At 70.3% G+C, this 52,063-nt stretch carries 60 protein-coding genes and 1 tRNA gene (2 of these 61 only partly in view); 29 read left to right on the plus strand and 32 right to left on the minus strand.

Annotated features, from left to right (window positions below; all coding sequences use genetic code 11):
• Positions 1-1,149: the 5' portion of a tRNA uridine-5-carboxymethylaminomethyl(34) synthesis GTPase MnmE gene (gene mnmE, locus HYN04_RS12855; protein WP_110451130.1), read on the minus strand. The gene continues 192 nt to the left of window position 1, outside the view; the window shows 1,149 of its 1,341 coding nt (coding positions 1-1,149); the start codon lies at positions 1,147-1,149; its stop codon lies off the left edge, out of view.
• Complete coding sequence (locus tag HYN04_RS12860) at positions 1,146-1,397, minus strand: DUF6489 family protein (RefSeq protein ID WP_110451131.1); 252 nt, start codon at positions 1,395-1,397, stop codon at positions 1,146-1,148. The genes mnmE and HYN04_RS12860 overlap by 4 nt, the downstream gene beginning before the upstream one ends.
• Positions 1,398-1,528: 131 nt before the next feature.
• Between HYN04_RS12860 and HYN04_RS12865 the strand changes: the two genes are divergently transcribed.
• Positions 1,529-2,230: a dienelactone hydrolase family protein gene (locus HYN04_RS12865; protein WP_110451132.1), complete on the plus strand. Its 702-nt coding sequence runs from the start codon at positions 1,529-1,531 to the stop codon at positions 2,228-2,230.
• A gap of 3 nt (positions 2,231-2,233) precedes the next feature.
• Entirely contained in the window at positions 2,234-3,205 is a 972-nt protein-coding gene (locus tag HYN04_RS12870) for a quinone oxidoreductase family protein (RefSeq protein WP_110451133.1), read from the plus strand.
• Between the two features lie 47 nt (positions 3,206-3,252).
• Here HYN04_RS12870 and rho read toward each other — a convergent pair whose 3' ends face one another.
• The 4 genes from rho to hemE form a co-directional block, all read right to left on the minus strand.
• The gene (rho, locus tag HYN04_RS12875; RefSeq protein ID WP_110451134.1) at positions 3,253-4,662 is read right to left on the minus strand and encodes a transcription termination factor Rho; all 1,410 of its coding nucleotides are present in this window, start codon (positions 4,660-4,662) and stop codon (positions 3,253-3,255) included.
• 229 nt (positions 4,663-4,891) lie between these two features.
• Positions 4,892-5,347 (minus strand): CopD family protein, encoded by a 456-nt coding sequence (locus HYN04_RS12880; RefSeq protein ID WP_110451135.1) that lies wholly within the window; start codon positions 5,345-5,347, stop codon positions 4,892-4,894.
• On the minus strand, positions 5,344-6,390 hold the full coding sequence (gene hemH, locus HYN04_RS12885) for a ferrochelatase (RefSeq protein ID WP_110451136.1): 1,047 nt from the start codon (positions 6,388-6,390) through the stop codon (positions 5,344-5,346). The genes HYN04_RS12880 and hemH overlap by 4 nt, the downstream gene beginning before the upstream one ends.
• Positions 6,387-7,418 (minus strand): uroporphyrinogen decarboxylase, encoded by a 1,032-nt coding sequence (hemE, locus tag HYN04_RS12890; RefSeq protein ID WP_110451137.1) that lies wholly within the window; start codon positions 7,416-7,418, stop codon positions 6,387-6,389. The genes hemH and hemE overlap by 4 nt, the downstream gene beginning before the upstream one ends.
• Positions 7,419-7,925: 507 nt before the next feature.
• Here hemE and HYN04_RS12895 point away from each other — a divergent pair.
• Genes HYN04_RS12895 through dnaQ form a run of 5 tightly spaced genes read left to right on the plus strand, consistent with a single transcriptional unit; the run spans position 7,926 to position 11,568 of the window.
• Positions 7,926-8,774 (plus strand): pyruvate, water dikinase regulatory protein, encoded by an 849-nt coding sequence (locus HYN04_RS12895; protein WP_110451138.1) that lies wholly within the window; start codon positions 7,926-7,928, stop codon positions 8,772-8,774.
• The gene (locus HYN04_RS12900; protein WP_110451139.1) at positions 8,771-9,370 is read left to right on the plus strand and encodes a Maf family protein; all 600 of its coding nucleotides are present in this window, start codon (positions 8,771-8,773) and stop codon (positions 9,368-9,370) included. Before HYN04_RS12895 ends, HYN04_RS12900 begins: the two co-directional genes overlap by 4 nt.
• Complete coding sequence (gene aroE, locus HYN04_RS12905) at positions 9,367-10,218, plus strand: shikimate dehydrogenase (protein ID WP_110451140.1); 852 nt, start codon at positions 9,367-9,369, stop codon at positions 10,216-10,218. Before HYN04_RS12900 ends, aroE begins: the two co-directional genes overlap by 4 nt.
• On the plus strand, positions 10,215-10,838 hold the full coding sequence (coaE, locus tag HYN04_RS12910; protein WP_110451141.1) for a dephospho-CoA kinase: 624 nt from the start codon (positions 10,215-10,217) through the stop codon (positions 10,836-10,838). Before aroE ends, coaE begins: the two co-directional genes overlap by 4 nt.
• Before the next feature lie 31 nt (positions 10,839-10,869).
• Positions 10,870-11,568 carry a DNA polymerase III subunit epsilon gene (gene dnaQ, locus HYN04_RS12915; protein ID WP_110451142.1) on the plus strand — a complete coding sequence of 233 codons (699 nt, stop codon included), beginning with the start codon at positions 10,870-10,872 and terminating at the stop codon, positions 11,566-11,568.
• Between the two features lie 10 nt (positions 11,569-11,578).
• Here dnaQ and secB read toward each other — a convergent pair whose 3' ends face one another.
• Positions 11,579-12,067: a protein-export chaperone SecB gene (gene secB, locus HYN04_RS12920; protein WP_110451143.1), complete on the minus strand. Its 489-nt coding sequence runs from the start codon at positions 12,065-12,067 to the stop codon at positions 11,579-11,581.
• A gap of 169 nt (positions 12,068-12,236) precedes the next feature.
• Here secB and timA point away from each other — a divergent pair, with 169 nt between their 5' ends.
• From timA to HYN04_RS12935, 3 genes are read left to right on the plus strand one after another with little or no spacing between them, the layout of a single operon-like run.
• Positions 12,237-12,857 (plus strand): TIM44-related membrane protein TimA, encoded by a 621-nt coding sequence (gene timA, locus HYN04_RS12925; RefSeq protein ID WP_110451144.1) that lies wholly within the window; start codon positions 12,237-12,239, stop codon positions 12,855-12,857.
• Between the two features lie 3 nt (positions 12,858-12,860).
• Positions 12,861-13,958, plus strand: coding sequence for an MltA domain-containing protein (locus tag HYN04_RS12930; RefSeq protein WP_110451145.1), 1,098 nt, complete (start codon positions 12,861-12,863; stop codon positions 13,956-13,958).
• Positions 13,955-14,503, plus strand: coding sequence for a Smr/MutS family protein (locus HYN04_RS12935; RefSeq protein WP_110451146.1), 549 nt, complete (start codon positions 13,955-13,957; stop codon positions 14,501-14,503). The genes HYN04_RS12930 and HYN04_RS12935 overlap by 4 nt, the downstream gene beginning before the upstream one ends.
• Here the strand turns inward: HYN04_RS12935 and HYN04_RS12940 are convergent.
• Genes HYN04_RS12940 through HYN04_RS12970 form a run of 7 tightly spaced genes read right to left on the minus strand, consistent with a single transcriptional unit; the run spans position 14,460 to position 19,751 of the window.
• On the minus strand, positions 14,460-15,707 hold the full coding sequence (locus tag HYN04_RS12940) for a dicarboxylate/amino acid:cation symporter (protein ID WP_199285970.1): 1,248 nt from the start codon (positions 15,705-15,707) through the stop codon (positions 14,460-14,462). The genes HYN04_RS12935 and HYN04_RS12940 overlap by 44 nt on opposite strands.
• The gene (locus tag HYN04_RS12945) at positions 15,704-16,039 is read right to left on the minus strand and encodes a phosphoribosyl-ATP diphosphatase (protein ID WP_110451148.1); all 336 of its coding nucleotides are present in this window, start codon (positions 16,037-16,039) and stop codon (positions 15,704-15,706) included. Before HYN04_RS12945 ends, HYN04_RS12940 begins: the two co-directional genes overlap by 4 nt.
• Positions 16,036-16,809 carry an imidazole glycerol phosphate synthase subunit HisF gene (hisF, locus tag HYN04_RS12950; protein WP_110451149.1) on the minus strand — a complete coding sequence of 258 codons (774 nt, stop codon included), beginning with the start codon at positions 16,807-16,809 and terminating at the stop codon, positions 16,036-16,038. The genes HYN04_RS12945 and hisF overlap by 4 nt, the downstream gene beginning before the upstream one ends.
• A 2-nt stretch (positions 16,810-16,811) precedes the next feature.
• The gene (gene hisA, locus HYN04_RS12955) at positions 16,812-17,534 is read right to left on the minus strand and encodes a 1-(5-phosphoribosyl)-5-[(5-phosphoribosylamino)methylideneamino]imidazole-4-carboxamide isomerase (protein WP_241962633.1); all 723 of its coding nucleotides are present in this window, start codon (positions 17,532-17,534) and stop codon (positions 16,812-16,814) included.
• Positions 17,531-18,163, minus strand: coding sequence for an imidazole glycerol phosphate synthase subunit HisH (gene hisH / locus HYN04_RS12960; RefSeq protein ID WP_110451151.1), 633 nt, complete (start codon positions 18,161-18,163; stop codon positions 17,531-17,533). The genes hisA and hisH overlap by 4 nt, the downstream gene beginning before the upstream one ends.
• A gap of 4 nt (positions 18,164-18,167) precedes the next feature.
• A complete protein-coding gene (gene hisB, locus HYN04_RS12965) occupies positions 18,168-18,758 on the minus strand; it encodes an imidazoleglycerol-phosphate dehydratase HisB (RefSeq protein ID WP_110451152.1) in 591 nt (196 codons plus the stop codon).
• Positions 18,759-18,761: 3 nt separating this feature from the next.
• The gene (locus tag HYN04_RS12970; RefSeq protein WP_110451153.1) at positions 18,762-19,751 is read right to left on the minus strand and encodes an adenosine kinase; all 990 of its coding nucleotides are present in this window, start codon (positions 19,749-19,751) and stop codon (positions 18,762-18,764) included.
• Positions 19,752-19,837: 86 nt separating this feature from the next.
• Here HYN04_RS12970 and HYN04_RS12975 point away from each other — a divergent pair, with 86 nt between their 5' ends.
• Positions 19,838-20,641 carry a peptidylprolyl isomerase gene (locus HYN04_RS12975; RefSeq protein WP_162599658.1) on the plus strand — a complete coding sequence of 268 codons (804 nt, stop codon included), beginning with the start codon at positions 19,838-19,840 and terminating at the stop codon, positions 20,639-20,641.
• Here the strand turns inward: HYN04_RS12975 and nth are convergent.
• Entirely contained in the window at positions 20,638-21,318 is a 681-nt protein-coding gene (gene nth, locus HYN04_RS12980) for an endonuclease III (RefSeq protein ID WP_110451155.1), read from the minus strand. The genes HYN04_RS12975 and nth overlap by 4 nt on opposite strands.
• Positions 21,319-21,413: 95 nt before the next feature.
• Here nth and HYN04_RS12985 point away from each other — a divergent pair, with 95 nt between their 5' ends.
• From HYN04_RS12985 to HYN04_RS13005, 5 genes are all read left to right on the plus strand, one after another.
• Positions 21,414-22,556 carry an Acg family FMN-binding oxidoreductase gene (locus tag HYN04_RS12985; RefSeq protein WP_110451156.1) on the plus strand — a complete coding sequence of 381 codons (1,143 nt, stop codon included), beginning with the start codon at positions 21,414-21,416 and terminating at the stop codon, positions 22,554-22,556.
• Positions 22,557-22,569: 13 nt separating this feature from the next.
• Complete coding sequence (locus HYN04_RS12990; protein ID WP_110451157.1) at positions 22,570-23,019, plus strand: MarR family winged helix-turn-helix transcriptional regulator; 450 nt, start codon at positions 22,570-22,572, stop codon at positions 23,017-23,019.
• Between the two features lie 83 nt (positions 23,020-23,102).
• Positions 23,103-23,558: a MarR family winged helix-turn-helix transcriptional regulator gene (locus HYN04_RS12995; RefSeq protein WP_110451158.1), complete on the plus strand. Its 456-nt coding sequence runs from the start codon at positions 23,103-23,105 to the stop codon at positions 23,556-23,558.
• A gap of 42 nt (positions 23,559-23,600) precedes the next feature.
• Complete coding sequence (locus HYN04_RS13000; RefSeq protein WP_110451159.1) at positions 23,601-24,083, plus strand: DUF2244 domain-containing protein; 483 nt, start codon at positions 23,601-23,603, stop codon at positions 24,081-24,083.
• Positions 24,080-24,847 (plus strand): HesA/MoeB/ThiF family protein, encoded by a 768-nt coding sequence (locus HYN04_RS13005; protein ID WP_110451160.1) that lies wholly within the window; start codon positions 24,080-24,082, stop codon positions 24,845-24,847. The genes HYN04_RS13000 and HYN04_RS13005 overlap by 4 nt, the downstream gene beginning before the upstream one ends.
• Here HYN04_RS13005 and HYN04_RS13010 read toward each other — a convergent pair.
• Together HYN04_RS13010 and HYN04_RS13015 are read right to left on the minus strand one after the other, a co-directional pair.
• A complete protein-coding gene (locus tag HYN04_RS13010; RefSeq protein WP_162599659.1) occupies positions 24,829-26,427 on the minus strand; it encodes an AbgT family transporter in 1,599 nt (532 codons plus the stop codon). The genes HYN04_RS13005 and HYN04_RS13010 overlap by 19 nt on opposite strands.
• A gap of 83 nt (positions 26,428-26,510) precedes the next feature.
• Positions 26,511-27,497, minus strand: coding sequence for a 2-hydroxyacid dehydrogenase (locus HYN04_RS13015; RefSeq protein ID WP_110451162.1), 987 nt, complete (start codon positions 27,495-27,497; stop codon positions 26,511-26,513).
• An 80-nt stretch (positions 27,498-27,577) separates the two neighbouring features.
• Here HYN04_RS13015 and HYN04_RS13020 point away from each other — a divergent pair, with 80 nt between their 5' ends.
• The 4 genes from HYN04_RS13020 (at position 27,578) to HYN04_RS13035 (ending at position 30,860) form a co-directional block, all read left to right on the plus strand.
• Entirely contained in the window at positions 27,578-28,150 is a 573-nt protein-coding gene (locus tag HYN04_RS13020; RefSeq protein WP_110451163.1) for an SH3 domain-containing protein, read from the plus strand.
• Between the two features lie 91 nt (positions 28,151-28,241).
• Positions 28,242-28,769, plus strand: a complete 528-nt coding sequence (gene fabA / locus HYN04_RS13025; RefSeq protein WP_110451164.1) for a 3-hydroxyacyl-[acyl-carrier-protein] dehydratase FabA — start codon at positions 28,242-28,244, stop codon at positions 28,767-28,769.
• A 26-nt stretch (positions 28,770-28,795) separates the two neighbouring features.
• Entirely contained in the window at positions 28,796-30,007 is a 1,212-nt protein-coding gene (gene fabB / locus HYN04_RS13030; protein ID WP_110451165.1) for a beta-ketoacyl-ACP synthase I, read from the plus strand.
• Positions 30,008-30,044: 37 nt separating this feature from the next.
• Positions 30,045-30,860, plus strand: coding sequence for an enoyl-ACP reductase FabI (locus HYN04_RS13035; protein ID WP_162599660.1), 816 nt, complete (start codon positions 30,045-30,047; stop codon positions 30,858-30,860).
• A gap of 5 nt (positions 30,861-30,865) precedes the next feature.
• Here HYN04_RS13035 and HYN04_RS13040 read toward each other — a convergent pair whose 3' ends face one another.
• Complete coding sequence (locus HYN04_RS13040) at positions 30,866-31,474, minus strand: TetR/AcrR family transcriptional regulator (protein WP_110451166.1); 609 nt, start codon at positions 31,472-31,474, stop codon at positions 30,866-30,868.
• A 251-nt stretch (positions 31,475-31,725) separates the two neighbouring features.
• Here HYN04_RS13040 and HYN04_RS13045 point away from each other — a divergent pair, with 251 nt between their 5' ends.
• Complete coding sequence (locus HYN04_RS13045; RefSeq protein ID WP_110451167.1) at positions 31,726-32,967, plus strand: UbiH/UbiF/VisC/COQ6 family ubiquinone biosynthesis hydroxylase; 1,242 nt, start codon at positions 31,726-31,728, stop codon at positions 32,965-32,967.
• Here the strand turns inward: HYN04_RS13045 and HYN04_RS13050 are convergent.
• From HYN04_RS13050 to HYN04_RS13070, 5 genes are read right to left on the minus strand one after another with little or no spacing between them, the layout of a single operon-like run.
• Positions 32,964-33,725, minus strand: coding sequence for a class I SAM-dependent methyltransferase (locus HYN04_RS13050; RefSeq protein WP_110451168.1), 762 nt, complete (start codon positions 33,723-33,725; stop codon positions 32,964-32,966). The genes HYN04_RS13045 and HYN04_RS13050 overlap by 4 nt on opposite strands.
• 11 nt (positions 33,726-33,736) lie before the next feature.
• Positions 33,737-33,949, minus strand: a complete 213-nt coding sequence (locus HYN04_RS13055; RefSeq protein WP_110451169.1) for a Trm112 family protein — start codon at positions 33,947-33,949, stop codon at positions 33,737-33,739.
• Positions 33,950-33,957: 8 nt separating this feature from the next.
• On the minus strand, positions 33,958-34,608 hold the full coding sequence (locus HYN04_RS13060) for an LON peptidase substrate-binding domain-containing protein (RefSeq protein WP_110451170.1): 651 nt from the start codon (positions 34,606-34,608) through the stop codon (positions 33,958-33,960).
• A 4-nt stretch (positions 34,609-34,612) separates the two neighbouring features.
• Complete coding sequence (locus tag HYN04_RS13065; protein WP_110451171.1) at positions 34,613-35,521, minus strand: thioredoxin family protein; 909 nt, start codon at positions 35,519-35,521, stop codon at positions 34,613-34,615.
• Between the two features lie 55 nt (positions 35,522-35,576).
• The gene (locus HYN04_RS13070; protein WP_110451172.1) at positions 35,577-36,095 is read right to left on the minus strand and encodes a prolyl-tRNA synthetase associated domain-containing protein; all 519 of its coding nucleotides are present in this window, start codon (positions 36,093-36,095) and stop codon (positions 35,577-35,579) included.
• Between the two features lie 102 nt (positions 36,096-36,197).
• Between HYN04_RS13070 and HYN04_RS13075 the strand changes: the two genes are divergently transcribed.
• The 3 genes from HYN04_RS13075 (at position 36,198) to HYN04_RS13085 (ending at position 37,538) form a co-directional block, all read left to right on the plus strand.
• Positions 36,198-36,941, plus strand: a complete 744-nt coding sequence (locus HYN04_RS13075) for a DUF6065 family protein (RefSeq protein ID WP_110451436.1) — start codon at positions 36,198-36,200, stop codon at positions 36,939-36,941.
• 79 nt (positions 36,942-37,020) lie between these two features.
• Positions 37,021-37,095 (plus strand) — tRNA-Gly (locus tag HYN04_RS13080).
• 110 nt (positions 37,096-37,205) lie between these two features.
• Positions 37,206-37,538 carry a DUF6481 family protein gene (locus tag HYN04_RS13085; protein WP_110451173.1) on the plus strand — a complete coding sequence of 111 codons (333 nt, stop codon included), beginning with the start codon at positions 37,206-37,208 and terminating at the stop codon, positions 37,536-37,538.
• Between the two features lie 43 nt (positions 37,539-37,581).
• Here HYN04_RS13085 and HYN04_RS13795 read toward each other — a convergent pair whose 3' ends face one another.
• Positions 37,582-39,333, minus strand: a complete 1,752-nt coding sequence (locus HYN04_RS13795; RefSeq protein WP_110451174.1) for a methyltransferase — start codon at positions 39,331-39,333, stop codon at positions 37,582-37,584.
• 155 nt (positions 39,334-39,488) lie between these two features.
• Between HYN04_RS13795 and HYN04_RS13095 the strand changes: the two genes are divergently transcribed.
• Positions 39,489-41,189, plus strand: coding sequence for an alkyl sulfatase dimerization domain-containing protein (locus HYN04_RS13095; RefSeq protein WP_110451175.1), 1,701 nt, complete (start codon positions 39,489-39,491; stop codon positions 41,187-41,189).
• Between the two features lie 9 nt (positions 41,190-41,198).
• Here HYN04_RS13095 and HYN04_RS13100 read toward each other — a convergent pair whose 3' ends face one another.
• Positions 41,199-41,690 carry a hypothetical protein gene (locus HYN04_RS13100; RefSeq protein ID WP_110451176.1) on the minus strand — a complete coding sequence of 164 codons (492 nt, stop codon included), beginning with the start codon at positions 41,688-41,690 and terminating at the stop codon, positions 41,199-41,201.
• A 136-nt stretch (positions 41,691-41,826) separates the two neighbouring features.
• On the minus strand, positions 41,827-42,681 hold the full coding sequence (locus tag HYN04_RS13105; RefSeq protein ID WP_110451177.1) for a hypothetical protein: 855 nt from the start codon (positions 42,679-42,681) through the stop codon (positions 41,827-41,829).
• A gap of 84 nt (positions 42,682-42,765) precedes the next feature.
• On the opposite strand from HYN04_RS13105, the gene HYN04_RS13110 reads away from it, so the two are divergent.
• Positions 42,766-43,230 carry a thermonuclease family protein gene (locus HYN04_RS13110; protein WP_110451178.1) on the plus strand — a complete coding sequence of 155 codons (465 nt, stop codon included), beginning with the start codon at positions 42,766-42,768 and terminating at the stop codon, positions 43,228-43,230.
• A 30-nt stretch (positions 43,231-43,260) separates the two neighbouring features.
• On the opposite strand, the gene HYN04_RS13115 is transcribed toward HYN04_RS13110, so the two are convergent.
• Genes HYN04_RS13115 through HYN04_RS13125 form a run of 3 tightly spaced genes read right to left on the minus strand, consistent with a single transcriptional unit; the run spans position 43,261 to position 47,192 of the window.
• A complete protein-coding gene (locus HYN04_RS13115) occupies positions 43,261-43,599 on the minus strand; it encodes an MmcQ/YjbR family DNA-binding protein (protein ID WP_110451179.1) in 339 nt (112 codons plus the stop codon).
• Positions 43,600-43,642: 43 nt separating this feature from the next.
• Positions 43,643-45,067 carry a mechanosensitive ion channel domain-containing protein gene (locus tag HYN04_RS13120; RefSeq protein ID WP_110451180.1) on the minus strand — a complete coding sequence of 475 codons (1,425 nt, stop codon included), beginning with the start codon at positions 45,065-45,067 and terminating at the stop codon, positions 43,643-43,645.
• 1 nt (position 45,068) lies between these two features.
• The gene (locus HYN04_RS13125; protein WP_110451181.1) at positions 45,069-47,192 is read right to left on the minus strand and encodes an adenylate/guanylate cyclase domain-containing protein; all 2,124 of its coding nucleotides are present in this window, start codon (positions 47,190-47,192) and stop codon (positions 45,069-45,071) included.
• A gap of 145 nt (positions 47,193-47,337) precedes the next feature.
• On the opposite strand from HYN04_RS13125, the gene HYN04_RS13130 reads away from it, so the two are divergent.
• The 3 genes from HYN04_RS13130 to HYN04_RS13140 are packed head-to-tail and all read left to right on the plus strand — an operon-like array spanning position 47,338 to position 50,425.
• A complete protein-coding gene (locus tag HYN04_RS13130) occupies positions 47,338-47,997 on the plus strand; it encodes a class I SAM-dependent DNA methyltransferase (protein ID WP_110451182.1) in 660 nt (219 codons plus the stop codon).
• Positions 47,998-48,043: 46 nt separating this feature from the next.
• Positions 48,044-49,207, plus strand: a complete 1,164-nt coding sequence (locus tag HYN04_RS13135) for a saccharopine dehydrogenase family protein (protein ID WP_110451183.1) — start codon at positions 48,044-48,046, stop codon at positions 49,205-49,207.
• A 57-nt stretch (positions 49,208-49,264) separates the two neighbouring features.
• Complete coding sequence (locus HYN04_RS13140) at positions 49,265-50,425, plus strand: saccharopine dehydrogenase family protein (protein WP_110451184.1); 1,161 nt, start codon at positions 49,265-49,267, stop codon at positions 50,423-50,425.
• Here HYN04_RS13140 and HYN04_RS13145 read toward each other — a convergent pair.
• The 3 genes from HYN04_RS13145 to HYN04_RS13155 form a co-directional block, all read right to left on the minus strand.
• On the minus strand, positions 50,397-51,002 hold the full coding sequence (locus HYN04_RS13145) for a CC0125/CC1285 family lipoprotein (RefSeq protein WP_338418730.1): 606 nt from the start codon (positions 51,000-51,002) through the stop codon (positions 50,397-50,399). The two genes, HYN04_RS13140 and HYN04_RS13145, sit on opposite strands and share 29 nt — an antisense overlap.
• A gap of 64 nt (positions 51,003-51,066) precedes the next feature.
• Positions 51,067-51,462, minus strand: coding sequence for an MAPEG family protein (locus HYN04_RS13150; protein ID WP_110451186.1), 396 nt, complete (start codon positions 51,460-51,462; stop codon positions 51,067-51,069).
• Between the two features lie 52 nt (positions 51,463-51,514).
• Positions 51,515-52,063 carry the 3' end of an argininosuccinate synthase gene (locus tag HYN04_RS13155; RefSeq protein WP_110451187.1) on the minus strand. 684 nt of this gene lie beyond the right edge of the window, so only the last 549 of its 1,233 coding nucleotides appear in the window; its start codon lies beyond the right edge, outside the window; its stop codon occupies positions 51,515-51,517.

Consider the following 52,063-nt stretch of genomic DNA (forward strand, 5'->3'; position numbering starts at 1 on the left):
TGTCGCCGAGGGCGGTTCTCCCGAACCCAGGGCGGCGACCACCCGCTCCGCAAGGACCGCCTCCAGGGCGGCGACGTCTTCGGCCCGATGCGCGCTGAGGCGATGCGGCTCCAGCCGCAGGGCGACCGCCTCAACCTGAGCCTGGGCGGCGGCGTCCCCGGCGGGAAGATCGGCCTTGGCGACAAGACAAATGTCGCCGGCCCGAAGGACTTCCGGTGCAGGCGAAGCGTCGCCCCCGCCGGAACCGTCCACCACCCAGAGACGCAGGTCCGCCGCTTCTGCGCGGCGGCGCGCCCGCCGAACCCCTTCGGCCTCCACCTCGTCCAGGGTGTCGCGGAGGCCGGCGGTATCCGCCAGGATCACCTTGTATCCAGACAGCTGGAGCGCGACCTCGATGACGTCCCGGGTCGTCCCCGGCGTGGCGGTGACGATGGCCGCCTCCCGCCGGGACAGGGCGTTGAGAAGGGTGCTCTTTCCGGCATTGGGCGCGCCAATGAGGGCGATGGCGAACCCGTCCCGCACCCGCTCGGCCCGCTCGACCCCGTCGAGGGCGGACCGAAGGGCGCCGACCAGGCGCTCAAGGGCCGGATGCGCCCGCGCCGCGACATCCTCAGGCAGGTCCTCGTCGGGAAAGTCGACCGCCGCCTCGAAGAGAGCGAGGGCCTCCACCAGGTCCGACCGCCAGGCCTCCCGGGCCCGGCCGAGGGCGCCGTCCAGCTGGGCGAGGGCCTGCCGGCGCTGGGCCTCGGTCTCGGCCTCGATCAGGTCCGCCACGCCCTCGGCCTGCGCCAGGTCGAGCCGGCCATTCTCGAAGGCCCGCCGCGTGAACTCCCCAGGTTCGGCAAGCCGCAGGCCCAGCCCGGCCAAGGCCTCCATGACCCCGGCGACCACGGCGGGACCACCGTGCAGGTGAAGCTCGGCGCTGTTCTCTCCCGTGTAGCTGGCGGGCCCCGGCATCCACAGGACGAGGGCCTCGTCGAGGACACGCCCTTCCACATCCTTCAGCTTCCGGACGACGGCCCGGCGGGGTGAAGGGCGGCGCCCGGCCAGGGACACCAGGGCTTCACCGGAAAGGGGCCCCGAAAGGCGCACCACCGCCACCGCCGCGCGGCCGGGCGCGGTGGCGGGGGCAAAGATCGTGTCCCTCATTTCGGCCGGGGGGCGCCCATGCCCATGCCGGCCGCCTGGGTCATCAGCTTGGTGAACTGCTCCTGCGCCCCGGCGCCAAAGGCCATCCAGTTCTTCATGAGCTCGTCGGGCGAGACCATGGCCATGTTGGCGCTCATTCTCGCCTGCATTTCCTCTACGAGGCGGGCGTTGAGATCGCTCACGTCGGGAAGGCCCAGGAAGGTCCGGGCCTCGATGGGGGAGCAGTCAATCTCGACCGTGATCTTCATGGAGCGATCCTCTCGGGGTCCGGCCAGGGCGGCCGCTGAGGATAGCGCGCGGGGCCCGGCTTCGCAAAACCGGCTTCCGCCCGGCCGGGGGCGAGCCTAAGTGTGATGCTGGAAAAGACAGGAGAGCCCCGATGGGAGAGACGATCCGCATCCAGGTCGAAGGCGGCGAGATGTCGGCCTACGTCGCCCGGCCGGCCGCCGCCAAGGCGCCCGCCGTTGTCGTCCTGCAGGAAATCTTCGGTGTGAACGCCGTCATGCGGGACATCACCGACGGGCTGGCGGAGCAGGGCTTCCTGGCCATCTGCCCGGACCTGTTCTGGCGTATCGAGCCCGGCGTAGACATCACCGACGGGACCGAGGCCGAATGGAAGAAGGCCTTCGCCCTGATGAACGCTTTTGACGCCGGCGCGGGGGTGAAGGACATCGCCGCGACCATCGCCCGGATCCGCTCCGACCCCGGGTGCAATGGCCGGGTAGGCGCGGTGGGCTTCTGCCTGGGCGGGCAACTTGCCTGGCTGACGGCGACCCGGACCGACGCGGATGCGGCCGTGTCCTACTATGGCGTCGGGATCGAGGGCCTTCTGGACGAAGGCGCCAACCTCCGCAAACCCGTCATGCTTCATGTCGCCGAGGCTGACGGGTTCGTGCCGCCGCCTGCACAAGCGGCCATCCGGGAGGGCCTGGCGGGCCAGCCCCTGGCCACGATCCACACCTATCCGGGACGCGACCACGCCTTTGCTCGGGTGGGGGGTGAGCACTATCACGCCGCGGACGCCGCCTTGGCCGGTGAGCGCTCCCTGGCCTTCCTCCGCGCCCACCTGGGGAGCGCCTGAGCCATGAAGGGTATCCGACTGAACGCCACTGGCGGGCCTGAGGTCCTGGAGCTCGTCGACCTCGAGGTCCCGGCGCCGGGCCCGGGCCAGATCCGCGTCCGGCAGACGGCCATCGGAGTCAACTACATCGACACCTACCACCGCTCAGGCCTCTATCCCCTCAGGTTGCCCTCCGGCCTTGGCATGGAGGGCGCCGGCGAGGTCGACGCCGTCGGGGAGGACGTGACGCGCTTTGCCCCGGGCGACCGGGTGGCCTTCGCTTCCGGGCCGATCGGGGCCTATGCAGAGCTGCACTGCGTGGACGCCGCACGCGCCGTCCGGGTTCCCGAGGGCGTGGACGACCGCGCGGCGGCCGCCGCCCTTCTCAAGGGCATGACCGCGGAGTTCCTTCTCCTTAGATGCCGGCCTGTCGCGCCGGGTGAGACCGTTCTCATTCACGCAGCGGCCGGGGGCGTCGGGCAGATCCTGGTGCAGTGGGCCAAGGCCCTTGGCGCACAGGTCATCGCGACGGCCGGCAGCGCCGCCAAGGGCGACCGGGTCCGGGACCTGGGAGCCGACCATGTCATCCTCTACGGAGAACAGGACGTGGCGGCCGAGGTCCGGCGGATCACCGGGGGGGCCGGGGTTCCCGTGGCCTACGATTCCGTGGGGGCGGCGACATTTGAGGGCACCCTGGCCAGCCTCTCGCGGCGGGGCGTCTTTGTCAGCTTCGGGAACGCCTCGGGCCCACCGCCTGCTGTGGAGCCAGGCCGCCTCATGCGCATGGGCTCGCTCTTCCTGACCCGTCCGACCCTCGGCGACTATGTGGCGACGACCGCCGAGCTGGACGCCAGCGCCGGGGCGGTCTTTGCCCGCATTGCATCGGGTGAGATCGAGATCGAGATCGGCCAGACCTTCCCGCTCAGCCAGGCCCGGGCCGCCCATGAAGCCCTGGAGTCCCGCCAGACCGTCGGATCGACCCTTCTGGTTCCCTGAGCCGGGTTGGGTATCGCCGGTGTTTCACGTGAAACACCGGCCGACGGTCAGGTGTTCATCGACTGGAAGAAGTCGTCGTTGTTCTTCGACTGCCGCAGCTTGTCGAGCAGGAACTCGATGGCGTCCTGGGCGCCCATGGGCGACAGGATGCGACGCAGGACGTGGGTCTTGGCCAGCTGCCCCGGCGGCGTGATGAGCTCGTCCTTGCGGGTGCCGGACTTGAGGATGTCGATAGCGGGATAGATCCGCTTGTCCGCGACCTTGCGGTCCAGGACGATTTCCGAGTTCCCGGTGCCCTTGAACTCTTCGAAGATCACCTCGTCCATCCGGCTGCCCGTATCGATCAGGGCGGTGGAGATGATGGTCAGGGACCCGCCCTCCTCCACGTTCCGCGCCGCGCCGAAGAACCGCTTGGGCCGCTGCAGGGCGTTCGCGTCGACGCCGCCCGTCAGCACCTTGCCCGACGAGGGGACAGTGGTGTTGTAGGCGCGGCCCAGGCGCGTGATATTGTCCAGAAGGATGACCACGTCGCGCTTGTGCTCGACCAGGCGCTTGGCCTTCTCGATCACCATCTCGGCGACCTGGACGTGCCGCTGGGCAGGCTCGTCGAAGGTCGAGGCGATCACCTCACCCTTCACGGTCCGCTGCATGTCGGTGACTTCCTCGGGTCGCTCGTCAACCAGGAGGACGATCAGGTAGCACTCCGGGTGGTTCGCCGCGATCGCCTTGGCGATGTTCTGCATCATGATCGTCTTGCCCACCCGCGGCGGGGCGACGATGAGGCAACGCTGGCCCTTGCCAAGGGGAGAGACGATGTCGATCACCCGGCCCGAACGGTCCTTGAGCGTCGGGTCGTCGATTTCCATCCGCAGGCGCTCCTGCGGGTAGAGCGGGGTCAGGTTGTCGAACAGGACCTTGTGACGCACGTTCTCGGGCGGCTCGAAATTGATCTGGTCAACCTTCACGAGTGCGAAGTAGCGCTCGCCCTCGCGGGGCGCGCGGACGCCGCCATCCACCGTATCCCCGGTGCGCAGGCCGAACTTCCGGATCTGGGAAGGGCTGACATAGATGTCGTCCGGACCCGGGAGATAGTTCGCTTCCGGCGAGCGCAGGAAGCCAAAGCCGTCAGGCAGGACCTCCATGGTCCCGGAGCCGGAAATTTCCACCCCCTCTTCGGCCAGGACCTTGAGGATGGCGAACATCATGTCCTGCTTGCGCATGGAGTTCGCGTTCTCGATCTCCAGGGTCTCGGCGAAGCTCAGCAGGTCGGCGGGCGATTTGTCCTTGAGTTCCTGGAGGGACATCCGGGTCAGGCCCATGGCGGCGATCGCCTGGGAGGCCTGCGTGGGTTCATCGTCCTCTGCGGCGGCGTCCTCGCCGGCGGCCAGGTCCAGGCTTGCGTCTTCGATGGCCTCGACGAGGTCAGCGGCGTCCTGGGGGATATTGTCGTCAGACATGGGAATCTTTCGGATTTCGGAACGCGGCGCAGTTCACGCCCGTTCCGGACCGGCCGCCTTCCGGCGTCCGTTTCAAGTCAAACATTATTCAGGACCGGGTTCCGGCGAGGCGCCTGGCGCCATCGCGGCCCCGGTGAGAGGCGGGATCGGGCCCCGGCGTCGCCGGAATCCGATGGGGCAGCGGAACCATACTCTCCGGCCCGGGTCAAGCATCCGCCTCCGCGGAGGTTCAGCCCCCGAACTCCAGGGTGACGGCCAGGACCATCACGATGGCGGCGATGAAGGGCAGCTCGTTGGTGGCGCGCCAGAACCGGTTGGAGCGGGTGTTCATGCCCGCCGCAAACCGCTTGCGCGCCGCACCCAGGAAATGGTGCCAGCCAATCAGGAAGACCACGCCCGCCAGCTTTGCAAGCATCCAGGGCTTCAGGAGGAAGTCCCAGCCCCCAAGCCGGGCCGTAGCGTTCACCCAGATGAGGGCCAGTCCAAGGACCAGGGACAGGATCATCGCCGGCCCCATGATGATCCGGTAAAGCTTGAGCTCCATGACCTGAAAGGTCCGGTCCATCTCCGAGCCGGGCGCGACATCGGCGTGATAGGCGAAGATGCGGGGCAGGTACATGATCCCCGCCATCCAGGCGATCACCGCCAGGATGTGGAGCCCGCGAAGCAGGTCATAGACGTTCATCGGCGGCCTCCGCTTCTCGCATCAAGGCAGGGGCAGCGGCCGTGTGCGGCCGGACAGGTCCAGCCCCCGTCCGCGGCGGTTCCCCCTTCCCGGCCGAGGGCGTTGGTCACCGCCCCGCCAAGGGCCGATATGAAGGCTGGATCGATCCCTGGAGCCGGAGCCCGGAGCCAGACCGGGCAGCCGGCTTCCTTCGCCAGTTCCGCGTACTCATGATCCAGTTCCACCAGGGTCTCGACATGCTCGGAGACGAAGGCGATGGGCGAGACGAGCACGCCGACGCCCTCCGCTCCGGCGCGCCGGATCTCATCATCGGTCGAGGGGCCGATCCACTTCAGGGGACCGACCCGGCTCTGGTAGCTGATCCCCCAGTCCGTGAACTCGGGCAGGAGCCTGGCGACCGCGGAGGCCGTGGCTTCGACTTGGGCCTGGTAGGGATCGCCGTCCTTGATCACCTTTTCCGGAAGGCCGTGGGCCGAGAACAGAAGCCGCACCCCCGTGGGCCGGCCTGCAGCCTCCCAAACCCCCCGGATTGCCCGGGCGTGGGCTTCGGCCAGGCCTGACGAGATCGGATAGCAGCAGACGGTGCGGCTTCGGCCCGGCCCCCGGTAGGCGCGGGCCCAGTCCCGAAGGGAGGACTCCGTCGTAGTGGTCGAGAACTGGGGATAGAGGGGCAGGAGAACGATCTCGTCCGGTCCGAAGGCCGCGACCTCACGGGCCGTTTCGGCGGCGAAGGGCTTCCAGTAGCGCATGGCGATGAAAACGCGGCTCTCCTGGCCGGGCAGGGTGCGCGCCAGCTCGGCCTCCAGGGCTTCCGCCTGGGCTCGCGTCTCTGGAAGAAGGGGCGAACCCCCGCCCATCATGGCGTAGTTGGCCCGGGCCCCCTTGGCCCGGGTCGTTGAGATGAAGGCCGCAAGCGGGTAGCGGACCGGCGCCGGGGCGCCAATGATGGCCGGGTCCTTGAAGAGATTGAACAGGAACGGTCGGACGGCGTCAGGCCCATCGGGCCCTCCGAGGTTGAAGAGGACGACTGCGAGACGGCTCATTTGCCCGTGATCCTCCTGACGGCCCGCTCGATGTGGGCGACCGGCGTATCCGGAAGGACGCCGTGACCGAGGTTGAAGATGTAGGGACCTGGGCTCCACCCCTCAATGAGAGCATCAATCCGCGCGTCCATGGCGGAGCCGCCTTCACGAAGGAGAAGGTTGTCGAGGGCGCCCTGGATGGCCTTGCCGCCGGCCTGTATCCTGCGGCCCTGGGCCAGGCTCGCCTGGGTGTCCAGGCCTACCGCCTGCACTGGCACGGCGTCGGCATAGATGTCGACCAGGGCGCCGGCCCCACGCGGAAAGCCGATGAAGGGTGCATCGACGCCCGCCGCCCGGACCCGCCGGATGATCTCCTGGTGGGGCTTCACCACGACGCGCTGGAAAACATCTTCCGCCAAGCCTTCGGCCCAGCTCTCGAAAAGCTTCAGCACCTGGGCGCCGCTGCGCGCCTGGAGGACCAGGTAGCGGGCCGTCGCCTCGACCAGGACTTCGAGGATCTGGTCCAGGCGCTCGGGCTGGGAATAGGCGAAGGCGCGGGCCCCGGACCGATCCGAGCCTCGGCCCTCAATCATGTAGGTCGCTACGGTCCAGGGGGCGCCGGCAAAGCCGATGAGGGCGCGTTCAGGCTCAAGGGCCGACCTCACTCGGGAAAGGGTCTCACCTATTGAGGCCAGACGACCGGTGGAGGCCTCGATCTCGCCGGCCAGGGCGGCGACCTCGGGAAGTGGGCCAAGCCGTGGCCCCTCCCCCGCCTCGAACCAGACCTCCTGTCCCAGGGCCTGGGGGATGAGCAGGATATCCGCAAAGACGATGGCGGCGTCGAAGGGAAACCGCCGCATGGGCTGGAGGGTCGCCTCTGCGGCCATTTCCGGATCGTAGCAGAAGGCCAGGAAGTCCTTCGCCCGGGTCCGGAGTTCCCGGTACTCAGGCAGCGAGCGTCCGGCCTGGCGCATGAACCAGACTGGCGGGCGCTCGAAGGCCTCGCCGGTCAGGGTCCGGAGAAGTTTGGGTCTGGGCGCCTCAGTCATGGCGCCCTTAAACCCCGGCCCGACGCCAGGCTCAAGGGTCGCGGTCCTTCGCCTGTCCCTTACTTTTACATCACAGGTTTTCTTTTTCAGGTGGAAGAGGAAGTAGGCCGCCTTCAAACCGGGGAGAACGGGCCGCGGGAAGCGGTTCTTCCCTAGGTGTCCACGATCCCGCGAACAGGAACAGGGAGACGCTTCGCTGACCTGTGAGAATTCACTAAATCATTGAAATAAATAGATTTAAAACGATATATGATGTGGATAAAGGCAGCTGTCCAGGGCGCCGCGTAAAGACATTCTTAACCCTGTGCAAAGGATGTCCACATTGGGACGGCTTGGTGGACGACTCCGCGTCTTTCGTCCGGCCTCCCACAGCCCCCGCCGCAGTCGCCCTTCCCTCGCGCTTTTCTCCCCATGCCTGACGTGTTGGGCTAAGAAGGCGTTGACAGGTTTTTCCCCAGAAATCCCCAGTCCCGTCCCCGATCCCGCGTCCCAGGCCCCGTCCCCCCAATGACCGCCGCCGCCAGATTTGCGACCTACTTTCACGTCCACCTGGTCTCGGACTCTACGGGGGAGACCCTTAACGCCATGGCACGGGCGGTGTGCGCGCGGTTCGAGAACGTCCTGCCCATAGAGCACTACTATGCCCTGGTGCGCTCGCCCCGGCAGCTGGAACGCGCCCTGGCGGACATCGAGGACGCCCCTGGCGTCGTCATGCACACCATCGTCGATGACAGCCTGCGCACGGCTTTAGAAGACGGTTGCCGTCGCCTGGACATGCCCTGCATCGCGGCCCTCGACCCCCTGGTCTCGGCCATGTCGAGGTATCTTGGCGCGTCCCTCACCCGGCGGGTGGGTGTCCAGCACGCCCTCGACACCGATTACTTCAACCGGATGGACGCCCTGAACTTCGCCATCGGCCATGACGACGGGCAGGGCGGCGCCGAGCTCGACCAGGCGGATGTTGTCCTGGTCGGGGTCTCCCGGACCTCCAAGACCCCCACCTGCATCTATCTGGCCCACCGGGGTGTCCGTGCCGCCAACTTCCCCCTTGTTCCCGGCCGTCCTGTGCCAGAGACCCTCTCTGGCCTGTCCTCCGCCCTTGTCGTGGGCCTGACCATCTCCCCGGACCGCCTGATCCAGATCCGGCGCAACCGGCTGCTCTCCCTCAAGGAGGACCGCGACACCGCCTACACGGACATCGAGGCTGTGCGGGACGAAGTCGTCCAGGCCCGGCGGCTGTATGAACGGCAGGGCTGGCCCGTGATTGACGTCACACGCCGGTCGGTCGAGGAGACCGCCGCCGCAGTCCTCAATCTTTTGCAGTCCCTGCGCCCATCGATGAAGGTGGTCCCATGAGCCCGCCCGATGTGATCCTCGCCTCCCGAAGCTCCGCGCGCTCGGCCCTGCTCCGCGGCGCCGGCGTCTCCTTTGAAACGGCCGATTCCGGGGTCGATGAGACAGTCCTGAAGACGGCGATCCTCGGCCGGGGGGGAAGCCCCGCCGAAGTCGCCGCCGCGCTGGCGCGGGAGAAGGCCCTCGCCGTGTCCAGGGCCCGGCCGGGCCTGGTGATCGGCGCAGACCAGACCCTGGATTTCGAGGGTCGCCTTCACGACAAGCCCGCCAGCCTGGCGGAAGCCGCCCAGCGGCTTCGCGCCATGAGGGGCAGACCGCACGCCCTGCACGCCGCTGTCGCCGCGGCTCGGGATGGGGCGGTCATCTGGGAGACCCTGTCCACCGCCGAACTGGTGATGCGCCCCTTCAGCGACACCTTTCTGGAGGCCTATCTGGCCTCGGAGGGCGAGGAGGTCCTCACTTCCGTCGGCGCCTATCGGCTCGAGGGCCCGGGGGTGCAGCTCTTCTCCGAAATCCGCGGGGACTATTTCACCATCCTGGGCCTACCCCTGACCGGGCTCCTGGACCTTCTACGCAGCGAGGGCGTGCTGGCGCCATGAACCTGACGTCCACGACGCGCCTGGCCGGGGTTGTGGGACACCCCGTTTCCCACTCCCTCAGCCCGGTCCTGCACAACACCTGGCTGGAGGCCGCCGGCCTGGACGGCGCCTACCTGGCTTTCGGCCTGGCGGCGGATCGGTTCAGAGCCTTTGTCGACGGCTTTCGAGGCGGGTCCCTTGCGGGCGTCAACGTGACCCTTCCCTTCAAGACCGAGGCCCTGGCCGTCGCCGACCGGGTCAGCGCCCGCGCCCATGCCGCCGGGGCGGCCAATGTCCTGATCTTCGAGGTCGACGGTTCGGTCAGCGCGGACAACACCGATGGGGAAGGTCTCCTGTACGCCTTCGCCCGCCAGGCGACGGGATTCCAGCCCGACGCCGGGCCCCTGGTCCTGTTTGGCGCCGGCGGGGCCGCGCGCGGGGCCGTCGCCGCCTTTCTCGCAGCCGGCTGTCCGGAGGTGCGAATCCTCAACCGCACCCGCGCCCGCGCGGAGGACCTGGCCGAACAGTTCGGCGACCGGGTCCGGGCCCTCGATCCCGCCGACCCCAGCGTCCTGTCCGGGGCGGCCGCCCTGGTCAACGCCAGCTCCGCCGGTCTTGGACCCGATGCCCCGCCCCCGCCCTCATTCGACAGAGCGCCCGCCTCCGCCGTGGTCATGGACATGACCTACCGACCCCTGCGCACGCCCTTCCTCGAGGCCGCCGCCGCCCGGGGCCTGAGGACGGTGGACGGCCTCGACATGCTGATCGGTCAGGCCATCCCGGCCTTCGAAGCCTTCTTCGGCCAACCTCCGCCCGACGCCGCCGAGGTGCGCGGGCGCGTCCTTCGTCTCCTGGGAGAGGCTTCATGATCCACATTGGACTGACGGGCTCCATCGGCATGGGCAAGTCGACCACCGCCCAGATGTTCCGTGACGCGGGCGTCCCGGTCTATGACGCCGACGCGGCGGTGGCCGCCCTCTACGTCAGGGGCGGGGCGGCGGTGGAGCCGCTGGAGGCCGCCTTTCCCGGCGTGACCCGCGACGGCGCCGTCGACCGTGAGGCCCTGCGGCTGCGCGTCCTGGGCGATGACGCGGCCATGACCCGGCTGAACGCCGTGGTCCATCCCCTCCTGGGTCGTGACCGGCTGGAGTTTCATCGCCAGGCCGAGGACTCGGGCGCCAACGTCCTGGTATTCGACATTCCCCTCCTCTTCGAGACGGGCGGGGAGCGGAATATGGACGCCGTCGTGGTTGTCACGGCCCCGGCGGATGTCCAGAGGGCGCGGGTCCTCGCCCGGGAAGGCATGACGCCCGAGCGCCTAGACGCCATCCTGGCCCGACAGACGCCCGACGCCGACAAGCGCGCCCGCGCTGATTTCGTCATCGACACCGGCCAGGGCCTGGAGGCCGCCCGGGAGGGTGTGCGCCGTGTCCTGGAAGCCATTCGCGACCCCGCCTGGAAGTCCCGCAGGGCGCCTGCCGCGGATTGAAGGCCGGGACGAAACAGGGCATTCCCGGACCATGGCGCGCGAAATCGTCCTCGACACAGAAACCACGGGGTTTGAGCCCCACCTGGGCCATCGGCTTGTCGAAATCGCCGCCCTGGAGATCGAGGACTTCCTGCCCACGGGGCGCAGCTTCCACGCCTATATCGACCCCGAGCGCGACATGCCGGTGGAGGCGGAGCGGGTCCACGGCCTGTCCGCCGCCTTCCTGAAGGGCAAGCCTCGCTTTGCGGACGCCGAGGTGGCGAACGCCTTCCTGGACTTCATCGGAGACGCTCCGGTCGTGGCGCACAACGCCGCCTTCGACCGCGCCTTCGTCAACTGGGAGTTGGGCCTGGCCGGCCTGCCCGATATTCCCGAGCCTCGCTGGGTGGACACCTTGGCCCTGGCGCGCCGCCGCTTCCCGGGGATGCAGAACTCCCTCGACGCCCTCTGCAAGCGGTTCAAGATCTCTTTGTCAGAGCGGGAGAAGCATGGCGCCCTCATCGACGCCCGCCTGCTCGCTTCAGTCTACCTGGAGTTGTGCGGGGGACGGGAGCGTGCGCTGGAACTGACTGTGGCTGTCTCGGCCGGGAGTTTCGATGCGGGCCCGCGCGGGCCCTATGGCGCGAGGCCCAGGCCACTTGCGGCGCGATCGACGGAGGCCGAACGGGCGGCCCATGCCGAATTCGTTCTGGGCGCCGTGAAGTCCGAACTCTGGAAGTCCTGGCTCTGAGGCGCAGACCTCAGGCCGTTCCCACCGCCTCGCCCATGCCTTCGGCCTCGGCCTTCCGGGCCATGTAGACCGCGCCGAAGTCGATCGGGTCGAGCATGAAGGGCGGGAACGACCCGTCCGCCGTCACATCGGCGATGATCCGGCGGGCAAAGGGGAAGAGGAATCGGGGGCATTCGATCAGCAGGACCGGCTCGAGGTTCTCGGCCGGCACGCCGTCAATGGCGAAAAGGCCGCCATAGACCAGCTCGACCATGAACACCGGGCCGTCCTCGCGCGCCGCGCGGGCCGACAGCTTCAGGTCGACTTCGAAGAGGCCGTCATCGCGGCCACGGGCGTTCATCTCCACGCCCATGTCGATCTGCGGCTGCGGCCCGCCGGACCGAAGGACGTCGGGCGCCCTGGGGTTCTCGAAGGAGAGATCCCGGACAAACTGGGCCAGGATGCGGATGCCAGGCTCCGGGGCGCCGGAGGCTTCGGGTTGGGAATCTGCGTCGGACATAAGGGGCTCCGTCTGGGCCTTGGGCCGCCCGGAGCGACCTGAAAACCGGTCGGGCTGGCTATCACGCGCCTGTTCTGCACGCAATCTCGGGCTCCGGCCCCTGACGGGCTGGGAAGAAGCCTCTATATGTAACGCTCCATCCACTGACTGAAGCGACCCGAAACCCGCCGTGCTCCAGCTCATCCTTCTCGCCGCCGTGGCCGCCGTGGCCCTTTTCCAGCTCTATGCCGTCCTGGGCCGGCGCATGGGCCGGCAGCCGGAGGACCGCGCCGTGCGGCCCGAACCGGCCGGGCCGCTCCGCCGTCCCGCTGTCCCCCTGACGACCGAGGCTCCCGCCACGGAAGAGGCCCCCGAAGGCTTGGCGGCGGTCCGCGCCCGGGACTCCGGCTTTGACGCCCAGGTCTTCCTGGCCAATGTCCGCAGCGCCTACCGCACGATCGTCACCGCTTACGCCGCTGGCGACCGCGAGGCCCTCGCCCCCCTCCTGGGGCCCGACGTCTTGAAGGCCTTCGAGGCCGGGATCGCCGAGCGTGAGGCGGCGGGCCGCCAGGAAAGCGTCGACATGCCCCACCCCCCGCGTTCGGACGTGGAGCATGCCGAGGTCGACGGCGACCTGGCCCGGATCAGTGTCCGCTTCCTGGGGGAACTCACCCAGACCCAGAAGGGGGGCGCCGAAGACGAACTCCGCGTCTTCGAACGGCGGACCGCAGAGGTCTGGACCTTCGAGAAGGATCTCACCGACCGAAACGCCGCCTGGCGTCTGGTCGGCGTCGACGTCGCCGAGGCCTGAAGCATGCGCCGGGCCGGCCCCGTCGCCCTGGCCGGGCTTCTGCTCCTGGCGGCCTGCGCCACCCCGCCGCGACCCTCGCCCGGCCCGCCGCCGTCTCGACCCCTTCCCGCACCGTCGCCCGCACCCGCCCCGCCGACGCCCCCTCCGGGTCCCAGCACGGAGGGTCTCCTGCCCCTGACCGCCCTTCCGGGCTGGGAGAAGGAGGATTTCGTGGCGGCCTTCGAGGCCTGGCGGGCGAATTGCCAGGTCCGCCGGACTCCCGTCACGGCGCGGATCTGCCGCGAGGCCATGGCGGTGGACCTCCTGGACGCCCAGTCCGCACGCACCTTCTTCGAGAGCCGGTTCCGGGCCCAACTCCTGCCCGGAGAAGGTGTCCTGACCGGCTATTTCGCCCCTGTCTATGACGCCCGCCGGCGCCCGGACGACGAGTTTTCCGCGCCCCTTCGTCCCCGACCCGCCGATCTCCCCCCCGAAGGCGGCGCGTACCCCGATCGCTCTGCGATCGAGTCCCGCCCGGCCTTGGACGCCCTCGCCTGGCTGAGGCCCGAGGACAAGTTCTTCCTGCAGATCCAGGGTTCGGGAACCCTCATCTTTCCCGAAGGCCCTCCCGCCAAGGCGGTCTTCGCCGGCACCAACAGCCAGCCCTTCTCCGGCGTCGCCAACGCCATGAGAGACCGCGGCCTCCTGGCGGCGGGCCAGACCTCCGCCGAAGGCATACGCGCCTGGCTCGCCGCCCACCGGGGCGCTGAGGCCGCCGAGATCATGGCCCTGAACCCACGGTACGTCTTCTTCCGCCTCACGCCGGATGACGGCCTGCCCCCCAAGGGGGCGGCGGGGGTTCCCCTGCCCGCAGGCCGGGCCATCGCCGTCGATCTTTCCCGCCACGTCGGCGGGGACGCCTACTGGATCGACGCCCACGGGCCCATCCTGTCGGGCGCCTTTCCGTCCTACCAGCGGCTAGTCACCGCCCTCGACACTGGCGGCGCCATCCGCGGCGACATACGGGCCGACCTCTATCTGGGCCAGGGCGCAGAGGCGGGCCTGGAGGCGGGCCGCATCCGGCATGTCCTCCGGCTATACCGGCTGGTCCCCCGACCATGAGGCGCCCCCTCCATCCCGAGGAGAACCGTCTCTGGGCCCAGGTGACGGCGACCGTCCACCCGCTCCCGGGCCGGGCCAGCCAGGATCCGGTTCCGCCGCCGCCCGACCTTCCTGTCCCCCCTCCAACCTCGGCCCGGACCCCGGCGCCGCCCTCACGCTCCGTCGCCGCGGCGCGCCCGGCGTCGACTTCCGCACCCAAGGCCTTGGAGCCCCTGAGGCGAAAGCGAATCTCGCGCGAGCGGGACCCGATCGGCGCCCACATCGACCTGCATGGCCTGACCCAGGACGCCGCCCGGGCGGCCCTGGAGCGGTTCGTCCTGGACTGCTGGCGCGACGGGATGCGCGCCGTCCTTGTCATCACGGGAAAGGGCCTGAGGGGCGACGGCGTCTTGCGACGCCTGACCCCCGAGTGGCTTGCGGCGCCGCATCTCCAGCCGGTCGTGGCGGGCGTGTCCGAGGCCCATCGCCGGCACGGCGGCGAGGGCGCCCTCTACATCGCCCTCAAGCGCCGGCCGCCCCCCGCCATCGGTTCGCCCAGGCTGTAACGCCCACATGCCCGGCCACGTTGCCGAGGGTGCGCGAGAAGTCCGGGAGGGTCTCCACCGCCAGCAGGAGGGGCAGCAGCTCCATCGGCAGTCCCATGCTCATGAAGATGGGCACGAGGGTCGTGAAGAAGGTCACGGAACTGGCGACGCCAACTGCGGCCAGGCTGACCAGGGCCGCCACCAGGATCCCTGAGACCACCTGGGCCGGCGCCAGGGGAACGCCATAGAGATGCGCCACGTAGAGGGCGACTGCGAGGTTCCCCGCGGGGCTCGTGATCCGGAAGAGGGCCACGCCCATGGGCAGGACCAGGCCGCTGACGCGCTCCGGAATCCCCAGCCGGCCACAGGCGGCCAGCATGACGGGCAGGCAGGCCAGGGAGGACTGGGTGGAGATCGCCATGGCGCCGACGGGGGTCATGGCCGCGGCCAGCTGGCCGGGCGGGGTCCGGCCCCCGAGGAGGGCGGCGCCCAGGCCCAGGGCTCCGGCCAGTAGGCACACCAGGGTGATCACGATCACATAGTGGCCCAGGAGCCCCACGGCGCCGATGCCCGTACGGGCGCCCACGGTAAGCGCCAGGAGGAAGACCCCGGCAGGCGCCAGGACGAGGACCCAGCGGACAATCACCATCATGGCCGCCTGGACACCGTCGAAGACCAGGACCAGGGCGTCCCGGCGGGCGCCGTCCAGGCGCGAGACGGCCAGGCCGAAGATCAGGGCGAAGACCACCAGGGAGGCCATGGCGCCGTCGGCCGCCGCCTTTACAGGGTTGGCCGGGATGAAGGCGCGGAGCCACTCGGCCAGGGGCGGGGTTTCGGGGATGCGGGCCGCGGCGCCTTCGGCCGTAGCACGGAGGGCCGCCGCCGCCTCGGCCGGGGCTGGCCAGGCGGAGAGGAGGGCTGGCGCGACCAGGGCCGCAAGGCTGGTTGAGGCCAGGAGAAGGAGGGCGAAGACCACCAGCGCGCGACCTGCAAGGCCTCCCCGGCCAGCGGTCTCCGCCGCCCGCGCCATCCCGGTGACGAGAAGGGCGAAGACCAGAGGGATGATGGTCATGCGCAGGGCGTCCAGCCAGACGCCCCCGATGGCTTCGGCCCCCGCGACCAGGCCCGCCTCGCCCGGCGCCTGCACGGCATGGAGGAGGGCGCCGGCGAGCAGGCCCGAGACCAGGCCGCCGAGGATCATTGTGGTGAGCGAAGGCGCCTTCACGGCGGCCCCGGCTTCCGTGAGGCCTTTTCGTCCAGCCCCGAAACCCCTTCCCGGGCCTCGAGCCGGGCCGCCACCTCTTCGGGCGAGACCCCGGCGGCGGCCAGCAGGACGAGCAGGTGGTAGAGGACGTCGGCCGCTTCCCCCGCCAGGCCGTCACGGTCGCCGGACACGGCGGCCACCACCGCCTCGACGGCTTCCTCGCCCAGCTTGCGCGCCGCCCGCGGCGGGCCGTCACTGAGGAGCCGCGCCGTCCAGGATGAGTCCGGGCTGGCTCCGCGGCGGGACTCGATCACCGCCTCCAGGCGGGAGATGGCCTCCCCAAGCCGGCTCACGCCGCAGGCTCCGGCGCCCTGACGGGAACGCCCGCCGTGGCCATGGCGGCCTTGACCTCGGAAATGGTGACGTCGCCGAAATGGAAGATGGAGGCGGCCAGGACGGCGTCGGCGCCCCCTTCGGTGACGGCTTCGACCATGTGCCGGGCCTCCCCTGCGCCCCCCGAGGCGATCACCGGAACCTTGACCGCGTTTGTCACGGCCCGCAACAGACCTAGGTCGTAGCCGCTGCGAACCCCGTCGCGGTCCATGGAGGTCAGGAGGATCTCGCCCGCCCCGCGCCGCACGACCTCCGCGGCCCAGTCGGCGGCGTCCAGGCCGGCATCGCGCCGCCCACCGTAGGTGAAGACCCGCCACCCGCCCTCAGGAACCGCTCGCGCGTCAATCGCCGCCACCACCGCCTGGGAGCCGAAGGCGTCGGCGCAACGGGAGATGAGGTCCGGATCTTCCACGGCGGCGGTGTTGACGCTGATCTTGTCGGCGCCCGCCAGCAGCAGGGCCCTGGCGTCGTCCACGGTCCGGATGCCACCGCCCACCGAAAGGGGCATGAAGCAGACGTCGGCCGTCCGGGCGACCACGTCGAGTATGGCGCCGCGTCCTTCGTGGCTGGCGGTGATGTCCAGGAACATCAGTTCGTCCGCGCCCGCTGCGTCGTAGGCCCGCGCCTGCTCCACCGGGTCCCCGGCGTCCCGCAGGGCGACGAAGTTGACACCCTTCACCACGCGCCCATCCTTCACGTCCAGGCAGGGAATGACGCGGACCTTCAGCATGGTCAGGCTGAGGCCGCCAGGGCGACGGCCGGGTCGATGGCGCCGTTGTAGAGGGCCCGGCCCAGGACCGCCCCGGCTACGGGTGTCCCGCGCCGCGCCTTGAGCCGGAGGATGTCCTCCACCGAGGCGAGCCCGCCGGCCGCGATGACGGGGATGGCGACTGCGTCGGCGATGGCCCCGAAGGCCTCGACATTGAAGCCCATCACCGTCCCGTCGCGGTCGATGTCGGTGATGATGAGGGCCCCTACGCCGGCGTCCTCGAACCGCTTCGCCACGGTCACGGCTTCGAGGTCGGTATTCTCGGTCCAGCCCTGGGTCGCCACCTTGCCGGCGCGGACATCCACGCTCACGGCGATCTGCTCGGGCCAGAGCCGGGACGCCTCGATCACCATTTCCGGATGGGTCACCGCCACTGTGCCGAGGATGACCCTGGACACGCCCGCCTCGATCCAGCGCTCGACGTCCTGGAGGCTGCGTACGCCCCCGCCCAGCTGGACCGGGGTGGAGACCGCACCGAGGATGGCCTCGACCGCATCGCCATTGACAGCCCGCCCCTCAACGGCGCCGTTGAGGTCGACCACGTGGATCCAGTGGAAACCGGCCCCCGCCCAGGTCCTCGCCTGGTTGGCGGGGGAGGTGTTGAAGACCGTGGCGGTGCCGAGGTCTCCGTGCAGGACCCGGACGCATTCGCCGTCCTTCAGGTCGATGGCCGGGTAGAGGATCACGGACGCCACTCCAGGAAGCGCGACAGCAGGGAGATTCCTGCAGACTGGGATTTTTCGGGATGAAACTGGACGCCGGCCATGTTGCCGCGCACGACGGCGGCGGGGAAGCGCCCGCCATGGTCGGCCTCGGCGGCCACGTCGGCCGTGTCGTCGGGCCAGAAGGCGAAGGAGTGGGTGAAGTACATCGGAGAGGCGCCGATCCCGGCGATCAGTCCGGGCCCATGTGGATCGATGAGGTCATTCCATCCCATGTGCGGGACCTTGGCCGAGGGATCCGTCGGCTGCAGGCGACGGACCTCTCCCGGAATCCAGCCGAGGCCGGGGGTCACGCCGAATTCAAGGCCCCGGGAGGCCATCAGCTGCATGCCGACGCAGATGCCCAGGAAGGGTCGGCCCCGCACCCGGACCGCCTCATCCAGGGCCTCGCCAAGGCCAGGACGGGCGTCGAGGGCGGCGCGGCAGGCGGCGAAGGCTCCCACGCCGGGCAGGACGATCCGGTCCGCGGCCAGGACCTCTTCCGGGGCGTGAGTCACGCGCACCTCGACCTGCCCTCCGGCCGCCCGGACGAGCGCCTTCTCGGCCGAGCGGAGGTTTCCCGACCCGTAGTCGATCAGGGCGAGACGGCTCATGCGGTCAGAGAGAGCCCTTGGTGGAGGGCGCCTGGCCGCCGGCCCGGGGGTCGATCTCTACCGCCTCCCTCAGGGCCCGGCCCAGGGCCTTGAAGCCGCTTTCCGCGATGTGGTGGGAATTGGCCCCGTAGAAGGTCTCCAGGTGCACACAGGCGCCGGCGTTCATGGCGAAGGCGTGGTGGAACTCCTTGAAGAGCTCGGTGTCCATGTCGCCGACCTTGGGGGTCGGGAAGGCCGTCCGCCAGACCAGGTAGGGGCGGTTGGAGAGGTCGATGGCGCAGCGGGTCAGGGTCTCGTCCATGGGAATGACAGCGAGCCCGAAGCGGCGGATCCCGCGGAAGTCACCGAGGGCCTGGCGGACCGCCTGTCCCAGGACGATGCCCACGTCCTCGACCGTGTGATGGAAATCGATGTGCAGGTCGCCGCTGGCCTGGACGTCGAGGTCCAGGGATCCGTGCCGGCCCAGGGAGTCCAGCATGTGGTCCAGAAAGCCGATGCCGGTGGCGATGCGGGTCTGGCCCGCGCCATCCAGGTCCACCTTCACGGAAATCTTCGTCTCGCGGGTCTCGCGAACCACCTCGGCCCTGCGCGTCATGGCCTAGAGTCCTTCCCGGCCCGCCAGTTCACGCAGGGAAACCTGCGGCCGCGGCCCATAGTGAGAGATCACCTCGGCCGCCGCCAGGGCGCCCAGGCGTCCGCAGACCTCCAGGGACCGCCCTTTGGCGAGACCGTACATCACACCGGCTGCGTATTGGTCGCCGGCGCCGGTCGTGTCCACGACTTTTTCCACGGGGACCGCCGGAATCGAGACCACCTCGCCGTCGCCGAGCAGGAGGGAGCCCTGCTCGCTCCGGGTCACGGCGGCCAGGCGGGTGCGGCTGCGCAGGCCATCGAGCGCCACGGCGAGGTCGTCGGTCTCGAACAGGGCCAGGGCCTCGGCCTCATTGGCGAAGAGCAGGTCCACCTGCGACCCGATGAAGCCCAGGAGGGCCGCCCGGTGGCGCTCGACCACGAAGCCGTCGGACAGGGTCAGGGCGATCATCCGGCCAGCGGCGCGGGCAAGGCCGGCGGCCTTGGCGAAGCCCCGCCGGGCCGGCTCGGCGTCGAACAGGTAGCCCTCGAGGTAGACGATCGACGCCTGTTCGATGACGGCCGGGTCAATGTCGTCGTCGGTGAACTCCACCGAGGCGCCGAGGAAGGTGCACATGGTGCGCTGGCCGTCCGGCGTGACATTCACCAGGCAGCGGGCGGTGGCGGGGCCGTCGTGGAGCGGCAGGCTGGGGAAATGGGCGCCGATGGCCCTCAGGTCGTGGGCGAAGACCTCGCCCAGCTGGTCATTGGCCACCTTGCCGAGGAAGGCGGTGCGGGCGCCGAGGCTCGCCAGTCCCGCCACCGTATTGGCCGCTGAGCCGCCGGAGGTCTCCACCCCGGGCGCCATCCGGGCGTACAGCTCGCGGCCGCGGGCCTCGTCCACCAGGGTCATGGCGCCCCGGGCCAGGCCCTCGCCCGCGATGAAGGCCTCGTCCGCCGGGGCGATGACGTCGACGATGGCGTTGCCGATGGCGGCGACGTCGAAGAGTTCGGTCATGGGGCTCCCCCGGGGCTGGCCAAGCGCGGTCCTGCTACAGGCAAAGCCGGTCTGGAGCAATGTGGCGGCCCATGGCATCACAAGGCATGAAACGATCGCGCCGCCGCCGCCTCGCCGGGCTCGCCGCCCTTGTCCTGGCCTTCGCGGGCGGCCCGGCGGCGGCCAGGGACTGGCTTCCCCTTCCCGAGGACCGCCTGCTGGTGATCGACACCAGCCGTGGTCGACTGGTCATCGCCCTGCAGCCGGAGTTTGCGCCCCAGGCCGTGGAGCGCGTGCTGCGGCTTTCGCGGGAGGGTGTCTATGACGGCCTCCAGTTCCACAGGGTGATCCCGGGCTTCGTCGCCCAGACGGGAAACCCGAACAACCGCGATGGCGGGGTCTCCAGCCACCCGGACCTACCCCCCGAGTTCACCTTCCGGACGTCTGGCCAGGGCTTCGCCGCGGCGCGCCGGGCGGCTGAGGGCTCGGAAGGGTTCCTGGGTCCCAACCCTGTCGTCCTTGACGGTCGCGGACGGGGCTGGGGCGCCTATTGCACCGGCGTGGTCGGCATGGGTCGCCAGGAGGGGATCCGGACCGCCAATTCCGAGATCTTCATCATGCTCGCACCGGCCCGCCGTCTTGACCACGACTACACCGTCTGGGGCCAGCTGGTTCAGGGGCTGGACGTCCTTGGGGCCATCGCCCCTGGCGAGCCCCCCGCGACGCCGGACCGGATGGTTCGGGTGCGTCCGGCCCAGGACCTTCCCCCTGCCGAGCGTCCGAGGCTGGAGATGATGGATCCCACAGGGCCGGCCTTCACCCGCCGCCTCGCCGAGGCGCGCCGCGACAGGGGCGCGGACCTTGGTCTTTGCGACCTCTCCGTCCCCGTCCGCCCAAGGGCCGGGAGCTAGGAGGCCTTCTCCCTGGAAGCGCAGAGGTCGGCCACGGGGCATTCGCCGCACCTGGGCCGGCGGGCGATGCAGACGTAGCGCCCGTGCAGGATCAGCCAGTGGTGGGCCCGGGTCCGCCAGGGGTCCGGGATGACGGCCATCAGTTCATGCTCGACCTGGTCCGGGGTCCGGCCGCGGGCCAGGCCCAGGCGATGGGCCACCCGGTAGACATGGGTATCCACGGCGATGGCCGGCTCCACGCCCAGTTCGTTCAGGACGACGCTGGCGGTCTTGCGGCCCACGCCTGGCAGGGCCTGCAGGGCCTCGCGGTTCAGGGGGACCTCGCCTCCATAGGTCTCCACCAGGATCTTCGCTGCGGCGACCAGATTCTTCGCCTTGGTGCGGAAGAGGCCGATGGAGGCGATGTACGGGATGACGCCTTCTTCCCCCAGGGAAAGCATCTTCTTCGGGCTGTCTGCGACGGCGAAGAGCCGGGCCGTCGCCTTGTTCACGGAAACGTCCGTGGCCTGGGCCGAAAGGGCGACCGCGGCCAGCAGGGTATAGGGCGAGTCGTAGTCGAGCTCGGTGCGGGGGTCGGATTCGGCGGCCTCGAACCGTTCGAAGAGGGCCTGGATCCGGGCGCGCTCGGCGGGCGACTTCCGGGGTGTTGATCGGCGCTTTGCGGGGGTCTTTGGCATCCCCGATCATCCCCGGCCGCCAGGGGAACGGCAAGGGCTTGCCATTTGCTTAGGTCTAAGCGATATAGTTCAGGTCTAAGCAGGAACGACCGCCCATGCCTACCCGCCGCCATATCCTCGAACTTTTCGCCATGGCCCCCCTCCTCGCCTCTGCGGGCTGCGCCGGTGCGACCGTGACGCCCGACCCCTACGCCGCCTGGCGCCAGCCCGGCCAGGGCGAGTCCGATCCCCGGCGCTTCGTGCTGGCCCACGGCCTCCTGGCGCCCAACCCCCACAACCGCCAACCTTGGCTCGTGCGGATGGAGGGCGCGGACGCCATGTCGCTCTACGTGGACCGGACCCGACTCTTGCCGGCGACCGATCCCTTCAGCCGCCAGATCGTGGTGGGTTGCGGGGCCTTCCTGGAGCTGATCGCCCAGTCGGCCCCCCGCCTTGGCCTCGTGGCGGACATCCAGGCCTGGCCCCAGGGCGCCCCGGGGCCTGAACTCGATGACAGGCCCTTCGCCCGGGTGGTCCTGAAGCCGGAACCCGGGGTGACGGCGGGGCCCCTGTTCGACCAGATCGTCCGCCGCCGCACGGAAAAGGTTCCCTTCCTTCCCGACCGCCCCGCCGACGCCGCCGTCCAGGCGGTGCTCGCCGCTGCAGCCGGACCGGGGCTTGTCGCCGGTGAAACGCGCGAGTCCGGGCTCCGCGACTCCCTGGCCGACATCTGCTGGAAGGCCTGGGAGATCGAGTCTGGAACGCCCAGGACCCACATGGAATCGGTCCGCCTGATGCGGATCGGCAGGGCTGAGGTGGTTCGCAACCCCGATGGCATAGACCTTTCCGGGGGGATGATGGAGGTGCTGGCGCGGACCGGCGTGATGACGCGCGAGGCCTTGGCTGATCCAGATTCCTTCGCCAGTCGGAGCGGCATGGACATGTACCGCAAGATGGTCGAGGCGACGCCGGGCTTCCTCTGGATCCGCAGCGAGACCGGCGACCGCCTTGCCCAGCTCGCTGCAGGACACGCCTACGCCCGCGCCCAGCTGGCCGCCTCGGCCCAGGGCCTTGTCCTGCACCCCTGGAGCATGGCCCTGGAGGAGTTCGCCGAGATGGCCGGCCCCTATCAGCAGGTCCAGGCCCTGCTCGGCGCGCGCCCGGATGCGCCCGTCCAGATCCTGGCCAGGATGGGCGCAGTCCGCAAACTGTCCGATCCGTCTCCCCGCAGGAGGCTTGACGACCTGATCCTGTCGTGATGCGCGTTCGGGCATGGCTCCGCGCGACCCCGACCTGATCGCCTTCTTCACCGACATCTCGATCATCGAGCAGTTGGTGCGCACCCTCATGGAGCGGCGACTGCCGACGGGACTGTCCATGGCCGGCTTCGGCCTGATCAACCACATGGTGCGGACCGGGCAGGAGACCGCCTCGCCCGGCGCCCTGGCCCGCGCCCTCCAGGTCACACGCGGGGCGATCACCGGGGTCCTGCACAAGCTCACCGCCGAGGGCTTCGTGACCCTCGAGCCGGACCCCAGGGACGGACGGGGCAAGAAGGTCCGCCTGACCCCACAGGGCCTTGCCGTGCGAGAGGCGGCCCTTGCCGGGATGGCGCCGCTGGTGGCCGAGTTCGAGGCCCGGATGGATCTCGACGCCATCCGACGCGCCCATCCCGTCCTACGCAGCATCCGCGAGGACCTCGACCACCGCCGCGAGAGCTGAGGTCCTTGCCGGTTGCCGCCGCGCCGCAATCCGGCTAACAGCACCCCCGACGCCCTGTCGGTGGCGCCCCTGAGCCCGCTCGGATGACCACGCCTTCCAGGCATCCCGTCGCCTTCGACTTCTTCCTCGAGATCGCCGTAATCGACCAGCTGGTGGGTACGGAGATGGAGCGCGTCCTGCCGGACGGCGTCACCATGGCCAGCTTCGGCCTGCTCAATCACCTGGTCAGCCGCGGCGGCTCGGAGTCCCCGGCCCGCCTCGCCCAGGCGCTCCAGGTCACCAAGGGCGCCATCACCGCCCTGCTCAAGCGGCTCGAGGCTCGCGGCCTGGTCGCCCTCTCGCCCGACCCCTCGGATGGCCGCGGTAAGGTTGTCGCCCTCACCGAGTCGGGGCGCCGCAGCCGGGAGGCCGCCATCGCCGCCCTGGACCCCCTGCTCGAGACCTTCCTGGCGGCCTTCCCCGAGCCCGACCTCGCCGGCGCCCTGCCCCTCCTGCGGCGGGTTCGCCTGGACCTGAACCGGCGACGCTACGGAGGCTGACGGTCTTCCCCGCCGGCCTCTCTCAGGATAGTGCTTTGCGCGATGAACGATCTTGAGATCCTGAATGTCGAGATCCGTCCGCACCGGTCCCTGTCGGACCGGGGCTTCATCATCCTCATTTCGATCATCACCTTCATCAATTGCGTCACCGCAGCGGTCTTCCTGGCCATGGGCGCGACCCTGGTGCCGATTTTCCTGGGCCTCGATGTCCTGGCCATCGTGGTCGCCTTCGCCGTCAGCTTCTCTTCGGCCCGCCGGATCGAGCGGGTGGTGGTCACAGAAAGCCGCGTCCGGCTGATCGAGGAGACGCCGCATCGCCGGGTCCTGGTGTGGGAAGGCCCCACCGCCTTCACCCGCCTGTCCTCCGAGGCCGAGGATGACCGTGTCATCGACCTGAGGCTAGCGGTCTCGGGACGCGAAGCCTCGGTCGGCAAGGCTCTCGGCCCGGACGCCCGGGCCGAACTGATGCGAACCCTCGACGCCGCCCTCCAGAAGGCCCGCCGCCCCCGGAATCTGGCCTGGTGACAGGCCTCACCCCCTTCAGCGACGACGAGGTCGAACGCTACGCCCGCCATCTCGTCCTGCGTGAGATCGGCGGGCCCGGCCAGCAGAAACTCAGGTCAGCCCGGGTCCTGATGATCGGCATGGGTGGTCTCGGAGCCCCCGCCGGCCTCTACCTCGCCGCGGCCGGGATCGGCGGCCTGGTGATCGTGGACCCGGACCGGGTGGAGCTGTCGAACCTGCAACGGCAGGTCCTGTTCACTTCCTCCGACCGCGGCCGGTCGAAGGTCGACGCCGGACTTCGTCGCCTGACCGACCTGAACCCCCATGTCGAGACCCAGGCCCTGCAGCTGTGCGTCGACGAGGGCAACGCCGCCACCCTGGTCGAGGGCTTCGACCTGGTCCTCGACGGCACGGACGACTTCGCCACCCGTCTGGCGGTCAGCGACGCCTGCGTGGCCCACGGGGTCCCGCTGGTCTCCGGCGCGATCGGCCGGTGGACAGGCCAGGTGGGGATCTTCCCGGGCCGCCCCTGCTATCGCTGCCTGGTTCCCGAGGTCCCGCCCGACGCCGAGACCTGCCAGGCCGTGGGGGTGGTGGGCGCCCTGGCCGGCGTGATCGGCTCGATGATGGCCCTGGAGGCCGTGAAATGGATCACCGGTGCGGGCGAGGACCTGACGGGCCGGCTTCTGGTCTATGACGCCCTGGCTGCCGTTACCCGGACGGTCCGCGTCGCCGCTGACCCCCTTTGTCCGGCCTGCGGGGCGACTTACCCCGGCGGGACGTAGCGCACCCCTGCGCCGGGCCCGAGAGGCCAGTCGAAGACCACCCACAGCCCCGTCATCAGCGCGCCCGCCGCCATGAAGGCCAGGGCGTAGGGCAGCATCAGGGCGAGGAGCGAGCCGACCCCCACAGAGGGATCCCACCGCCGGCAGAAGCCGAGGATCAGGGGGAAGTAGCTCATCAGGGGCGTCATGATGTTGGTGAAGCTGTCGCCCATGCGGTAGGCGGCGGTGGTCATCTCCGGGCTGATGCCCAGCAGCATGAACATGGGCACCACGACTGGCGCCAGGGCGCTCCACTTGGCGCTGGCCGAGCCGATGAAGAGGTCAAGGCCCGAGGAGAAGCCGAGCACGCCCAGAAGGAGGGCGGGCGCCGGCAGGTTGAGGGTTTCCAGGACGTGGGCGCCATTGATCGCCGCGATGGGCCCCAGGCGTGACCAGTTGAACATGGCCACGAAGTGGGCGGCGAAGAAGGCGAAGACGAGATAGGGGGCGAGGGCGCGCACCCCCTCGCCCATCATGGCGAAGACCTCGCGGTGGGACCGGATGGTCCCCGCCCCGCTTCCGAAGGCGACGCCCACGGCGAGGAAGAGGACGAAGAACCCGGCGACCAGGGCGGAGTAGAAGGGCTGAAGGGCCGCCGTCCCGGCCTTGGTCTCGTCTATGAGGGGGGTGTAGCCCGGCCACAGGGCGAGGGCGGCGAAGCCCGCGGCGACGGCCAGGGCGGCAAGGCCCGCCCGGCGAAGGCCCCGGCGCTCGTCCGCGGTTGGCGCCGACCGTGCGAGCTCCTCGCGGAGCTCTGCGTCGCCGCCGCCGCCCCACGGCCCCAGGCGCGGCTCGATGATGCGGTCCGTGACGAACCAGATAAGGGGGGTGAAGACCGCCACGATGGCAAGGATGAACCACCAGTTCCCAAGCGGGTTCATCGTCCAGGCGGGATCGATGATGCGCGCCGCCTCCTGGGTGAAGCCGAACAGCAGGACGTCCATCTGCCCGGGCGTGATGTTGCCGGCATATCCGCCGGACACGGCGGCGAAGGCCGCGGCAAGGCCCGCCAGGGGGTGGCGTCCGACGGCGGCGTAGAGCAGGGCGGCCAGGGGAATGAAGACGAGGTAGGCGGCATCCGAGGCATGGTGCGACACCATTCCGACGACGGCCACCAGGGGGGTGAGCCAGCGCCGGTCAGCCCCGCGGAGGCTGGCGCGGATCAGGGCGCTGAAGAAGCCCGACCGCTCGGCCACCGCCGCGCCGTACATGACGGTCAGGACCAGCCCCAGCGGGGCGAAGCCGGTCAGGGTCTTGGCGGTCTCCGTGAAGAGCCGGGCGAGATTGTCCTCGGACAGCAGGCTTTCGGCCCGGAAGACCAGGCGCCCGCCCTCCAGTTCACCCCAGGCGGGCGGCGCCTCACCCCGGAAGAGCAGGGACGCCGACCAGCCGAGGGCGGCTCCGATCCCGGAGAGGACGATCAGGAACCCGATCATCCAGACGAAGATCATCACCGGGTCCGGCAGGCGGTTGCCGATGCGTTCGACAAGGTCGAGCAGGGTGCGCCGCGGCGCAGGCGGAAGGGCGTCTGGGGCGGCCACGGTGGTCTCCGGTCCTTCGGGTCTGGCGGGCCTGCGCCCGGCAAGCACTTAAGCGCGCCGGCGGCCGGTTCAACCCGCCGGACTCAGAGCATGGACGGAAGCACCCGGTCCGGCGGCCGGTGGCCGTCCATCCAGGTCCGGATGTTAATGATCACCTTCTCGCCCATCTCGGTGCGGGCCTCCACGGTGGCCGAACCGAGGTGCGGCAGGAGCACGGCGTTGGGCAGGCCCAGGAGCTTGGGGTTCACCTGGGGCTCGAACTCGAAGACGTCCAGCCCGGCGCCGGCGATCCCGCGGGCGGCCAGGAGGTCTGCCAGCGCGGATTCGTCGATGATCTCTCCCCGGGCGGTGTTCACCAGGATGGCGTGGGGCGGCATCAGCTTCAGCCGCCGGGCGGAAAGGAGATGGTAGGTCGCCGGCGTGTGCGGGCAGTTGACGGAGATGATGTCCATCCGGGCCAGCATCTGGTCGAGGCTTTCCCAGTAGGTGGCCTCGAGTTCCTCGGCGATCCGCGGGCTGACCGGCGTGCGGTTGTGGTAGTGGATCTGCATGCCGAAGGCCCGGGCCCGGCGGGCCACCGCCTGTCCTATCCGGCCCATGCCGATGATCCCCAGCCGCTTGCCCGACAGTCGCCGTCCCATCATCCAGGTCGGCGCCCAGCCCTTGAATTCCCCGGCCTCGATGGACCTCGCGCCTTCGACGATCCGCCGCGAGACAGCCATCATCAGGGCCAGGGTCAGGTCGGCGGTGTCTTCAGTCAGCACGCCAGGGGTGTTGGTCACGGTCACGCCGCACCCCGCGGCGGCGGCCACGTCGATATGGTCAACCCCGGCGCCAAAGTTGGCGATCAGTTTCAGGCGCTCGCCGCCAGCCTCGATCACGCCTGCGTCGATGCGGTCGGTGATGGTCGGCGCCAGGACGTCGCAGCGCCCTGCGGCGTCGACCAGGGCCTCGCGGGTCATGGGTTCGTCGGAAAGGTTCAGCTCGGTGTCGAACAGCTCGCGCAGGCGGGTTTCGACCGCGTCCGGAAGCCGGCGCGTCACGATCACTTTCGGCTTTCGCGTCGGCATCGGCGGGAGGGCTCCGAAATTCAGCGTCCTGCGAAACGGCGCTCTGGCGCCTTCGCTCCCGAACCTCTAGCAAAGAGGGCATGAACGGCCAAGGTGAGCCTTCCGGACGCGGACGCCGCGCCGCCCTTTCGATCCTCCTGGCGGCGGCCTTCGCCCTGACGGCCCCGGGCGCAGCCGCCGTGGCCGATGCGCGCGTCACGCCCTCCGGCCTTCCCGTGCCCCGCTACGTGACCCTCAAGTTCGGGTCCGTGAACGCCCGGTCGGGTCCGGGCGACGACTATCCGGCCCTCTGGGTCTACCAGGTCCGCGGCCTGCCGGTGCAGGTGATCGCCGAATCCTCGGAATGGCGCCGGATCTGCGACCCGGACCGCGGCGTCGCCTGGGTGCACATGCGCACCACGGACGGCCGCCGGAATGTCATGCGCACGGCCGCGACCCCCTTGGCCGTGCAGGCCTCGCCGCGGGCTGACGCCCGCACCCTCGCCGTCCTCCAGCCCCGGGCCCTGGCCGCCCTGCAGCGCTGCGAGTCCGGATGGTGCCGCATCAAGGCGGACGGCGTCTCCGGCTGGGTCCAGGCCTCCGGCCTGTGGGGCGTCGACGAGCGCCCCCAGTGCGCCCCGCCGCGCCCCGCGCCTCGCCCGGCCGCCCGTTGAGCGGCCCCCCGGGCTCTGATAGAGCGGGTCAACTGCGTCCGGCGTACTTCGCCGGGCGCCTCGGTTTATGCGACGAGCGGAAGGGCGAGCCATGATTCCCGGCGCCAAGGCCAAGGACCACTATTCCCGGGAGGAGCTCCTGGCGTGTGGTCGGGGCGAAATGTTCGGGCCGGGCAACGCCCAGTTGCCGGTCCCGCCCATGCTGATGTTCGACCGGATCACGAAGATCACCGAGTCCGGTGGGGCCTACGACAAGGGCCAGGTTATCGCCGAGCTGGATATCCGACCGGACCTCTGGTTCTTCGACTGCCACTTCATCAATGACCCGGTCATGCCGGGCTGCCTGGGCCTCGACGCCATGTGGCAGCTGGTGGGCTATTTCCTCGGGTGGTCCGGGGCGCCCGGGAAGGGTCGCGCCCTGGGGGTCGGCGAGGTGCGGTTCACCGGGCAGGTGACCCCGAAGGTCAAGCAGGTCGTCTACCGCATCGACCTGAAGCGAGTGATCATGCGCAGGCTGGTGCTGGGTATCGGCGACGGCGTCATGGAGGCGGACGGCAAGGTGATCTACGAGGCCAAGGACCTTCGTGTCGGCCTGTACGATCCGAAGGATCTGGTCTGATACCGGCGTATCTGGGGGAACAGGGCATGCGGCGCGTCGTCGTCACGGGCATGGGCATCGTCTCATCCATCGGAAACTCCCTGGACGATGTCCGGGCATCCCTTCGCGAGGCCCGGTCGGGCATATCGGCGGCGCCGGAGTATGCGGACCTGGGCTTCCGCTGCCAGGTGCACGCCGATCCCGGCCTGGACTGGGAGGCCGCCGTCGACCGCCGCGCAGCGCGGTTCCTGGCCCAGGGTACGGCCTTTGGCCACATCGCCATGGAGCAGGCCATCGCCGATTCCGGCCTCACCGAGGCTGAGGTCTCCCACGAGATGACCGGCCTGATCGTCGGCTCGGGCGGGCCCTCGACCAAGGCCATCATCGAGTCCGCCGCCATCGCCCGCGAGAAGGGCCCCAAGCGCGTCGGTCCCTTCGCGGTCCCCAAGGCCATGAGCTCGGGCGTTTCGGCTGTCCTTTCGACCTGGTTCAAGATCCGCGGGATCAACTATTCAATCTCGTCGGCTTGCGCGACCTCGACCCACTGCATCGGCGCAGGGTATGAGCAGATCGCCCTCGGCAACCAGGACGTGGTCTTCGCCGGCGGGTCCGAGGAGCTGCACTGGACGCTCTCGGTCCTGTTCGACGCCATGGGCGCCATGAGCTCCAACTTCAACGACCGGCCTGCCGTAGCCAGCCGGGCATACGACGCCAACCGCGACGGCTTCGTCATTGCCGGCGGCGCGGGAATCCTGGTGCTCGAGGAGCTCGAGCGAGCGAAGGCCCGCGGGGCGAAGATCTATGGCGAGATCGTTGGCTACGCCGCCAATTCCGACGGCTTCGACATGGTCGCCCCTTCGGGCGAGGGCGCCGTACGCTGCATGCGCCTGGCCCTGGCCCGGGCCGGGAACCGCAAGGTCGACTACCTCAACCCCCACGGCACCTCGACGCCGGTGGGCGACATCAAGGAGATGGAGGCGGTCCGCGAGGTCTTTGGCGAGGCCGCCCCCGCGATTTCCTCCACCAAGTCCCTGACCGGGCACAGCCTCGGCGCCGCCGGCGCCCAGGAGGCGATCTATTCGCTCCTGATGCTGAACGGCGGCTTCCTGGCCGAGAGCGCCCACATTGAAACCCTCGACCCCGCTTTCGAGGGCCTGCCCATCCTTCGCCAGCGCCAAGACCGCCAGGTCGAGACCGTCATGTCCAACAGCTTCGGGTTCGGCGGCACCAATGGCTGTCTGGTGATGTCCCGGGTCTGACCCGACTCCGCCTTCCCGACCCTCCAGGAGACGTAAAGTGGCCGACGACTACGACATGCCCCGCGGCGAGCTCATGAAGGGCAAGCGCGGGATCATCACCGGGGTGGCCAACCACCAGTCCATCGCCTGGGGCATCGCCAGCCAGCTGGCCGCCCAGGGCGCCGACCTGGCCTTTTTCCACCTGCCGGGCATGGAGCGCCGGGTGCGCCCCCTGGCCGAAAGCGTCGGGTCCACGGTCATCGAGCCTGTCGACGTCACCGATGACGCCAGCATGGACGCCGGGTTCGCGGCGGTCGAGAAGGCCTTTGGCAAGATCGACTTCTTCGTCCACGCCCTGGCCTTTGCGCCCCGCGACCAGATCAAGGGCTCCTTCGTGGAGAACGCCACGCGGGAGGGTTTCCGGACGGCCATGGACATTTCGGCCTACAGCTTCGTCGACTGCGCCCGCAGGGCCAGCCGGATGATGCCGGACGGCGGATCCCTGGTCACCCTGACCTACCTGGGCTCGGAACGCGCCATCCCGAACTACAACACCATGGGTGTGGCCAAGGCCGCCCTCGAGGCCGCCACCCGCTATATCGCCCGCGACCTCGGGCCCCAGGGCATCCGGGCCAACGCCATCTCGGCCGGCGCCATGCGGACCCTGTCCCTTGCGGGCATTTCCGGCGGCCGGTCCATGCTGGCCCAGGGCCGGGCCCTGTCGGCGCTGAAGGAAGACACCACCATGGAGGGCGTCGCCGGCGCCGCCTTGTGGCTGCTGTCCGACCTCGGGCGTTCGACCACCGGCGAGGTGGTCCATGTCGACGCCGGCTTCCACATGATGGGCCTGCCGGACGACTCCGACGAGGGCTGAGCCCCTCAGGCCGCGTAGGCTCTCACGAACCTTCCCGCCGCCTCCCGCGCGATGCGGTCGATGGCGGTGGGCGCGAGGTCGGAGTCCACGCCCAGGAGCCGGCCGGTCTGGTGTGAGCCGATGACCATGCCGGCGAAGAACTCGGCCGCCAGGGCGCAGTCATCCACCCGGAGGCGCCCGGCGCGGGTCTCGCCCTCCAGGAAGGCGGCCAGGCGCGCCCGCGAGGTCCGCGCCCCGGTCTCGAAGAAGGTCCGGGCCAGGTCCGGCATCTCCGCCGCCCCCTGGATGTGAATCCGCAGAAGGGCGATGGAGGAGGGCGTGGCGATGGATTCCAGCACCACACGGGCGTAGCCGGCCAGGGCCTCCTCCGGTCCGTCACCCGAACCTGGGCTGTCCAGGTGCGCCGTGATCTCGTCCACCCGGCGCTCGACCAGGATCCTGACCAGTTCGGCCTTGGAGCCGAACCGGTTGTAGACGGTCTGCTTGGACACATTGGCCCGCCGGGCGATATCCTCGATGGACGCGCCCATTCCGCGCTCCGCCAGGGCGTGGCGGGCGGCTTCAAGGATGGCCAGTCCCTTGGATTCGTCGACCTGTCCCAGGCGGCGCGGCATCAGGCCCTCGCCCTGCGCCGCCGCTGGCCTGCAATGCAACCCTTGGGTCGCCTTGGACTCTTGCGGTCCATCGCTTCCCCCCTTCTTCCGCACTCGGGAGCTTTTCGCCGCCCTTGCCCTTACCTTGCGGCGCGCCGTCCCGGGGCACAACTCCTAAATGGACCGCAACGTCCATGAAATGCGCGACAGCAGGCTGACCGTTGCCGAATGAGGGACTGGACGGCGGGCGCCCGGCGGCGGCATATCGCGGCATGGACGCGGACGTGATCATCGCCGGAGCCGGCATGGCCGGAGCGACCCTGGCCCTAGGCCTGGCGCGCAGCGGGCTAAAGCCCATCCTTGTCGATCCCCAGCCCTTCGACGCCCAACAGGCCCCAGACTTCGACGGTCGGGCCTCGGCCATCGCCTATTCCAGCTTCCGCCAGTGGCGGGCCCTCGGCCTGGCCGGGGACCTGGAGCTCTACGCCGAACGGATCTGTGAGATCCTTGTTACCGACGGTCGCACGCCCGGCCCATCGGCCGCAGCGCCCGCCTCCGGCTTCCTGCGCTTCGACGCCGCCGAGATCGCCGACCGCTCCGAGGGCGAGCCCCTGGGCTACATGATCGAGAACCGCCGTATCCGCGCAGCCCTGGCGGCGGCCGTCCGTCACGAAGGCGTCGAGGTCCTGGCCCCCTCGCGGGTGACCGGAGTGGATTTCGCGCCGGGAGCCGCAGCGGTCCGCCTGGATGATGGCCGGGTGCTGACCGCGCCCCTCGCCGTCGGCGCCGAGGGCCGGGTCTCGACGGTGGCCGCCGCCGCGGGCATCCGCAGCGCGGGCTGGACCTATCGCCAGACGGGGGTCGTGGCCACGGTGGCCCTGGACCAGCCGCATGGCGGCGTCGCCCATGAATACTTCCTGCCCTCGGGGCCCTTCGCCATCCTGCCCCTGACCGGCCAGCGGTCGAGCCTGGTCTGGACCGAACCGCCCGCCCGGGCCCAGGCCCTCAGGGCTGCGCGCCCGGAGGCCTTCCACGCCCATCTCCAACGCCGGTTCGGCGACCTCCTGGGCCGGCCCCGCCTGGTCGGCGAGGTCTTTACCTATCCCCTGGCCCTGCAGCTTCCCGAGCGCATCACCGCGCCGCGCGCCGCCCTGCTGGGCGACGCCGCCCATGGGGTCCACCCGGTGGCCGGCCAGGGCCTCAACCTGGGCCTGAAGGACGCCGCGGCCCTTGTCCAGGTCCTCGTGGAGGCGGTGCGGCTGGGTGAGGATATTGGCTCCGAGGTCGTGCTGGACCGCTATGCCCGCTGGCGGAACGTCGACAATGTCGGCCTTGCCGTCGCGGCGGACGCCTTCGTCCGCCTGTTCTCGAACGACAATCCGGTCCTGCGGGCCGTCCGCGGCCTTGGTCTCTCGACGGTGAACCGGATCGGTCCCGCCCGGCGCTTCTTCATGCAGGAGGCTGGCGGCGCCGTCGGCGACCTGCCGAGGCTCCTGCGCGGCGAGGCGCCCTAGCCGGGCCTTCGCGCCGAGAAGTTGAAAATCCCGTCGCCGGATCTGGGCGGCCTTCCGGGTCGGAAGTTCCCGCAGACCTCGATGTCCGCGAATCCGGTCCGGGCCAGGGCCATCGCGAACTCCTCCAGACCCCAGGCCCGGTAGGCAAAGAGCTCGAGCTCGGTCTCCAGGAGGCGGCCGTCCCGCCAGCGTTCATAGCGGTCATGGTTGAGCCGCGTCTGCGCCACGACGTCCTTGCGGACCTGGCGGCTCTCGAGGGTCAGGAGATCGCCGTTGGCGGCGGTCCAGGACCGGATTCCCCCGGGCGCGTCGAGGAAGCTCAGGGGCGGCAGGTCCACCAGCAGCAAGCCTCCCGGCGCGAGCTGGTCCCGGAATCGCTCTAGGACCGCCATGGCCTCATGGAAGTTGTCGACAAGGGTGAAGGTGCTGGTCGGGACAAGGATGGCGGCCTGGCCCGGCGCCTCGAAATCCTGGAACCGCGCCTGGAAGAACTGAGGCGCATGGCCGCGGCCTTCGGCGTTGGCGCGACACCGGTCCAGCATGTCAGGGGAGGCGTCAAAACCGCTGATCCTGAGGCCCGCGTCCAGCAGGGCCACCATCAGCCGACCATTGCCCACTCCGGCTTCGAGGATGGGGCCGTCCAGCCCCTCCAGACGCGCCTGGTAGTAGGGCCCGTCGAACAGGGACCCTACCGGCTTGTCGAGATCATAGATCTCGGCGCAGAGCCGGCCGTAGCGGTTTACGGTCTGTGCGGCCATGCGCAACGCCCTCAGGAAAGCTCCCGGGCTTCCTCGGGCAGCATGACGGGCACCCCGTCCCGCACCGGATAGGCCAGGTTCGCCTTTCGGCTGATCAGCTCGCCTGCGGCCCGGTCGTATTCGAGGGGGCCGTGGGTCACGGGGCAGACCAGGATCTCCAGCAGGCGGGGGTCGAGCCCGGCGTCGAGGGGCGGAAGCGGAGCGTCCGGCGAGGAATCGGTCATTTCAGCACCTACTGCAGGGTTTCCGGCGGTCCGTCGTCATCCGTCAGGGCGTCGATCTCCAGGAGGGCGGTCAGCACATCCTGTCGGTCGGCGCGGTCGGGGGCCTCCAGCAGGGCCTGCTTCTCGGCCGGCGAGAAGGGCAGGCTCATGGACAGGCCGGCGACCAGCTCGTCCAGGGGGGCGGCGTTCAGGGCGGCCTCGTCCACGTCCAGGTCCCGCCGGTTGAGGTAGGACCGCAGCGCCCGGGACAGGCGGGCGCGCTCGCCGCCGGTCCGGCGCCCGGGCTCCAGGTCTTCAGTGAAAGGTGCGAAGTCGGCCCGGACCTGCCGGTAGGGGGTCTGGCGGCCCAGCTCCTCGGCGATCCGGAACCGGCAGACCCCGGTCAGGGTGATCAGGTAGTCGCCCTCTGCGCCGTCCCTGAAGCGTGTCACCCGGCCAGCGCATCCGATCCTGGCCAGGTTGGGCCGCGCCTTGTCGCCCCCGGCGGTCTGGACCATGCCGATCATCCGGGCGCCTGACATGACGTCGTCCAGCATGTTCAGGTAGCGCGGCTCGAAGATGCGCAGGGGCAGCTCCGCCCCGGGCAACAGCAGGGCCCCGTCCAGCGGAAAGACCGGAAGGGTCTGGGGCAGCTCGATCGGGAGGGGACGGGACGCCATGGCGTCAGGAAAACAGGATGGCGGACAGCCGCCGGCGACCCTGGCGAGCCAGGTCCGAGGCCGCGCCCGCCGCCTCGAAGACGGTCAGGAGCTGGGCGCGGGCGGCGCCCTCGTTCCAGTCGCGGTCGGCGGCGATGATCTGCAGAAGGTGGTCCATGGCGGTGTCCAGCCGGCCAGCGCCGGCCAGGGCCCGCGCCAGCTCGAAGCGGGCCTCGTGGTCGGCAGGGTCGGCGGCGAGGCGGGCCTCGAAGGCAGCGGTCTCGGCGGGGGCGGCTTCGGCCAGGGCGAGGGCCGCGCGCACGCTCTCCAGACCCGGGTCCTTGGCCCCTTCGGGCGCCATGGCGGCGATCTCCGCAGCGCGCTCCAGGTCGCCCCCCTCCAGGTAGACCTTCGCCATCCCTCCCAGGGCGCGGACGTCCTGGGGGTCGGCCTGAAGCACGCGGGCGAAGGCCTGGGCGGCGGTGTTCAGGTCGCCGGCCTCAAGGGCCTCGCGCCCGACGGCGATCAGTTCGTCCCCGGCGTCGGCGGGGGCCTGGGCGGCCAGCCGCTCGACGAAGGCCTTGATCTGGCTCTCGGGCAGGGCGCCGGTGAAACCGTCCACCGGCCGCCCACCCACGAAGGCGAAGACGGCGGGAATGGACTGGACCCGCAGCTGGCCGGCGAACTGGGGATGCTGGTCGATATCGATCTTCACCAGCTTCACCTTGCCCTTGGCGGCGGTGACCGCGCGCTCGATGGCGGGGCCCAGCTGCTTGCAGGGGCCGCACCAGGGCGCCCAGAAGTCGACGATGACCGGGGTCTCGCGCGACGCCTCGATCACGTCGGCCATGAAGCCGGCGTCGGTCCCGTCCTTGATCAGGCCGGCCGGCGCCGCACCCGAAAGGGGGGCCGAGTTTTCACCGATCAGGCTCATGCGGGGTCTCCGGGAGAGGAATGAGGCTGCAAGATGGACCTTCCTGGCCTTCGCTTCAACGCGGGGGAAGCGCAGAGAGGGCCAGGCGGGGGAAATCCACCACCAGGGGCTCGCGGCCCAGGTGCTCCAGGAGCCGGCGAAGGCTCGCCTGGTCCACCGTGGTGGTGGCGGTGTTCTCGAGGGGATGGAAGCTCACCTGGTCGGCCTCTGCGAGGGCGAGATCGAGGACCAGCCGCACCCTGTGCAGGGGATCATTGGCCAGGGCGAACAGGGTCACCGAGCCGGGCGTCACCCCCAGGCTGGCCTCCATCAGGTCTGCAGCGCCGAAGGACAGGCGGGCCGAGCCGATCACCCCGTGCAGGCGCTTCAGGTCGATGGCGGTGTCGTCCTTGGCGCAGACCAGCCAGAGGTCGCCCCGGGCGTCCTTCAGAAACAGGTTCTTGGTGTGGGGGCCGGGAATCCTCGCCTTGATCTCCGCCCCTTCGCCGACCCGGAAGACCGCCGGATGGTCCAGGGTGGCGTGCGCCATCCCCAGCTGGTCGAAGAGGTCGAGGAGGCCGTCGCGGTCGAGCATGGCGCTCCTTACCCTTCCCCCGCCTGCCGGAAAAGCGGTGGACGCTGCGCGCGCGCCCTCGCTAAGGGGATGGTCAGGACAGACAAGGACCGGGAGCCCGCCATGGAGCTCGAGTGCTATCCCACCGCCGACCGCCCGCCGGAGATCGTTCCCGGCCGGCCCCAGCGCGCCTGGATGGACAAGTTCGCCGCCCGGCACCCCTATCGATGCCTGCCCCTGTCCATGGCCAACACCACGGGCTGGGAGATCCTCTGCCCCATGAGCTTCACCGCCGAGTGGAACGGCGGGGTCATGCAGGAGGACATCACCCTCACCCCCGACCGCCCGCACCCCGAGTTCCATCGGTTCGTGATGAGCCACTTTTCCTCGGGGGTGGTGACCATGCACCCCGGCTATCTCTTCCGGACCCCGCCCGGCTGGTCGGTCCTGGCGCAGGGCCCGCCCAACCACGTCAAGGACGGAATCCAGCCCCTGTCGGGCCTGGTGGAGACGGATTGGCTCCCCTTCCCCTTCACCATGAACTGGATCTTCACCCGCCCGGGCAAGGTGCGGTTCGAGAAGGGCGAGCCCTTCTGCTTCATCACCGTGATCAAGGACCGCGAGATGGCGGACTTCCAGCCCGTGATCCGTTCCATGGCCCGAAATCCCGAGCTGCGCGGGCAGTACGAGGCCTGGGAGAAGCACCGGGCCGAGTTCAACCGCCGGATCATGCGCTTCGAGCCCGAGGCGACCAAGGAGGCCTGGCAGCGCTTCTATTTCCGTGGCGAACTGCCCGACGAGACCGGCCCCGCCCCCGCCGAGCATGTCAACAAGCGCCGCCTCAAGACCCCGCGCTTCATGGGCTGAGACTGTCTTGCCAAGCCGCCGGCCCTCTGCCATAAGCCGGCTCCCGAACATCGGGGCCCCGCAAGGAGCCTCACGGAGCGCGGGCGTAGCTCAGGGGTAGAGCACAACCTTGCCAAGGTTGGGGTCGGGCGTTCGAATCGCCTCGCCCGCTCCAAAATCGATCAAGTCGCAGGTCTATCGTCCCCGGACATCGGGACGGCGGCTGCGACCCGGGATCGGGCCCCGGACTGGAAACCCTGAGACCAAAGGCTCGAGCCCCAAGGCATGAAGTACGAAGATGTCGGTAGGAAGTACGAAGACCGCCAGAAGGCGTCGGCCGCCGCCAAGAAGGCGATGCTGGAGCGCCTGAAGCCCAAGCCCCACATAATGGATCCCGACCTGGAGGCCCGAAAGGCCGCCGCCGCCGCGGAGCTGGAGGCCGTGCGCGCCGCCCGCAACGCCGAGCGCGCCGCCAAGCGCGCCGCCGCCGCCGAGGCCGAGCGCCTGCGCCTGGAGGATGAGGCCATCACCCAGGAAGCCCGCGAACTGGACCTTCGCGCCCGCCAGAAAGAAGCCCGCGACCTCCGCTACGCCGCCCGCAAGCAGAACCGGAAGTAGGCGGGGAGGGCTTTAGTAGGCCAATCGCCGACCTCCTCCGCCCTCAGGTCGTGGAGGAGAGAGACGTTGTCTTCCTGGCTTTCGGCCCAGCCCATTCCTGGACCTGTTGATCCTGTCTCAGGCGTAGTCTGCGCCATTCCATCCCTGCGAAGATATCTTCCAGGTCTCCCCCACCGTGCAGCGGTAGCGCTGCGGCAGCCTCCCTGCGGAACTGCTGCGAAAGGGCGTCGTCCGAGTCCCAGGCTTCGCGCCACCACTCCAGAATCCCGCTCCGGGCCTCCAACAAGGCTCCGGGCGAGGGCAGCCGAGCGCCCTTATTGCGATTTACAGTCGCCCGGGCTGGCAGAAGGTTCCAGAGGTCGCCGCAGGGCCAGGCGGACCAGGGCAGGCAATGATCGATGTCGAAGGCGTCTCGCTTCAGTCGGCCGCCGGTCCACACGCAGCGGATCGATTCCCCGCGATCCAGTCGCTGTATCGCGACCATTCGCGCGAGGCGGGTGTCCCGTTCCGGGTCGAGCCAGCGAAGGCGCGCCTCGATCTCCCCTGGCCCAAGCTTGCGCCCCATCCGCACGGCGAAGCCTTCGACAAGACGCACCCACTCGCTGACGAGGACAGGTTCAACCCAGGCCCCCAGCCTCTGCAGGGTTCGCCAGATCTGACCCGGGACTGCCAGGGTCCCGAACGATCTCAGCGTGTCTCCGTCGAGGATGATCTCACTTTTGAACCCAGCCAGCCTGGCGGGTCGGGCAGTAAAGACCTGGGAGTCAGAGTTCGGATAGCGGGTGAAGTGCGCGGGCATTTTGGCGATGGTGGACCGGGCATCCGCTAGGGCTTTCGCCAGGGTCGCCGCCCGTTCTCCCGAGAAGGTCGATCCGATCCTCAGGTCCTGCCCGACGACACCTCCCGCGAGCAGGCGACGGAAGGCGTCCTTGGCGAAGCCCAGCCGGTCGGAGCCCTGGTTTCCGGGAAGTTGGGGCAGGCCCGCCGCCGCCAAGGGTAGGTACATCCGTAGCCAGTAGAGCGCCACAGCCCCCAGGGGCAGGTCCACGATGTCCTCCTCCGGCCGCTCGACCGCGAGGGCTGGGGCTGAGTCCGCGAGACGGGCGACCGCCCGGAGCAGGCCGAGCTTGTAGGTCGCCGACTTGTCGTCGTTCAGGATAATGCCCCTGAGCAGCGGCAGGGCTCCCGCACCGTCATCGGGCAGGGACAGGACAAAAGTCGTCCAGCTGACAGCCGTCCGACCCTGCAGGTCGGGGTTGGAGCCGATCCGGACCACATTCAGGCCGTGGGCCCGCGCATAGCCTTCGACCTCGCCCCGGGAGACCGGCCACATGGGCCTGTCGCTCTCGCCGGACCCATCCCGGACGGAAATGAGCAGGACGCCCCCTGGCTTCAGGAGCGTCGCGACCTTCCGGAAGGCTCGCGGCCGGTCGCCGGGCGTGACGTGCATCAGGACACCGCTGAGCAGGATGACGTCAAAGGCGATGCCGAGTCTGTGCGTGGCGGCCAGGGAGGGCAACCGGTCATCCACCCACCGGATCAGGGGGTCGGGGTGCAGGCTCTGGCCCGCCATCCGCATGCCGGGGGAGGGTTCGACGGCGACCACCTCAAAACCTTTTCGCCGCAGCCACGCCGCATCGCGCCCGGACCCTGCGCCGATGTCGAGGGCCAGCCTGTCCGCCCCTTCCGGGAGGCAGTCTAGGAACGAGGCATGAACCGACTCCGGGTCGAGTTGCTCGTACTGGTGCACGAAGACCGCGGCGCGCTCATCGTATCCGTGAACAGGATCGGTCATTTCCAGCCAGCGCCGTCAGTCTCGACGCCAGTCTAGGCGAGGCGACGAGCGCCTCCAATCCCTCGCCCGCTATCTGCCACTAGGCCGCCCCCTTTCTCCCCCACTCCCCCGAACTGCGCTAGGCTTGCGGCCAGGCAGTTCAGGAAGGGGCCTCCATGCGCAGTTTCGACGCCGATCCGGCCCATGTCGGCACGGGGCCCCTGGGCCAGAAGGCGCACCGCCGGCACATCGACCACTCCGGACGGCTTGAGCGGCGGCTCTACGCCCCGCGGCCCGGGGTCTGGTGTCTGGTGGGCAATGGCCTCTCCAACCAGACCTTCATCGAGGGGCCGGAAGGCCTGATCGCCATCGACACGGGCGAGAGCGAGGAGGAGATGCGCACGGCCCTGGCCGAGGTGCGCGCCCACACCTCCGCTCCCCTGGCGGCGGTGCTCTACAGCCACTTCCACTACATCGGCGGCACGACGGCGGCCCTGGCGGACGCCGGCCGCGCGGACCTGCCCATCCTCGGGCACGAACGTATCCCCCTGAACCTGGCCCGCACCTCGGGAGAGATCGCCCCGGCCTATTCCCGGGGCCTGATCCACCAGTTCGGCCTGCGCCTGCCCCCCGAGGGGCCCGACGCCCTGGTCAACGAGGGCCTGGGCCTGCACTTCCGCAATCCCGAGCACGCCCCCTTCACGCCCGGCCACGTCCCCCTGACCCAGACCTTCCGGGGCGGCGAGCGCCTGACCCTGGCGGGCATCGTGGTCGAGATCCACCACGCCCCCTCCGACGCCGACGACAGCGTCACCTTCTGGTTCCCCGAGCTTTCGACCTGCGTGCAGAACCTGGTCTGGCCGACCCTGTTCAACATCTTCCCGATCCGGGGCGAGGAGTACCGCGACCCGCAGGTCCTGCTGGCGGGCATCGACCACATCCTGTCCCTGGGGGCCGAGCACCTCCTGGGCGCCCATGGCCCGCCCATCACCGGGGCCGCCGGGATCGCCGCCCGCGTGACGCGCTACCGCGACTCCATCCAGTTCCTCTGGGACCAGACCGTGCGCGGCCTCAACCGGGGAAAGACCGCCGACGCCCTCGCCCATGAGGTGCGCCTGCCCGCCGCCTGCGACGACGACTACCTGACCAGCGAGTTCTACGGCGTGGCCGAGCACCATGTGCGCCAGATCGCCGCCGGCCTGCGCGGCTGGTTCGACGGCGAGCCGGGCAAGCTCTTCGTCCTACCCCCCGCCGAACGGGCGCGGCGGCTGGTCGAGGGCTTTGGCGGCGCCGGCGAGGTCCGCGCCCAGGCGCACGCCGCCCAGGACGCCGGCGACCTGCGCTGGGCCCTGGAGCTGGCCTCCTGGCTGGTCGCACGGCCGGAGGCGGAGGCCGCGGACAGGGCGCAGCTGGCCGGCGTCCTGCGCGCCATCGCCCAGGGGACCTCGGCGGCCAACATCCGCAACTGGTGCCTGACCCGGGCCCTGGAGCTGGAGGGCGCCCTGGACCTGTCGCGGGTGGCCGAGCACCGCCTGCGCCCGGCCCAGCTGGCGGGGCGGCCCCCGCGCGAGGCCCTGCACCTCCTGCGGGTGATGGTCGACCCGGCCCGTGCGGAGGGGATCGACCTGCACCTCGGCTTCGACTTCCCGGACGCCGGGGCCGCCGGCCTTCACGTGCGCAACAGCGTCAGCGTCGCCACGGACGGCGCAGGGGCCACGACCCGCCTTGCCGTCCGCTGGGCGGATCTCGCCCGGGTCCTGGGCGGCCAGGCCCGGCTGTCGGAGTTGGAGGCCTCGGGGGCGCTCGCGATCACCGGCGACGCAGCCGGGGCCCGCCGGGCCCTGGCGGTCTTCGACCCGCCGGGCCTTGGGAGCTGAGCCGGCGCCTCAGCCCTTCACCGGATAGAGCTCCGCGCATCGGGTCCAGGTGTCGAACGGAGGCTTGCGGGCCTCATGGTCCTGACGAACTCGTTCCTTCTGGGCCTCGCTCAGGACCGTGGGGAGAGGCTTGAGCCCCGAGACCTCCAAGGCCCAGGCGCTCCCGCGCTGCTCCTCGGCGATGACGTCGGGATCCTCCAGCTCCGCGAGGGACTGCAAGCCCCTCGCCTGCGCAAAGTCATGTTCCCGGTCTGCGAGAGAGACCGCCGAGGCCCGCGCCAGGTCGCTGTCGAGGCCAAAGGCCAGGGCGAGGATGTTCATGACCGCGTTCTGGACGCCCAGGCAGTAGGCGTCGGAAGGCTCGCCTTCCTTCCCCGCGACGTCTCTTGCGCCCTCATTCCCGGCCTGGACCTGCGGCGTCGCCGCTTCCGCCGTCTGTGGGGGCCCAGGGTTGCACCCGGCCAGGACCAGGGCCGCCAGGAGGAGGGGGGTGATGCGCATTCGGAAGACTCCTGGCCGGAAGCGGTCGGCGCCTGCGTCTGATGCGGGAACCGGCAAGCGCGCCATGCCGCCCTCGAAACCTGACCAGGTCAAGGTCCCAAAGCCGCGCCTCTCGAGCTGGACGACGACCCGAGCCTCATTTCTTGAGCGGATAGGCCGCAGCGCAGGCGATCCAGTCGTCGAACAGGGGCGAGCCCGCCTTGAAGCGGGGCCCGAGCTGTTCCGCCTCGGGGATCTTGTCGGTCATGGCGCCCATGGTCAGGTAATGGTCGACGATGAAGGCGCCGTTCTTCATCTCGTGCTGGAAACCGGGCGCACGGGCCCTGTCCTTCGCCTCGACCATCTTGCCGGCGGCGAACACCGATCCAGCCTCGGCGAGGTCGCTGTCCTTCCCGAGGATGTCGGCGGCCTTGCCCGCCACGGCGATGTGCAGGCCCAGGCAGTAGGCTTCGGTCAGCCTGGCCTCGGGGCGGGGGGCGGATACCGGCTTACCCCGGCTCTCGTGGCCCAGGACCTTGCCGGTGGCGATCTCGATCTTCTCGTCGCAGGGGACGGGCCCCGGCAGGCCGCACTGTCCCCCGTGAACGGCCACGAGAAGGATCTTGCCGTCCCCTGAAACCTCCCAGCCCCGGTTGACACCCTCGACCAGTCGGGTCGCCGTTCCGTCCGCGCCCACCCGGAAGGCCGGATTCTCGCAGCCGCCGGTGCCACAGAACCCCTTGGTTTCGGCGCCGGGGCAGATCCTCTCCAGGTCGATCCCGTAGATCGCGCCGGCGGGGCTCTCCCCCTTCCGGACGACGTCTGCGGCCGAGACACCCTCGGCGGCCCCGGACCCGCAGCGGGCTTTGATGCCCGCCACGTATTCGCGTATCAGGGCCGGCGGAAAGGCGGGGGCCTTGGCTTCCGGGGGCGGCGCTTCGGCCGGCTTCTGGGTCTTGGGGCTGCACCCCGCCAGCACCAGGGCGGCGAGGATGAATACGAGAGCGCGCATTTGCAGGGTCTCCAGTCGGACGGGGGCCGGGCGCCCCTCTCCGACGCCGACCCTTCTCGCCGCCAGATTGACTCCGGAGGGTTTATGAATCGTCGAAGGGTCCGGTTCTCCCCGCCGCTGGCGACGGGCCTTGTGGGCCTTGTCCTCCTGGCTGGCGGCCCCGCCCTGGCCGATCCCTGCGGGGCGGTTCCCCAGAAAGGGCCCATGCCGGCCTCCCTCGCCCGGGGGGAGCGCTTCTCCGGGCCTGTGGTGCATGTGGGTGACGGGGACTCCCTGTGCGTGGCCGTGGGCCCACGGCGGGGCGCAGACTGGGTGGAGGTGCGGCTGGCCGACTTCTACGCCCCCGAACTGAAGGAGCCCGGCGGTCGCAAGGCCCGCGACACCCTCAAGCGCATCACCGCCGGACGGCGGGTGGACTGCGTCTCCCGCGGGCGGAGCTGGGATCGTGTCGCCGCCGAATGCCGGCTGGCCGGCCGCAGCCTGGGCGACCACATGCGCGCCGCCGGCGTCCGCGAGGGTGGCCGGGGGCGCGCCCCGCGGCCGCTCTGAAGCCGCCGCCACCCGCCCGACCCCGGCAGGCTAACGGGTGCGCCGGGTCCTGGGCCGGGGCGCGGCGAGGGCGTGCGCGGCCTTGAGGGCCGAGACAAGCGTGGCCTCGTCCACGGCCTCCAGGTCGCAGCGTGTGGCGCCCATCCGGCCCCACCCGCCCGGGACGGGAGAGAAGGCGAGCGGCTCCTGTTCACAAAAGAAATCCCGCAGGTCGGGGTCGAACATCAGATTGATGTCGGCGCCGTCCCTGGCGAGCGTGGCGAAGGTCTTGCGCGGCGTCCTGAGCGCGGTCCGATCAAGGTGCGGGTGTTCGGAGGCCCCTTCGAGGCTGAGCGCAAGTGCCTTGGCGCGGGCGGCGGTGACGGGCATGGCGCGTGATCCTGAAGGGCGCGTCGAGGGCTCAGGACCCGGGTCAGGTCTCGCGTGCGGACTGGGCGGCGCGCCGACGCACCTCCAGGATCTTGCCCACCTCGCGCGCCAGCGGCGGGCTCTTCTCGAAGAGCCGCGACACGGCGTCGGGCGCCATCCGGACCACCTGGCAGTCCTGCAGCGCTACGGCCCGCAGGCTGGAAGCCTGGCGGCCGTACATGCCGCTTTCACCAAAAACCTCGCCGGGCAAGGCGCGGGCCACCTCGACAGCGGTCTCGCCGGCGCCGGCCTGCAGGGACACTTCGCCCTGGACCAGGATCATGACCCCCGTCAGGGGTTCGCCCTCCTCGAAGATCTGCTCTCCCCGGGCGAAGTCCAGGGCCTCCAGGGAGGCCTCCGCGATGTCCGAGAGATCCGGGAAGCGACCGAGCCCGCCGAGGAGAGCCCGGGCCGACGGCGGCGGACGGCCAAATTCGCCCTTCTGCTCGTAGTCGAGGTTGACCGAGACCGGATAGGGCATGCTGAGGCCCCGTCGCCGGGCGGCGTACCAGATCCGTGTCAGCACCTCGCTGCGCACCGGCCAACGGTCTTCCTCCAGGGTCCGGTAGATCAGCCGGTAGACGATTCCGAAGTCGCCAAAGCTGAGGGTCGCCGCGATCGGCGCAGGCGCAGCCAGGACGCCGGGGGTCCCGGCGGCCACGTCCAGTAGGGCGTCGCGGACATCGTTGGGCGCGTCGTCGTAGCTGAAGGAGACCTCGACCATCTCCATCCGCAGCTTCCGCGGCCGCGAGTAGTTGGTGATGACTTCCTTGTTGAGCACCGAGTTGGGGACCACCCGGGTCAGGCCTCCGAAGGCCTTGAGGTGGGCGGAGCGCCAGTTGATCTCCTTCACCTCGCCGGAGACGTCGCCCACCTCGATGTGGTCGCCTACCTCGAAGGGGCGCTCCATCAGCAGCATGACCCCGGAGAAGAGGTTGCCGAGGGGCTCCTGGAGGGCCAGGCCGACGACGATAGAGCTGACGCCCAGGGCGGTGAGGGCGCCGGACAGGTCCTTGCCCCAGACCTGCGAATAGACGACCGCACCGGCAAGGGCGACCAGCAGGACCCGGACCAGGTCGCGCAGGAGCCTTGGCACCCGGGTCGCCCAGCTGCCCGGCGCCGCCGCCTCGAAGACGAGGCTGTTGATGTAGTTGAGGGTCCCCGCGGCGGCGAGAATCCACAACACGGTCTCGGCCAGCCGAACCGGCAGGCTCGACGCCGGGAACCCCGCCGCCACTCGCAGGAAGAGCACCAGGGCCAGGGCCGGCATGAACCAGTTGCGGGTCCACCTCAGGGGTGCGGCGATGGGGTGGCCGCGGCGACCTGCGACCTGGATCGCCTCGGTCATGGCCAGCAGGGCGAGGGGCAGGCCGAGTCCGACCGCCAGGGCCGGGCCCACGGCCAGGCCGCCCAGGTCCGGGAGGGTCATCTCAGCGGTCCCCGTCCGGGGCCGGACCGCCGCGCGCCGCGCCGTCCTCGGCCAGAGGGTAGAGCTCCACCCGGCCCATGCCCTTGATTTCCGTCAGGACCGGCGCGCCGAAGGCCACCACGTCCTGCACCCGGTCGCGGACCGCCTGGGTCACCTGGATGGAGGTCTCGCCGTCCGAGACGATGCCCCGGGCCAGGCGCACCGTGTCGCCCCAGAGGTCGTAGATGAAGCGCCGGCGCCCCACCAGGCCGCCGGTCACCGGGCCGGTGTTGATGCCGACCTCGGCCACGAGGTCCAGGCCGCGCTCGGCGTTGAAGCGCCGGACGATCCGCACCGCCTCCCGGGCGAACTCGACCATCCTGAGGGTGTGGTCCGGCCGCTCGGCGGACAGGCCCGAGGCGGCGAGGTAGGACGAGCCGATGGTGCGGACCTTCTCCACGCCCAGGGCCTCGGCGGCCTCGTCGAAGGCCCCGACCATGTCGCTCAGGAGGCTGAGGGAGCCCTCGTCGCCCAGTTTCTGCGCCAGGGCGTCGAGTCCGAACAGGTTGACGAAGGCCACGGTGACGTCGGCGAAGGAGCGCGGCGCATCATGCCCGCCCTCGCGCATCTGGGCGGCGCCCGAGGCGGGGAGCAGGCTTTCCAGGAGCCGCTCGCTCTCCTGCGCCTGGGCGAGGGCCTCGGCCTTCTGCTGTCTGAGCTTCCGGATCATGTCGTTGAGGGAGTCCCCCAGGGCCCGGAGTTCGGGATCGCGGGGCGGCGTGACCTCGGCGTCGTGGTCGCCCCTTCCGATCCGCTCGGCGGCCGCAGCGAGGGCGCTGATCGGGCGGGTGATCCGCGTGGCGTAGGCGATGGCGACTAGGGACCCCAGCAGGGCCAGGCCAACCGCCGCCGCCAGGGCTTGGCCGGCGTAGGCGCGGACGGGCGCCAGGGCCTCCCTCTGGTCGACCTGCGCGATCACGGCCCAGCGCAGGGAATCCAGGTCCACCGGCCCGTAGGCGGTGAAGACGCGCTCGCCCCGGTAGTCCACGTCGTCGTCCTCCACCCCGCTGCGCCCGGTCAGGGCCGCTTCCGAGGCCGCGCCGACCTCGGGCGCCAGCAGAACGGCGGTGCCGAGCCGTTCGATCTGGTCCACCGTGTGGGTGGTGAGGCTGGAGCGGCGCAGGCGGGCCACGAAGGCCTTGGGATCTTCCTGGAGGAAGCGGGACTCGGTCCGCAGCTTGCTGTCAGGTCCGATCAGGAAGACCTCGCCGGTCCGTCCCATCCCGTCATTGGACAGGGCGGCCTCGATCCGGTCGGTCGGCAGGCGCAGGGCCATGATGGCCACCAGCCGGTTGCCCTCGAACACCGGCGTGGCGATGAAGGCCCGGGGCTTGCCCAGGGCCGGCCGGTAGAATTCAAAGTCCGACATCCGGTAGTCGTCGACGTTCTGGCTCTGCTGCAGCCCGCGGACCGCCGTCGCCAGCTTGCTTGAGGCGTAGGGACCCGTCGCCAGGCTGGTCCCGAGGGCGGCGTTGGCCTGGTAGCTGAAGAAAACCTCGAGGGTGTCGGGGTCGATCAGCAGGATGTTCTCGAAGCCAAACCGGCGGAGGATGTCCCCCAGCCGGGCGTGGGTGTCGGCCACGGCGCGCCCGTAGGACGTGGGGTCAGCGCCGGTCGGCAGGGGCTGGGATCCGGTGTAGGGCCGGGCCGACGGCGCCACATAGGCCGCCTGGGCCCGCCAGCCGGCGTTGGACGCGGGCAGGAGGGTGGCCGGCGCCACCGTGGCGTCGATCCCCCGGCTGAGGGCCGGCGCGTACTCCCGCGTGTGGAAATCCATCACGGCGGCCCGGGCGGCCGCATCTGGCGGCGCACCGTTGAGGGCTCTGTAGCCCGCCCTGAGCTCGGCGCTCATCCGGCCGATCTCCGGTAGGCCGGAGAGGGCGAGGACCTCGTTCCGGGAGGCCTGGAGGAGGGTCGAGACGAGCTTGACGCGGGAGGTCTGGACGCCCTGCAGCTGTGCCAGGGCCGCCGCCTTCAGGGAGGCCCGGGCGCTCGCATAGCCCAGTCCCGCCACTACGCCGACCGAGGTCAGGAGCAGGAGGAGGATGAAGGCGATGAGCCGGGTCTGCAGGCTGAACGGGCGCATGAAGGGAGATCCGGGTGTCGGCGGGGTGGCGGAAGCAAGCTCAGGCGTCTTCGATAGGGCCCGTCCTGCGGCCGGGCAAGGCCGGTCTCCCGCCGGGGAAGGGTGTGGTCTGGCGTCCCGCCCCCGCCCATGCCAGCCTTCTCCCATGCCCGAAGACCCCCTTAAGGTTGACGCCAGGGCCCGGCGCGCCGCCGCGGACGTGATCGGCCTCTACAGCCGACATGCGGAGAAATGGGATGCGGCCCGTGGAGCGGAGGTCCGGATCGAGGGCGCCTGGCTGTCGCGGTTCGTGGACGGCCTGCCCCCGGGCGGCCGGGTCCTGGACCTGGGCTGCGGGACGGGCCGGCCTCTTGGCGCCTGGCTCCTGGAGAAGGGGTTCGATGTCACCGGCGTGGACGCCTCGGCGCCCGCCATCGACCGGGCCCGGGCCCGGTTCCCCGCCGGGACCTGGCTCTGCGCCGACATGCGCAGCCTTGCGCTGGGGCGCACATTCGACGGCATCCTGGCCTGGGACAGCCTCTTCCACCTGACGCAGTCGGACCAGCGGGCTCTGTTCCCGGTCCTGGGCGCCCACGCGGCCCCTGAAGCGGCGCTGATGTTCACCTCCGGTCCTGACGCGGGAACCGCCATGGGCGAGTTCGGGGGCGACCCGCTGCATCACGCCAGCCTCTCTCCCGGCGACTACCGGAGCCGCCTGTCGGCGGCGGGCTTCGGAGTTCTGGACTTCCGGCCAGAGGATCCGGACTGCGGCGGCCACTCCGTCTGGCTTGCCCGCCGCGCGGGCGCCCATCCCAAGCTTGGCTGAGGGCCCGCCAGGGTCCATATCGTTCAGGACAACCAGGGAGGGACCCATGCGGGCCGACGCGGAATTCGACATCATCGTCTATGGCGCCACAGGCTTTACCGGCCGTCTCGTGGCCGAGCACCTGGTCCGCACCCAGCCGCCTGGCGGCGAGGTCTCCTGGGCCATGGCCGGCCGTTCGGCGGACAAGCTGGCCGAGGTCCGCGACCTTATCGGCGCCCCGGCCTCGACGCCCCTCGTGGTCTGCGATGCCGCCGACCCGGCCCAGCTGAGGGCCATGGTCCACCGGGCCAAGGTCATCGTGACCACGGTCGGGCCCTACCAGCTTTACGGTTCTGACCTCGTCGCCGCCTGCGTCGAGGCGGGGACCGACTATGTGGACCTGTGCGGGGAATCCAACTGGATGGCCGAGATGGTCGCCGCCCACCACGAGGCCGCCCGGGCCTCGGGCGCGCGCATCCTCTTCTCCTGCGGCTTTGACTCCATCCCCTTCGAACTGGGCGTCCTGTTCGCCGAGGAGACTGCGAAGCGCAGGCTGGGTCACCCCGTCCCGCGGGTGAAGGGCCGTGTTCGGAATATGCGCGGCGGCCTGTCCGGCGGCACCGCGGCCAGCGGCGCGGCGACCATGGACGCCATCCGGCGCAATCCCGCCCTGTTCCAACTGATGATCAACCCCTTCGCCCTGACGCCCGGCTTCACCGGCCCCGCCCAGCCCCCGGGCAATGAGGCCGTCTTCGACGAGGACGTCGGCGCCGAGGTGGGCCCCTTCATGATGGCGGCTATCAATACCAAGAACGTCCACCGCTCGAACTTCCTGCAGGGCCACCCCTGGGGGGCGGATTTCACCTACGACGAGATGTCCATCACGGCGCCGGGCTCCAGCACCTCCTTCACCGACCTCGGCGGCGCCGGTGCGCCCAAGCCGGGCGAGGGGCCCAGCCTGGAGGAGCGCGAGAACGGCTTCTACGACATCCTGTTCGTGGGCATCGACGCCGACGGCCGGAAGGTCCGCGTCTCGGTCAAGGGCGACCGCGACCCGGGCTATGGCTCGACCTCCAAGATGATGGCCGAGACCGCAATCCAGCTGATCGGCACGCCGGCGACCGCGGGCGGCGTCTGGACCCCGGGTGCGGCCCTGGGCGTCCCGCTGATCGAGCGCCTGGCCGCCCATGCGGGCCTCGCCTTCACCGACGAGACGGACAAGGCCGGTTAACCTTCTTTAAGCTCCGACGCGCCACACTCCGCCCCCGGACAACGACCGGGGGCGGCCTTGGCCAGGACGGCGGAACTCGATTTCGTGATCTTCGGGGCGACCGGATTCACCGGCCGCCTGATCGCCAAGCGCCTCGCCGACACCTACGGGGATGGCGGGAAGTACAGGTGGGGGCTCGCCGGACGTGACGGTCCGGGCCTGGCCTACCTGCGTGACCGGCTGGGCTGGCCGCGCCTGCCCCTGATCCTTGCGGACGTGAACGATCCCCGCTCCCTGGACGAGATGGCGCGCCGCGCGAGGTTCGTGCTGTCCGCAGTCGGGCCCTATCAGCTTTACGGGGCTCCGGTCCTGGAAGCCTGCCTGCGCGAGGGCGCCGGCTATGTCGACATGTGCGGCGAACCCCACTGGATGGCGGACATGATCCGCCGGTATGACGCCAAGGCCCGGGAGCGCGGCGTCACGGCGCTCCTGTCCTGCGGATTTGACTCCACGGTCTGGGAGTTGGGCGTGATGGCGGTCCAGGAGACCGCCCAGGCGCGGTTCGCCCGTCCCGCTCCTGAGGTGCGGTCCCGTCTGCTCCGGATGAGGGGCGCCCTGTCCGGCGGCACCGCCGCGACGGCCCGCGAGACCATTTCCCGCATGATGGGCTCACCGCAGGTCGCCGCCCTTCTGCGCGACCCCTTCGCCCTGACCCCGGGCTTCCGAGGCCCTGAGCAGCCGGACGGCGAGAGCGTGCGGTTCGACCCCGACATCGCCCGCACGGTGGGCCCGATCCTGATGGCGGCGATCAACACCAAGAACATCCACCGGTCGAACTTCCTCCAGGGTCACCCCTGGGGCCGGGACTTCCGCTATGAGGAGCTGGCGGTGATCGATGAGGAAGAGGTCTCCGACGGCGGCTCGCCCCTGGCGGCCACCGCCCCGCGCCCCGGCGACGGGCCGCCGCTGTCGGTGCTCGAGGCGGGCTATTTCGACATCATGGTCATCGGCATCGATCCGTCGGGCCGGCGGATCGCCTGTGAGGTCCGGGCAAAAGGGGACCCGGCCTACCTCGCGACTTCCCGGATCGTATCGGAGATCCTGGCTGCGGCGTCGGAAGCGCCCTCCCTCCCGGCCGGCCTTTGGACCGCTGGCGCGGCCTTGGGTACGGGCCTTGCCGACCGGCTAACCCGGTCCGCCGACGTGATCTTTACGACTTCGGTGCTGGCGAAGGGCTGACGCCGGGCTTCGCCCGCCCGTCTTCGGGCCTCTGGATGCGCGGGCCGAGGTTCTCGATCACCGCGCGGGCGTCGAAGGTCTCGGCGTCGTCCGCCCGCTTGGGGCCCTTGCCCAGGACGATCTCGGCGGAGGCCGTGAATTTCTCGACGGTGGAGACGTCCATCGACGGACGGGCGAAGGCGCTGTCCATCCAGGGGTCGTAGGTCCGCCAGCCGTAGGGGCCGTAATACCGCCAGTAGGGGCTCCAGTAGGGCAGGGGCGTGGGGCCGGGATTCACGCGCGCCGAGGTCTTGCGGTCGGTGTCGCGGGTGACGAGGGTGAAGGTGTCGTACCCGTTGGCAAGGGTCAGCTCCGCCGCCCGGTAGGCGAGGTAGAGCTCGACGGTCTCGCGGGAAGTCAGGCTGTTGCCGGTGAAGGTCACGCGATGGCGCCCGGGCTCGATCCGGACGTCCGAGTAGCCGCCCAGGCCCGGCGCGCTCTCCAGAAGGGGCTGGTAGGGCGTGGCGGTCGTGCAGGCTCCGAGGCCGGCGGCGAGGCCAAGGGCGGCGACGAGGACAAGGCGCTTCAGGCGCATCATGGGCTCCTGTCAGGGACGACCCCCAACGTTGGGGGCCGTCTCCGGCGAAAATGTGGCCGCCGCCTCAGGCGAGGAGCGACAGGACCGCCTTGCCCAGGGCCCCGAACAGCAGGACCGCCGTGGCGACCATCTGGACCATGAAGCCGAGCTCACGCTTGTCGGCGGCGGCGGAGTAACCCACTGCGTAGAGGATGCGGCCGACGATCCAGACCAGTCCCAGGACCGCAGCCGGCAGGTCGCCCCAGTAGTGGGCGAAGAGCCAGAGGGAGCCCAGGAAGATGGGCAGCCACTCCAGGGTATTGCCCTGCACGCGCAGGTAACGCTCGAGCATGGGGTCGCCGGACATGGCGGGGGCGGCGATGCCCGAGGTGCGGCGGGCGCCGCCCACCCGGACGCCCATCCAGACATAGGCCAGAAGGGCGAGAAGGGTGACGATGGCGGTGGCGTTCGGGAAGCTCATGGGATTTCCTCCAGTTTGGCCGGAGGGTGACATGACCCGCGCCCGGGGGGAACTACCCTCCGGTCCGCCGATCGCGGCGGGCCTGGACCCTCAGGCGCAGGGCGTTGAGCTTGATGAAGCCGGCGGCGTCGCGGTGATCGTAGGCCACCCGGCCCTCCTCGAAGGTGACGAGGTCCTGGTCGTAGAGGGACCAGGGGCTGGTCCGGCCGATCACCGAGACATTGCCCTTGTAGAGCTTGACCCGGACCTGCCCGGTCACGTGCTTCTGCGACAGGTCGATGGCCGCCTGCAGCATCTCGCGCTCGGGGGCGAACCAGAAGCCGTTGTAGATCAGGCTGGCGTAGCGCGGCATCAGCTCGTCCTTCAGGTGCATGGACCCGCGGTCGAGGGTGATGGACTCCATGCCCCGGTGGGCGGCCAGCAGGATGGTCCCGCCCGGGGTCTCGTAGACGCCACGGGACTTCATGCCCACGAAGCGGTTCTCCACCAGGTCCAGGCGGCCGATCCCGTTGTCGTGACCCAGCTGGTTCAGACGGGTCAGAAGGGTCGCCGGGCTCATCCGCACGCCGTCGATGGCCACGGGGTCGCCGCCCTCGAAGTC

It is taken from the genome of Phenylobacterium parvum (assembly GCF_003150835.1).
Taxonomy (GTDB): Bacteria; Pseudomonadota; Alphaproteobacteria; order Caulobacterales; family Caulobacteraceae; genus Phenylobacterium; species Phenylobacterium parvum.

Bases quoted from the DNA above. Each gene is read 5' to 3' on its own strand.
- HYN04_RS12860 (WP_110451131.1), bottom strand. From the start codon at position 1,397: ATGAAGATCACGGTCGAGATTGACTGCTCCCCCATCGAGGCCCGGACC.
- HYN04_RS12865 (WP_110451132.1), top strand. From the start codon at position 1,529: ATGGGAGAGACGATCCGCATCCAGGTCGAAGGCGGCGAGATGTCGGCC.
- HYN04_RS12870 (WP_110451133.1), top strand. From the start codon at position 2,234: ATGAAGGGTATCCGACTGAACGCCACTGGCGGGCCTGAGGTCCTGGAG.
- rho (WP_110451134.1), bottom strand. From the start codon at position 4,662: ATGTCTGACGACAATATCCCCCAGGACGCCGCTGACCTCGTCGAGGCC.
- HYN04_RS12880 (WP_110451135.1), bottom strand. From the start codon at position 5,347: ATGAACGTCTATGACCTGCTTCGCGGGCTCCACATCCTGGCGGTGATC.
- hemH (WP_110451136.1), bottom strand. From the start codon at position 6,390: ATGAGCCGTCTCGCAGTCGTCCTCTTCAACCTCGGAGGGCCCGATGGG.
- hemE (WP_110451137.1), bottom strand. From the start codon at position 7,418: ATGACTGAGGCGCCCAGACCCAAACTTCTCCGGACCCTGACCGGCGAG.
- HYN04_RS12895 (WP_110451138.1), top strand. From the start codon at position 7,926: ATGACCGCCGCCGCCAGATTTGCGACCTACTTTCACGTCCACCTGGTC.
- HYN04_RS12900 (WP_110451139.1), top strand. From the start codon at position 8,771: ATGAGCCCGCCCGATGTGATCCTCGCCTCCCGAAGCTCCGCGCGCTCG.
- aroE (WP_110451140.1), top strand. From the start codon at position 9,367: ATGAACCTGACGTCCACGACGCGCCTGGCCGGGGTTGTGGGACACCCC.
- coaE (WP_110451141.1), top strand. From the start codon at position 10,215: ATGATCCACATTGGACTGACGGGCTCCATCGGCATGGGCAAGTCGACC.
- dnaQ (WP_110451142.1), top strand. From the start codon at position 10,870: ATGGCGCGCGAAATCGTCCTCGACACAGAAACCACGGGGTTTGAGCCC.
- secB (WP_110451143.1), bottom strand. From the start codon at position 12,067: ATGTCCGACGCAGATTCCCAACCCGAAGCCTCCGGCGCCCCGGAGCCT.
- HYN04_RS12930 (WP_110451145.1), top strand. From the start codon at position 12,861: ATGCGCCGGGCCGGCCCCGTCGCCCTGGCCGGGCTTCTGCTCCTGGCG.
- HYN04_RS12935 (WP_110451146.1), top strand. From the start codon at position 13,955: ATGAGGCGCCCCCTCCATCCCGAGGAGAACCGTCTCTGGGCCCAGGTG.
- hisF (WP_110451149.1), bottom strand. From the start codon at position 16,809: ATGCTGAAGGTCCGCGTCATTCCCTGCCTGGACGTGAAGGATGGGCGC.
- hisH (WP_110451151.1), bottom strand. From the start codon at position 18,163: ATGAGCCGTCTCGCCCTGATCGACTACGGGTCGGGAAACCTCCGCTCG.
- hisB (WP_110451152.1), bottom strand. From the start codon at position 18,758: ATGACGCGCAGGGCCGAGGTGGTTCGCGAGACCCGCGAGACGAAGATT.
- HYN04_RS12970 (WP_110451153.1), bottom strand. From the start codon at position 19,751: ATGACCGAACTCTTCGACGTCGCCGCCATCGGCAACGCCATCGTCGAC.
- HYN04_RS12975 (WP_162599658.1), top strand. From the start codon at position 19,838: ATGAAACGATCGCGCCGCCGCCGCCTCGCCGGGCTCGCCGCCCTTGTC.
- nth (WP_110451155.1), bottom strand. From the start codon at position 21,318: ATGCCAAAGACCCCCGCAAAGCGCCGATCAACACCCCGGAAGTCGCCC.
- HYN04_RS12985 (WP_110451156.1), top strand. From the start codon at position 21,414: ATGCCTACCCGCCGCCATATCCTCGAACTTTTCGCCATGGCCCCCCTC.
- HYN04_RS12990 (WP_110451157.1), top strand. From the start codon at position 22,570: ATGGCTCCGCGCGACCCCGACCTGATCGCCTTCTTCACCGACATCTCG.
- HYN04_RS12995 (WP_110451158.1), top strand. From the start codon at position 23,103: ATGACCACGCCTTCCAGGCATCCCGTCGCCTTCGACTTCTTCCTCGAG.
- HYN04_RS13000 (WP_110451159.1), top strand. From the start codon at position 23,601: ATGAACGATCTTGAGATCCTGAATGTCGAGATCCGTCCGCACCGGTCC.
- HYN04_RS13015 (WP_110451162.1), bottom strand. From the start codon at position 27,497: ATGCCGACGCGAAAGCCGAAAGTGATCGTGACGCGCCGGCTTCCGGAC.
- HYN04_RS13020 (WP_110451163.1), top strand. From the start codon at position 27,578: ATGAACGGCCAAGGTGAGCCTTCCGGACGCGGACGCCGCGCCGCCCTT.
- fabA (WP_110451164.1), top strand. From the start codon at position 28,242: ATGATTCCCGGCGCCAAGGCCAAGGACCACTATTCCCGGGAGGAGCTC.
- fabB (WP_110451165.1), top strand. From the start codon at position 28,796: ATGCGGCGCGTCGTCGTCACGGGCATGGGCATCGTCTCATCCATCGGA.
- HYN04_RS13040 (WP_110451166.1), bottom strand. From the start codon at position 31,474: ATGCCGCGCCGCCTGGGACAGGTCGACGAATCCAAGGGACTGGCCATC.
- HYN04_RS13045 (WP_110451167.1), top strand. From the start codon at position 31,726: ATGGACGCGGACGTGATCATCGCCGGAGCCGGCATGGCCGGAGCGACC.
- HYN04_RS13050 (WP_110451168.1), bottom strand. From the start codon at position 33,725: ATGGCCGCACAGACCGTAAACCGCTACGGCCGGCTCTGCGCCGAGATC.
- HYN04_RS13055 (WP_110451169.1), bottom strand. From the start codon at position 33,949: ATGACCGATTCCTCGCCGGACGCTCCGCTTCCGCCCCTCGACGCCGGG.
- HYN04_RS13060 (WP_110451170.1), bottom strand. From the start codon at position 34,608: ATGGCGTCCCGTCCCCTCCCGATCGAGCTGCCCCAGACCCTTCCGGTC.
- HYN04_RS13065 (WP_110451171.1), bottom strand. From the start codon at position 35,521: ATGAGCCTGATCGGTGAAAACTCGGCCCCCCTTTCGGGTGCGGCGCCG.
- HYN04_RS13070 (WP_110451172.1), bottom strand. From the start codon at position 36,095: ATGCTCGACCGCGACGGCCTCCTCGACCTCTTCGACCAGCTGGGGATG.
- HYN04_RS13075 (WP_110451436.1), top strand. From the start codon at position 36,198: ATGGAGCTCGAGTGCTATCCCACCGCCGACCGCCCGCCGGAGATCGTT.
- HYN04_RS13085 (WP_110451173.1), top strand. From the start codon at position 37,206: ATGAAGTACGAAGATGTCGGTAGGAAGTACGAAGACCGCCAGAAGGCG.
- HYN04_RS13795 (WP_110451174.1), bottom strand. From the start codon at position 39,333: ATGACCGATCCTGTTCACGGATACGATGAGCGCGCCGCGGTCTTCGTG.
- HYN04_RS13095 (WP_110451175.1), top strand. From the start codon at position 39,489: ATGCGCAGTTTCGACGCCGATCCGGCCCATGTCGGCACGGGGCCCCTG.
- HYN04_RS13100 (WP_110451176.1), bottom strand. From the start codon at position 41,690: ATGCGCATCACCCCCCTCCTCCTGGCGGCCCTGGTCCTGGCCGGGTGC.
- HYN04_RS13105 (WP_110451177.1), bottom strand. From the start codon at position 42,681: ATGCGCGCTCTCGTATTCATCCTCGCCGCCCTGGTGCTGGCGGGGTGC.
- HYN04_RS13110 (WP_110451178.1), top strand. From the start codon at position 42,766: ATGAATCGTCGAAGGGTCCGGTTCTCCCCGCCGCTGGCGACGGGCCTT.
- HYN04_RS13115 (WP_110451179.1), bottom strand. From the start codon at position 43,599: ATGCCCGTCACCGCCGCCCGCGCCAAGGCACTTGCGCTCAGCCTCGAA.
- HYN04_RS13120 (WP_110451180.1), bottom strand. From the start codon at position 45,067: ATGACCCTCCCGGACCTGGGCGGCCTGGCCGTGGGCCCGGCCCTGGCG.
- HYN04_RS13125 (WP_110451181.1), bottom strand. From the start codon at position 47,192: ATGCGCCCGTTCAGCCTGCAGACCCGGCTCATCGCCTTCATCCTCCTC.
- HYN04_RS13130 (WP_110451182.1), top strand. From the start codon at position 47,338: ATGCCCGAAGACCCCCTTAAGGTTGACGCCAGGGCCCGGCGCGCCGCC.
- HYN04_RS13135 (WP_110451183.1), top strand. From the start codon at position 48,044: ATGCGGGCCGACGCGGAATTCGACATCATCGTCTATGGCGCCACAGGC.
- HYN04_RS13145 (WP_338418730.1), bottom strand. From the start codon at position 51,002: ATGATGCGCCTGAAGCGCCTTGTCCTCGTCGCCGCCCTTGGCCTCGCC.
- HYN04_RS13150 (WP_110451186.1), bottom strand. From the start codon at position 51,462: ATGAGCTTCCCGAACGCCACCGCCATCGTCACCCTTCTCGCCCTTCTG.